This window comes from Gordonia sp. UCD-TK1, from assembly GCF_001691435.1.
GTDB classification, from domain to species: domain Bacteria; phylum Actinomycetota; class Actinomycetes; order Mycobacteriales; family Mycobacteriaceae; genus Gordonia; species Gordonia hongkongensis.
Genome location: NZ_LZMP01000032.1, coordinates 1 through 41,777, shown reverse-complemented (window position 1 = coordinate 41,777; position 41,777 = coordinate 1). Strand labels below are relative to the sequence as shown.

Here is a 41,777-nt window from a genome sequence, read left to right as displayed (position 1 = left end):
GGTAACCGGCGGGTGCCCTACCGTGGAATCGAACGCAACAACAACTGGCTGCACCACCGCGCCGCCGCGATCAACCTACGCCGCCTGATCACCCTCGGACTGACTACCACCAACGGCACCTGGACACTGGCCACCGCCTGAACCGCGGCACCGCCGCCCCACCTAGATCGATCACCACGACCACACCCCGGAACCGACACATCCCCGCAGCAGGAACCTCAACCCAGGCTGGACCCTAATTCAGCAGGCTCCTAATCCGAAAGAACTGTAAAACCGCAGGTCCCAGCCTTGCTCCCCGAGGTGCGAGGAGCGCAAGCGACGAGCCACGAAGGGTCAGGAACCGGCGAGGGATCGTCTCTTTACCACGAATTTGCGTCCCCCTCAACAGGTTTGAAGGGCATATTGCCCTTCGCACCGGCTCACGGGGACGGAAATTCTGCGCTGGGGGCCGGTTCCGGCTTCTGCGAACAACACTGGTTCGGCTCCGCGGCCTGACTACCCTGGGCGCCATGATCACCGCGGTGCACACACTGATCTACTGCGACGACCCGGACGCCGCCCGCGCATTCTTCCACGACGTGTTGCGCTTCCCGCACGTCGACACGGGCGGCGGCTGGCTGATCTTTTAGACCGGTCCCAGCGAACTCGGAGCCCACCCGAATGCCTGGGAGCACGAGGGAAGCGCCGGGCGCACCGATCAGAAGTTCGACGTCTCGTTCATGTGCGACGATCTCGACTCCACCATGCGCGAACTCGCCGGCCGGGGCGCCGAGTTCGCCGGCACCCCGACTGATGAGGGCTGGGGCGTGACTGTCCGGGTCAAGGTCCCCGGCGCCGGGGAGATCACGCTGTACGAACCGAAATACCCACCGCCCGCGCTCCTGTGAACGTCCGGACCCGTCCGCGGACGTCGCTCATTCGGTCGCATGAAACCCGGCGATGCCCCCATCGAAGCGCGGTAATCTCCCGAGGTCACCGACCAGGAGGAGCCGACCGTGGGCAGTCCCTACGACCCCAACCAGCCGACCGCCATGGGTCCGCAGGGGCCGCAGCAACCCGGCTGGCCGCCTACTGGCGGTCATCAACCCGGCGGGCCGCAGCCGACTCCCGGTCAGCCGCCGAACCCGGGCCCGTACGGTGGGCAGCCGTACGGCCAACAGCCCTATGGCGGGCAGCCGTTCGGCCAACAGCCGTTCGGCCAACAACCGTATGGCCAACCGTTCGGTCAGCAACCGCCCCCGCCGGCCAAGAGCGGGAGCAAGAAGTGGTGGTTCATCGGCGGCGGCGGACTGGTCCTCGTACTGATCGTCGTGGTGGCGGTGGTGCTGGCGCTGACCCTGCGCGGTGGTGGCGACGACGAACCGTCGATCCCGACCGCCTCGGCCCTCCAACTGGTGCTGCCCGAAGACCAGTTCCCGGACATCACGGGCGAATTCAGCACGGAGACGGGCAGTACCGACGACGACAGCAGCACCGTGGACAACGAGAAGTGTGCGACGCTGGTCCAGTCTCAGCAGACCGGCAACGAACGCGCGGAGCGCGAGCTCACCGAGACCTCGTCGTCCAGTGAGATACTCTTCGGTCTCGACAACTACAGTGCCGACGTGACCAAGCCGGCCGACAACGGTTACGACGAGTTCGACGAGATCGTCTCCGCCTGTTCGTCTTTCACGCTGACCCTCGAGGACGGCGACGTCCCGGTCACTCTCGCGCTCGAGAAGGTCGAGCTGCCGATCGACGGTGACTACAAAGCGGTCCGGATGACCGGCGAGTACGAGGTCGGTGCGATCGAGGTTCACCTCGCCGGGATCATCGTGGTCGGCGAAGAGCGGGGCGTGTCGTTCACGGTCACGCACAACACGGTTGACGACGCCCCGCCCGCGATGGACACCACGGTCAGCAACAATCTGGCCGAGATGTTCACGGCCCAGCGGCAGATCATCGCCGACGCGACCTGAAGCCCGACGGTCGAGATTCGCCGGTCGTCAGAGGAGGATTCGCGCCACCGCGGCCGGGTCGTCGAAGATGCTCATATGCCAGGCCCCGGCGCGGACGATGAAGCCCGATCCCGGTATCCGCTGATGCATGGCTGTCATGGAGGCGACGTCGGACACCGTGTCGTGTTCGGCCGCGACCACGGTCACCGGGCACGAGATCGACGCGGTGCGTTGCGAACAGTCGAAGTGGGCGATCGCGCGCAGCGCCGACGCCCAGGACGCGTGGTCCGCGGCGGCCACGGCTTCGCGAGCGTAGCGGACGACCGGTCCATCGTTGCGCAACTCGTCTGCGCTGAACCAGCGTCCGAGTGTGCCGTCGACATCGACGGTGCCGGCCTCGACGGCGGCTGCCGCAGCGTCGAATGCCGGGAAGGGCGTGTCTCGGGTGCACAGCAGCGTCAGGCGGGAGACGAGCTCGGGGCGCCGGATCGCGAGTTCCAGGGCCACCTGTCCGCCGAAGGAATGTCCCACCACATGCCAGGGCGCCTCGGACGCAACCGATTCCGCGACCCCGGCGGCGAGCCGCGCGGGTAGATCGTCATCCGCATAACCCGGCGGCGGGCTGATCGCAGGCGTGATCACGTGTCCGTACTCGGCCAGCTCGGCACGCACGCCGTCCCACACCGCCGGCGACAGCGGGGTTCCCGGCAGTAGCAGCCAGGTCGGGGGTTCGGTCGTCACCACGTACTCTCCTCAGCTGTCGTCACGGATTCAGACCGGCCGCCGGATTCGTCGCCTCGATCAGCGGCACCGTCAGCATTGAGGGATGATCTCCGCCCCGATGAATCCGACACGTTCCGCGGGGACCGGTCTGATAGCGGGCGGGGAAATGTCCGGTCAACGGGTTGCCCCGGTCGATGTTCCGTCCCGCGAGCACCAGCCGCAGGCGATCGCCGGGCATGAAAGATGTTGCCGACGAACCGAGTCCGACCTCTATCTCCACGATCTGACCGGGCTCCAGCAACTGAACGCGGTCGAAGCTGTGCACCGGCCGGGCCACCGACGATGCATCGCGGTCCAGTGCTCGCAGGGAGAGCTTCTGCCTACCCGTCACGATGCGGTCCCGGCCGTATCCGTACGAACCCTCGAACGGGACCCACCGCGTTCCGGCCCATTTCTCCACTGCCACGAACAACGTCGCATCCCCACCGCGCGGCAGGCTGACCCATAGTCGAGCACTCATCGGTCCGGAGAGTTCGAGATGAGAATCGATGGCAAGGTCGTAGGCCAGCCCGGCCCCGCGCAGGTCGAGAACCGACGAACCACTCGCCACGCCTCCCCCGGTGACCCGGGTCAGACGATCACCGTCGGCGAGTAGCAGTTCGGTCCACGTGGTCGCCGCCGGCGGCCACTCATGTTCCTCGCGTACATCGGTGACCTCGGTCCGCGACCCCCGGACTTCGAGGCGGACCCGTGGCAGGGTCCTGGTCGTGTCCCCGCGCAGGTGTCGGTCGAAGAACGCGTGCTGGGTCGCCACCGCGTCGTCGCTGTAGAACGTCGCCCATTTCGGTCCGCGGTGGGTGTACAGGTACTTGTGAGCCGACCCGGCCCGCTCGAACGCACGCATCGAACCCGCGCTGTGCAGATTGCTGTCGGAGAAACTGGCGCACACCAGCATCGGCACCTCGATGGCCGTAAGATTCGGTGTCTTGCTCTGCCACCAGTCATCTCGCAGGGGGTGGCGGCGGCGTTCGGCACCGATGTCCTCCGACAACCGGGCGGCCTTCCGGGTGACGAGAGCCCAGATGCGGGAGAACCCTCTCTCGTCGACTCCACCGGGCTTCATGAAGTCGCGGTAGAGGTCGGTGAACCCTTCCCACGGACAGATCGCCGCGAGGTGGGGCGGGTGGAGTGCGGCCGCCTTGTACTGCGAGAGCGCGAGATACGACACGCCCAGCATGCCGACCGCTCCGGTCGACCAGGACTGCCGGCCGGCCCACTCGATCAGGTCGTGGACATCGAGGGCCTCGGCGTCGGAGAGCAGCGATCCGGTTCCCTCCGAGGTCCCCGCGCCGCGCAGGTCGGCATTGATGACGACGTAGCTCCGCGAGGTCCAGACCGCGGGGTCGGGCGCCTCCCAGCCCGTCTCACTCGAAACGCGATACGGCGCAGGTTGATTCATGATCCGGTACTGGAAGTTGATCTTCCACCCGAACCGCGTCCGGACCGGCAGCGCGTCCTTGCCGTAGGGGTGCGCCGAGAGCAGGACCGGGAACGGACCATCCCCCGCCGGCCGATACACGTTGACCCGCAGGGTGACCCCGTCGCGCATCACCACCGGGACGTCGGCATCCTTGATCATGTCGTCGGGTGGCGGGTAGATGGTCACCGGCGGACGTACGGCGTTCCGCACCCGCCGCAGGCCGTAGCGGAGAGCACCCGGGCGCCGCCACGGCCGGTCGTGACTCACCGAATCCCCCATACGACCTCCGACGACAGTGCGACACCCATGGCTGGACTCTAGGGCACAGGCCGAGACCGGTCATGGCTCTCCACACCCTTGCGTGTTCCGTCAGCAATCGCTAACGTTAGCCATTACCGACACATACCGGCACAAGGAGTCCTCATGGGAGCACCAGTCGCATTCTTCGAGATCACCTCGCATGACCCCACCCGTCTCACCGCGTTCTATCGCGATCTGTTCGGCTGGACCATCGACGACAGTTCCGGCCCGGAATACTCGCTTGTCGACACCGGCGCAGGTGACGGCGCCGTCTCCGGCGGCATCGGCGCCGTGTCCGAACCCGGCGGGACCAGCGGGGTGAGTGTCTACATGCGCGTCGACGATCTGCAGGCGTCCCTCGACCGGGCCGAGACGCTCGGTGGCAAGGCACTCGTGCCGCCCACGGACCTCCCGGATGGGTACGGCAGATTCGCGATGTTCGCCGACCCCGACGGCAACTCGATCGGACTCTGGGCGTGACCGACAAGTCCCCAGGCGTCGACGAGGCCCTGCGCGCGATGGCGGAGCCCCGCCGCCGCGCCATCCTCGAACTCGTCTCCGGCGAGGAGCTGTCCGCGGGCGACATCGCCGCCCGGTTCGACGTCAGCCGCACCGCGATCTCTCAGCACATCACGGTGTTGAAAGACGCCGGGTTGCTGGCCGAACGCCGCGAGGGGACCCGACGCATCTACCGCGCCCGACCCGAGGGCATCGACCGACTACGCGACCTGCTCGACGACATGTGGGCGTCATCTCTCGACGTCGCGCGGCAACTGGTCGAGGCCGAACGCGGACTGACCGACGCCGACGAGGTGAACCGTGCCGGGTGAACGGGAGGTCGACGGCGCCGGAAGTCGCGACGGCGGTGCCGTTCTCCCGCTCCGACGGCCTCCGATACGTCAATCCACCACCGTCCGTAGCGATCTCGACCACGTCTTCACCACCTTTGTCCGGACCATCGGGGTCTGGTGGCCGCTGCAGCCGATGTCGATCGGCGGGGACCGGGCACGGACGGTGACCATCGACGAGTTCACCGGCGGCCGGGTCTATGAGACCTGGGACGACGGCACGACCGCCGAATGGGGTCGATTGGCGGTGTGGGAACCCCCGAGTCGGTTCGTCATGTCGTGGCTGAACACTCCCGAGCCGACCGAGGTCGAGCTGTCGTTCACCTCGCTCGGTCCGGCACTGACGCGGGTGTCCGTGGAACACCGCGGCTGGGAGCATCTGAGCGAGGAACAGCTTCGCGAAGACTGCGCCGCGCCAGGCGGTTACAGCTCCGGCGCGTATTCCGGCGGCTGGGCCGCCGCCCTGGCGGCCTGCGTCGACGTCATCGAATCGACCCACCCCTGAAGAGAGAGCGTCAGAACATGACCCACTTCGTGTACAAACTGGTTCCGCCGCGTCCCACCTTCGGTCCCGGCGACATGTCCGACGACGAGGCCGCCATCATGGGCCGGCAGGGCGCGTACTGGTCGGGACTGCTCGACGACGGCACCGCGGTGATCTTCGGTCCCGTCGTCGACCCGGCCGGGAACTGGGGCCTGGGCGTGGTGCGCGCCGACTCCGAGGACGAGGTCCGGGCCATCAGCGCCGCCGACCCGGCCGTCACCTCGGGCCTTGCCCGCGTCGAGATCCTCCCCATGCCCGTGGGCATCGGACGCGACTGAACGGACCGGCCAGCGACGAAGCCCGTCCCGACATCGGTCGGAACGGGCTTCGTTCGGTGGAGCCAAGGGGACTCGAACCCCTGACCCCCACACTGCCAATACAGCCACCAAAGGATTGCGGATATTTCGATTAGTCGGCAAACTTGTCAGATGAGCCCGACTACCGCACCGCGCAGAACAGGAACGTTCTTCCCCCCGACCGACGCCACCGACCTCGACGCCCTCATGGATTTGTCGCGGTTCCTCGATCACCACCACGAGCCCGCCGCGCTCGTCGGGCCCGACGGTGAAGAAGTCCCTCTCCCACTCGAGGTCTATCGGACGCTGACACAGATCGTGGATGCGATGCGCGCGCACCGCGCGGTCGTTGTCGCTCCGGTCGACCAGAAACTCTCGACGCAGGAGTCGGCCGACTACCTCGGCATCAGCCGCCCTACTCTCATCAAACTGCTGGAGAGCGGCAGAATCCCCTTCGAGACCGTAGAAGGCAGCCGACACCGGCGCGTGAAGTTGGGCGATCTACTCGAGTATCAGTCACAGCGCGCAATCGAGCGGCGCGGGGCGCTGCAAGCTCTCGTCGATGACGCCGAAGACAGCGGTCTGTACGACGTGCCCGCCGAGGACTACCGGGAAGCCATGCGCACATCTCGCCGCGAGATTGCCGAGGAGCGCAAGCGGTAGTGGCGGGGTTTCGCGTGATGCTCGACGCGTGTGTCCTGGTGCCGATCCACAAGGCCGATCTGCTGCTCACCTTCGCCGAGCACCGGGCGTTCTACCCTCTGTGGAGCAACCGCATCATGGACGAGACGGTGCGCGGTATCAATCGGGCGACAAAAGGACGAGTCTCAGAGACGACCGCACGCTTGCGGGTCGATGCAATGAACGATGCCTTCGAGGACGCGTGCGTCGAAGGCTGGGAACCACTTGAAACGGCAATCTCAGGAATGCCCGATCCCGACGACCGACACGTTGTCGCAGCCGCCGTGAGAGGCCACGCGGCCGCGATCGTCACCGACAACATCCAGCATTTTCCCAAAGCAGTTGTGGAGCCGCTGGGGCTGCACATACGCAGCTCCGACCAGTTCCTGTTGGACCTACTCCACCGCAATCCGGCGCGTGCGGTGGCCTCTGTAGCCCAAACCGCCGACAAGCGTCGTCGCCCACCGGTGACCACCGAACAGTTCCTCGATGCTCTCGCAGCCTCTGGCACAACCGATTTCGTCAGGGATATCGCACCCTACTTCGAATCCGGTAGCTAGAACACGTCGCCGCCTCCGTAGAGCGCCTAGCTGTCACTACGCAACTCGGTTCGACAGGCTCTATCCCACCAACGACGAAGCCCGTTCCGACATCAGTCGGAACGGGCTTCGTTCGGTGGAGCTAAGGGGACTCGAACCCCTCCGAATACGGGCGTTTGTGCAGGTGACGGCGATTTCCGGGTGCGTGAATGACAGTCGTCGACAGTGCTGCGACCTGCGTGAACAGTCGCCGGTGTTACCTCAGGTAACGGTGTTCGTCGCCTCAGCCCGATATGATCCGCGCATGTCACAGCTCCCGCCTCCCTGGCCTTCAACTCCTGGCTGGCACCGCGACCCCGAGAACCCCGCGATGCTGCGGTGGTGGGATGGATACCAGTGGACCGCGAACCGTCACCCCGTGCAGCCGGCGGCGGCCCCGCTCCCTCCGTACCCGACCGGCCGGAAGCCGAAGTCGTCGAACCGCGCCCTCTGGATCACTCTCGCCTCAGTCTTTGGAGGCCTCCTCGTCGTGGGGCTCATCGCGTCGGCTTTCGGTGTGGGTGACGAGTCCTCCGGTTCTGCGAGCGATAGCCCCGAAGAGGTCGTCGAGGCTCGGTCGCCGGAGGATCTGGAGTTCCGCGCGCAGGTTGCGTGCGCCACGATGGTCGATCGGATGGCGCGCAACCCCGACTCGGTCGACTTTCGTGGGGTCACCGTGGTCTCGCCTCCCGTCTTGTCGGGCGTGTGGATCGTGACGGGTCAGGTGAATGCAGAGAACGCGCGCGGCGGCATGACTGGTTTCCAGCCGTACCGGTGTGAGGCGACGTGGAATCAGTACACGGAGGAGATGAGCCCGAAGGTCACAGCGCCGGCCTCCTGAGACGACGAAAGCGCCCCCGATCCTCAGTGGTGTGAGGCCGGGGGCGTTGTCGTGAGCCACCAGGCGGTGGTGGCGCAGATTGCGATGGCGAGGATGTCGAGGACCATGCAGCTTGGACGCAGCCGACGGCCGGACGGTTCCCTGCGATGATGGCGGGGTGACTGATCGTGAGACGCTGCGCGCCGCGGCTCAGGCTGTCGCGTCGGTGATGCGACGTCGGCAGGCGGAGCACCAGGTGCGCACCGGCGGCGGGTGGGTTGAGCCCGACCCCGACCTACTCGAGCTCGTCGTCGAGTGCGAGGACGTGATCTACAGCCGGCGCCCCGAGGAGCCCGACCTTACCGAGCGGCTCGCCCAGGTGCTCGGCGACGACTGGGAACCCTAGTGACTACGACAGTTCGAGATGGCCGGTCGAGTACGTGCCACCAGTTGCAGACCCTGTAATCCGCCGCACATCAAACTGCTGCCCCGCGGTCACCGATACGGAGGGGATCGAGAATGTGGTGTTCCCCTGGCCGATGAGCACTCCGGCCTGGTAGATGCCGAGTTGCGCGGCGCCGGTGTAGTCGCCGAGGTTGAGGGTGACCGTGGCGACGCCGGTTGTACTGACCACCTGGTAGCGGTTGCTCGACACTGTTGCAGGAGCCGTCGCGTCGGACGCCCAGCCAGTGACCGCCCCCGACCCCGACGCAAGAATAGTGAACGATCCGCTCTTATTCATGCGCTGGCGCGGGTAGTTGATAATGGCCGCCACCGATCCTGTTGGCGCCGACGCCGTGGCGGTGGCGGGCTGACTGGAGATGGCGGCGTTGCGGACGGCCTGCACAGTGCCTGCGGGTGCCTGCGCGCTGGCGGCGCCGACTGCGCCCACCACGGTGGTGTTGCGAACTGTGCTGACGACGCCGTCAGGTGCCGCGGCGGCCGCGCCCGCTGGTTGCCCGGGGATCGTGGCATTGCGGATGGCGAGCATTGATCCGGCGGGTGCCGACGCGCTCGCTGTTGCGACGTCGCCCAACACTTCGATGTCGACGACGTTGACGATGTTGCCCACGGGTGCTGTCGCGGTGGCGTCGGCGGGTGTGCCGGTGATGGTGGCGTGTCGGACGGTCGCGATCTCGCCCGCGGGAGCGCTTGCGGCTGCTGTTGCAGCGCTGCCGATTATGGCGGCGTGCCGGATGGCGGTGACCGAACCGAGTGGTGCCGTGCCCGCGGCGTCGGCCACGGTCCCGGCGATCACCGCGTTGCGTTGCGCGACGACCGACCCCTCGCCCGCTGACGCGCTCGCGCCCGCCGGCAACCCAGCGACCGCCACGTTGCGGGTGGCCGCCACTTCGCCGTCTGGGGCGGTCGCGGTCGCGGTGGCGGGTTGCCCGGGGATCTCGTTGTTGACCGAGATAGCGCCCTGGGGAGCGAGCGCTGTACCGCCTGCCACCAGCCCGACGATGGCGACGTTGCGCACCGTGGCGACTGTGCCCTGTGGTGCGACAGCTGTCGCCGTCGCGGGGTCGCCGAACACCTGCACGCCGGTCGGCGCGGACGGACCGCGGTCCTCCCACGAGATCCGTCGCCGCCGAGCGTCGGCGGGTACCGCGGTGCTGCGTTCCTCAGCCGGGACGGTGCCCGTGCGGTTCTCGGCGTCCACGTGGACACGGCACACATCGAGGGTGGCCGCGACGACGCGGTGCTCGACGGCGACAGCGGTCATCTCTGCTTCACGACGATCGCCAGGGTCCGGTCATCCTCGCGCCCGGCTGCGGTCGTGATGTGGTTGGTCACCGAATACTTTCCGCCGCTCGTACCAGCTGACAGCCACACGCCCGTCTGGGTGGAGGAGAACGACGGGTCAGCCTGAGCGAGCGCGGTGTCGGGGCCGCTGATCGACCATGTGCTGGCGACGATCTGATCGGTGGAGCCGTTGCGTTGCTTGAGCCAGTCGGTCCAGTCGATGCCGTAGTCGAGCTTGGCGTTGGGGTCTTTCTCGATGCGCACGGCGACTTCGCCTTTCGGTCAGGCAGCGGTGATGTTGACGAGGCCGGAGCCCGACAGGGTGCCGGTGAAGTTGCCCGACGCGCTGATCTTGTCTTCGTCGAAGTCCCAGTAGCAGACGAGCGGCTTGTTGGTGGCCGGGGTGTCGTCGTAGACCACCATGAACCGGGCGGTGATGTTGGAGTTGGGCCAACTGGGGTCGTTGAAGTCGACCGAGTAGAGGTTGGTGGCGCCGTTGTAGGCGACGGTGACGCCGGTGAGGGTCTGGCCGCCCGCGGTGTAGCCGGTCGAGCCGCCGCCCGCGATCTCGTTCGTGACGTCGGCCTTGTACCGATGGGTGTCCTGGTTGGGTGCGTAGCTGCTGGTGCACAGCATTGCCTTGAATGTGTGTGTGTTGAAGTTGATTTCGCCGTTGCCGAGGCTGAGGAACATCGGCCCGTACAGCTTGGATTGGAATGCCATGGTCATTCTCCTTCTTCGATGGTGATGTCGGCGGCGGTGAAGTTGTCCAGACGCCCGGATGGGTTGATGAGGCCGTTGCGGCGCGCGAGCATCCCGACCCAGCGGCGGCCGACGCCAGTCCCGACCACTCCGCCGGTGTCGGGCCACGTCAGAATCGGCACGGCGCCTTCAGTGTTCGCGTCGCCGAAGTACACCTGGAAGATGTAGTGCGAGGCGTCCTCGGATGGGATGCGCCGCACCGTGTACCGACCCGATGGTGGGTCGTCTGTTTCATCCGAGGCGCGCGCGGTGCGCGAGTTGTAGGCGCCCGTCGACAGAGCGATGCCGCTGTCATCGAGCACCAGCCACACACCGGACCCGAGACCGGACGTGCAGCACATGCCGATCCCGATGTCTTCGGCATCGACAGACAGATCAGCACTGACCTCCACAACATCGGATGCGAGCGGCTGGTGGTACATGGCCGCAGCTGTGGTGTTCGCGATGGAGCTGCCGGTGAACTGGACCTTGTTGTCGCTGATGCCGATACTGCTGCCATAGGTGATCCACCGCGGACCCAGCGATGCCCGGTTGAAGTTGTCGAAGTGAACACGCGGCAGGTCAACCTGACCGACATCGATGCCAATCCCGATGAACGGCGTGGGGCCGGTGTACATGGCGTCACGGGTCGCGAGCGAGAGTGTCGACGGCGTCGGGGTGGTCGACGGGTTGCGCCCCGAACCTGCCGTGTAGGGCCGGAACCCTGGCAGCGGAATCGGATTCGTCATGTTCACGCCCGCGATGTGGACATCACCCGAGCCGGTCATGCGGAACTGGACCTCGAAAGCGTCGTCGATGTCAGCGACGATCGACGCACCATCCATCAGGTGCGACATCCACGCCGGCATCGTCGCGAGAGCGCCCGCGAGATCAGGGGTGCTGTACCCGGTGTACGTGGACGAACCGTCGGGCTCGAGCCGGTAGACGTCGATGAAGAACGTCGACACCGTGCCGGACTTCCATGCAATCCAGTTCAGCACCTTGCGCTCCGCGGCGGAGTCGAAGATGACTGTGCCCCACGGCGCGTAGGTGGCGGTCGCCTTCACCGACGGCGGCGTGGTGGACAGGACGACGGTGTGTGTGTGTGCGGAGTCGACGCCGCCGGAGTTGCTGTTCGCCCGCTGACCCACACCTGCGCCGTGAAGGTGCGAGTCGCCGGCAGCAGTTGCGCTCGCCGTGCTGCCAGTGATTGCGTGCTGATGCTGACCGCCGCCGATCGAGATCGTCGACATCGGCAGATTCATCAGACCGAACGGAAACGACACGCACGCAGTACGATCCGGCCCCGTCTCCCAGAACGGCCGACCAGTGCGAACAACGATGAGTTCCTGCACATAGTTGAGCTGCGTGCCCACCGACACCACGGTCTCAATCGCGTCGACCGCCTTTTCGTTCGTGTCGAGCAGCCACTCGCCCAACGCATTCGCGATCGGCTGGCCGAACACCGGCACGATCCCAATGATGCCGATCAGGATGCGGATCGGGACATCCATGATCGCCTCGACCAGCTCATCCCAGAAGTCGCCGAGCGGGTCGTTGTCAATCTGCGGTTTCCGGCCACCCGGGATACGGACACCCATCAGGGCACCATCGCTTCGATCTGCCGCGCGAGGCGGGTGGCGTGACCGAACCTCGCGTAGTCGGTGGTGTGCTGTGTGCCCCACACGTAGTCTCGGGCGGCGATCAGCGAGGCGATAAAGTCCGGTCGCCGCCACCAATCCTGCGGGCCATCGGTCACCGCGTCGGCGATGCTGTCCAGCCACCGCAACGCCGACGGCTGATCGCGCACCGACATGAACTCGACGACATCCCACGCCGACCGCAGCGGCGCATCCTTGTGAATGTCGGCGATCGGATCGCCAGGCGCCCACACCGACAACAGCTTCCGCGGCAGGGTGAGCCGGTCAGCGATGCCGCCACGTGCGCCGCGGTGCAGCGGCTCGTGCGGGTTGCCCATCGCCGCGATTGCCCGCACGTCGAGCTCGGGCCGCTTCGGCAGGATGTCGCGGGCAAACCGGTACGCCACCATCACGCCCTGGCTATAGCCGCCCACGATCGCCGGATACCGCGACGCGTGCACAGCGGCGGCCATCGCGCGCGCACCGGCCTCGATCGACTCGGCCGCCGACATGTGGTGAGCACCCGTCGCCGGACCGAACATGCCGGGATAGCTGACGTAGGTGAACTTCACCGACGGCCGCAGACTCCGCCTCAGTGCCTCCGACGCCGGCGACCCCCCACGCCCTGCCCACGTGCCGTCGCACCAGAAGAGTTCGATCATCAGTCGTTCATCCCCTCGACCTCGGCCGGCGGGTCGATCTCGTGGTCGACGAGCTTCCGTCGGGCCCGCGCGACGTAGGTGCGCAGCGCGAGCACCACATGATCGAGACGCCCGATGGTCCGATCCCGCTGTCGCAGACGCTCCTTCAGCTCAGCCAGCTCGGCTTCGTAGTCGGCGATGATCCGCGAGTGCTTCGCCCGCGCCTGGTCGTTATCGCGGTCGCGGGCCTCCCTCTCCTTCGCGAGGTCGGCCTCGAGTTCATCAATCCGGGCGTGCAGCTTGGCGATGTCGTCGAGCTTCACCTTCGAGCGCGTCGCCAGCACGCCGGTCACGAGCGCACCGATGGCAGCGAGGAGGCCTCCGAAAGAGGCGATCAATTCTGGGCTCACCGACAGTTCCTTTCCGCGTCACCACGGGCGATCGCAATGTGCAAGATCGCCATGAAGCCCGCGAACGTCCCGTGGACTACAGGAACCGGCGGTTCAGTCAGAACGGCGGAGAAGAGGATGCAGCCCGCGTAGAACGCCAGGAACCCCGACGTAGCGACGTGGGCGAAGATGAACCCGCGTCTGCGCACGACAGCAAGGAGTAGCGCCAGACCGGTCAGGAGGAATCCGAAAAACCACATCGGGCCAATGGATTCCACCCACACGACGGCAGACACCTGGCCGGGCTGCAGTGGTCGGCGCACCAACTCCTCTGGGGAGATGTAGAGCACGCCGACCGCCACGTTCATGCAGCCGGTGACCGCGGCCATCAGCCGCGCGCCGAGCATCAGCCGAGGTTGACTTCGCGCTCGACCCCGTCAGCGGGAAGCTCGATGCCGACCGACACCTTCGGCGTGACCTGCGGGCGGGTGAACAGGAATCCGAGTGCGATCGTCGAGACTGCAAGGATGGCGCCCTGCTGCTGCTCACTGAGGTTCAGGCCGAACGCCACGACCAGCGGCACTGCCGTCTGCACCACCGCGACGAGCGCGGGATACACGCTCTCCTTCACCGAGATCACCACGAGCAGACCGAGTACCGCGTTGACCGCGGCCATGAACACGCCTTGCGTCTCGGTGGGGATGTTGAACCCGAACGTGGTCAGCAACACCAGAACAGCCGAGATGAGGGAGGTCCAGGCGGCGGGCTCGCGGCCGAGGACAAGACGAGGGGTGGGTACAGACATGACGAGAACTCCTTTTGTGGGTGCGGCTCAGGCCGCGATGAGGTCGACTGCTTCGACGGCCAGCGGGATGCCGGCCGCGTTGACGAGGGTGAGGTCCTTCGCGGCGTCGCCGATCTTCTTCACCGCGCCGGACGGGTCCCATTCGAGGACGCCGTGCTCGAATGCCTGACGCTTGCCGCCCGTGCCGTTCGAGATCTCGTCCGACGTCGGCCAACCGAGCGGGCCCTTCTCGTAGCCCTCGAGCGCCCAGCGCTGGCCGATGACGCCCTTCACGACGTGGTGGCCCTTGCCGTCCTTGCGGTAGAGCACGCCACCTTGGAAGGCCATGACTGCGCCGTCGGCGAGCTTGGTGAAGTCGCGCACCGGGAAGCCGAGTTCGCCGGTCTCCCACTTGCGGTCGGTGTACGCCTCGAACAGGCCGCCGTGAGGGATCGCGTGAGCGCCGGTCGCCGGGTGGAAGTAGATGTGCGCGTTGTCGTACTCGACGAACCGGCCCTTGCCGTCACGGCCGACCGTTCGCTCACCCGCGGCGCCGGCCTTCGCTTTGCGCACGCCGACCCACGGGTTTTCCTTGGCCTCGAGCTCGATCATGTTGATGACCGCGAGCGGCTTGTCCGGCGCCTGTAGGAGACGCTGACGGAACAGCTTCATGTCGAGATTGCCCGGGTCCCACTTGCCCTGGATCGCGCCGTACTCCTTGTGCGCGACGACCTTGTTCCACGGGTTGCCGAGGCGCTTGTTGATCGCGCGCACCACCTTCAGATAGGCGCCGTGCTGGGCGTCCGACCATGCCGCGGTGCCGTTGTGCGCGGCCTCGATGCCGATGGTGACCGCGTTGCCGTTGTTGGCGGGGATGCCCGGCCACGACCCGGTACCGGCGTGCCAGGCCACTCCGACGCCACACAGCGTGACGACGCCGTTCGCCGCGAGGTGCAGCTGCGACGCGAGGCCGAGCGAGGAATGCTGCGCGATACCCCGCGGCGTCTCACCGAACGAGCCGGTGTGATGCATGAACGGACCCCAGATCGTGCCGAAGTCGCCATGCCCGCGCTCGAACGCGCCGGGGTAGACGTCGCAGCGCAGACCTTCTGCGCGCAGTACGTCGGGAAGCCAAACGGGATCAGCCATGGGGTGCCTCCTGGCATGGTGAGATCCCCGGTCCCTGAACGGGAGCGGGGTCGGACTTTGATGAGACTCTGGGGGAAGTGACAGCGCCTATGTGCTGTTCGCGAGGCCGTTGATCGCGGCGCTCGCACGGCCGATACCGCCCAGCAGGCGATCCCACGGCCCCTTCAGCCGCTTGTCGTCTCCGAGGGTGACCTGCTGGATCATCCGCTCCCCCGGCTTGTCAGCGATCGTCACCTTCGACGCGTACTGCTCGACGATGTTCCCGCGGTCCCAGAACGACATCATGTCGCCGGTCCTGAACCGTCGCGCGGTGCCGTTGTCAGCGCCGAAGCTGATGCCCTTTCCGGTCGGCCCGTACGCGATCGTGTTAATGGTCAACTGATTTGAACCGCCGTGGTCCTTCAACGCCTTCTTCCCCACCGAGTACGAATCCACCGACCACGCCGCGGTGTTGTCGGCGAAGATCTCGGCGAACGCATCGTCCTCACCGATGTCGTCCTCGAGTTCGGCGTCCCAGAACCGCTGGTACGCGAAGAAGATGTCATCGAACAGATCACCGACGCCGACCGCGAGCCCCCCGATGCCGGCGAGCCCGGGGATGGTGGCGACGACCGCGATGATCGCGGCGATCGCGAGGTTCGCGCCGATCTCGATGAGCTCGTTGACCATGCTCGGGGACTTGCCGCCCACGACGGCGTCGGTCGCGTCGCCGTGTTCCTCGGCGTTCTCCCAGCTGTCGATCTGCGTGCCGTCGGTGCGCCACATGACATTCCGCTTGTCCCGCTTCAACTGGGTGTCGAAGACGTAGCCGGCGCGATTCATGCTGTACGACCACAGTCCGTTGACGATCGGCTTCAACAGCTGCGACAGGTCGAGGAAGTGGTCGTCGGAGACGTCGATGATCGACTGCAGGTCGGAGAGGGTGTCGGTGTTGAAGACCTGCGGGCTGGTGCCGTGCCCGTCCCAGAAGTCCACCGTGACGCCCATTTCGAGGAGGTCGACGGTCTGCGCGAACGCCTCATCGCCCGGGGAGAACCGGCACTGCATCGCCACGATCTCGTCGAACAGCCCCGCGACACGGTCCGAGATCGGGCCCAGCAGGTCGACATCGCCGAGGTGCTCGCCCATCGCACCACCCGAACTGCCGACATCGCCACCGTTCGCTGACCCGCCGAGGAGGATGTCGAACAGCGCGTCGAGGTCGAAGATGTTCGCGATGTTCGACTGCGACCACGCCGCCGGCCACCGGATCGGAAGCTTGCAATAGACCGGGCGGCCGAGACGGGTGAAGTTCTTCGCGAGGAAGTACTTCATCACCGCGTCCGACGGCCCGAAAGCGATGTCCTGCTTACCCGTCAGGCCGACCTGGATCTCCGGCGGGAACAGCGGGTTCACCCAGAACAGCACCCGGGTCAACCAATACTTGTAGTCCACGCATTCGTACTGGAACGACAGGACTCCGCGTTCGCTGCGCACCGTCCGTTTCTTGATGCGGCCGGTGAACTCGAGGCCGTTGTAACGCGCCCGCACGTGGTACGCCCGCCGCTGGATGCCGGTGTCGGTGATCAGGTCGTTGAGCGGGTTCGACTCCTTGAGCGTGAACACCATGCCGCCGGCCTCGAGACCCCACGTCGAGTCGATCGCGGCCTCTTGGTAGGTGCCGACCGGCCGCCACGACACCTTCGACCCTGGGCCGGTGCCGAACCGTTTCCCGATCTCGATGTCGAACTGCTCGACGCGGCCGGTGAACGGCATCGCATACCCGGGCGCATAGCCGGGATCGAACAGCGGGGGCATCAGATGGCCGTCCAAAAAAGTTGCGGCACAACGACGCGGATCTTCGTTGCTGAGGACGTGCCGGAGCCGGTGAAGGTGACCGGTATGCCCTCTGTGTCCTCCGGTGCTCGGGTGTGCCAGCGCTGGCCGAGCCACGAATGGTCGACGCCGTCACTGTCGACGACCTCCCACCAGTCCGGGTCGGTCTGCACGGTCAGCGTCTTGCCCGCGGGGATCGTCAGGGTCGTCCCGTTGGCGCGCTTGATCAGGACCGACTCACCCGCGAGGCCGATCGTCGGCGCCGTGATCGGCCCCGTGATCTGGTACCACGGCCACGACGGATCATCCCCAAGGTTGTCCACAAGGATGGTCGACCCATAGTTGAATGTCTGGTCGAACGGGTCAGTTCGCCAATACGATTCGTCCGAACGCAACTGGGTACGCTCATCAGCCACGAACCCCACGTTGTGGACGTCACGCAGGTTGTACGGCGGCATCGACGACAACACCGGCCGCACCAGCTGAAACCGCTCGGTGTCGAGGCACTCGAACTTCCCGACCTTCCGCCCCCGCCCGAGCGACCGACGCCACCCGCTGTACGCCTCGACCGCCGCCGTCCCCTTGATCGTCTCGTCGTTCATCAACGGCCCGAACCGCAGGTCCAGCGTGATCACGTTCGGCTTCTCGACCATGTCGATGAACGTCACACCAGCCTGACCGGCGCCCTCGACGTCGATGAAGTCCGCCGGCGCGCCACCGAGACCGTCAATCCGATCCAGACGCAGCGGGCACGACGGGTCCCCGAACGAGAACTCCTGGCCGTCCCACCCGGTGAACCGAAACCGCGGCTCCGTCGTCAACAGCGTCACTTGCCCCTCCTCGTGAGTGAGAGGCCCGACGGCCCGGTGGCGTTCTCGACAGTGACGCGAATGTTCTTCCCGTCCTTGATCGCCCACACGATCTCGGTGAGCTGTTGCGAGATCTGATTGGCGACCTGCCCGACGTACTCCGCGACAAGGGGCGGCGAGTTGGCACCGAGGTCGACGTTCGGCGTCATGTTCCCCAGGTCGACCTGACCGGTCATCGCCATCTTCACGTACGGGGCGATCGTGTTGAGTGCGGTCATCGTCCCGCCCACACCGAGGGCCATCAGGTCGTACAGATTCTTCGGCGCCATCGCGTCCCGTGTGTCCGCGGCGTACCCGCCAAACCCGCCCTGATCGAAGCCCTGCACCCCGAGGATGCGACCCGTCTCAGCCCAGATCCCCAGCGCCCGCGCTCGACGGTCCGGCGCGTGCGGAATGTACGACTCACCACCCGACTCGGGCTCACCCCACAGCCGATAGTCGCCCGGCCGCACAATCTCCGGCTGGTGCCCGTTGCGGACATCACCCATCGCGTACTGCTTCACCGGATTCGGTAGGCGTTTCGCCTCTTCGAGGGCGGCCTTCGCGTCCTCGACCTTGGTGCGAGCCTCGTCGACCGATTTCTGCATCGACATCTTCGCCGACTCCGCAGCGTCGGGCTTCTGCTCCTTCTGCCGCTGGATCGCGATCGCGAGGTCGGTCTCGGCGTCCTTCAGATCGCGCGTCGCCTCGGCGAGCGTCTTCCGACTCGTCGCCTGCTTCTGCTCCTTCGGCGCCCAATCACCGCGCTGGTTGAGGTAGTCATCCCACGCCTGCTGCGCCTCGTAGTCCTCGATAATCCGGTCGCGGTACTCCTTCTCGCCCTTCCACCAGAACGGCTGGAACGGATTGTCGAAGGTCAGCTCAACGGTGTTCGGGTCCTTCGGCGGCTCCTTGGGCTTCGGCGGCGTCGAACCCGGGCTACCGTCGTACCCACCGCCCGGCTCGACGCCGTATCCGTACCCGCCGCCGGTCGTGCTGAGGCCAGCGCGCAACGCGTCCTCGTTCTCACGCCCGGGCAGGCCGGCACCCCATGGCTGCCCGCCCGACTTGTCGAAGATCCGCGCAGCCACGATCGCCTGCTGCTCCGGGGTCGCCTGACCGGCCGTCGGCGCGAACTCGGTTCCGCCGTTGCCAGCCCACGTGCCCTTGGCGATCTGGAACAGGCCCGACGCTTCGTTGCCGCCCGAGTTGGCGTCCTGGACCTCCTGGACACGGTCCGGGATGCCGCCCGACTCGCGCGCGATCAGCGCCGCCCACGCGGGGTCTGGTGACGTCCACGTACCGTCGGGGTTCTGGATGAGCGGAACCGTCGTCACACCACCCGGCACCACCGCGTAGCTCTGGCCCGGCAACGGCAGCGCGAATGACTGCCTGGTGTGCACGTGATCCTGATGCCCAGACCAGTCCGCCGAGTAGTAGCCCGGCTGATCCGTTCCCGGCCCGACGAACCGCCCGTCAGCGACTCCGATCTGCTGCCCCGTCTGCGGGTTCATCCAGATCACCTGCTCCAACTGAGAGGCGATCGACGCGAAGTACTCGGCGAGACGCTGCATGTTCTCGACCGGCCCCGACCAGTCGATGCCCTTGTTGAAGCCGTCCTTCTCCTGGTGCCCGGCGTAGGTGGTCGCCTGGACGCCGAACGCCCGCTCGAGTTCGTCGACCCATGGCTCGTTGACCGGGCCGCTCGACCCGAGTGGCAGGCCGTACGGCACACGGCCGCCCGAGATCCCGCCGTCGGCATACGACCGGTACAACGAGTAGCCGAACCGGTCGGCCACCTCGGACAGGATGCTCATCGCCCGGCCCCGCTTGTTCGGGGCGCCCGGAATGAACGCCTCCCACGGACCTGCATCCGCCTCAGCCCACTGCACCAGACCACGCTTGCCGTTCTGCGCCGGCTGAATCACCGCCTGATCCGGCAACGGCCCATCGACACCGCCGTCCGCGTACTCACGGATCGACCCGTCAGCGTTCGGCTTCGGGGTCCGCCACTTATCCGGGAACCCCTTCGGCAGCTGCGCAGGAGGCGCCGGCGTGTAGTTCGGGTCCAGCATCGGCTTGACGATCGCCTCGACGATCGTCTTGCGGTTCGCGTTGTTCCGCAGGAACTCGTCCAGCGTCGTCTGCGCGGGCCCGGTGTTGGCCTCAACCCGCACGCTCCCGTCGGGGAGGGTGGTGACTGTGTAACCCAGCTCCTCGAGACGCGCCCGCGTCTCCGGCGAGTTGTCCTGGATGATAATCGACTTGCCGTCCGGCAGCCGCGTGACAGCGCCGTTGAGGAAGTCGATCTCGGTCGTACCCTCGCGAGCACCGTCAGCGATGCCGTTGAACCGGTCGCGCGCATTCGTCAGTCCCGGAACCAAGTCGTTCGAGATCGCGTCGGCGAGATCGAGGGAACGTTGACTCGTGGCGGCGATCTGCTCCGTGAACGCCTCGGCAGATTTTGCCGAGTCCTGCATCTGCTGACCGACGCCCTGCATTCCGGGGATCTTCTCGATCAGCCCCCCGAGCCCACCGAATGCCTTAGTGAACATGGACATCAGCCCGCCGAGGAGCGACTGGATCGCACCGGTGGTGTAGCCGAACACCTTTAGCGCACCGGCCATCGTGTTGCCGAGTCCGATGCCGAATGTCAGTGCCGCAGAGACGACGTCGGCGAAGAACGCGACGATCTCGTCCTTGTTCGCCGCGATCCCCTCAGCGATACGCGCGATCTCAGGGCCGAATGCCTCGGCGAGCGCCGCCTTGATGCCCTCCACCGATTCCTCGGCAGTGCGCCGCATGCCTTCCCAGGACGTGGCGGTGTTGTCTCCGAGCGTCTTGGTCGCATCATCGGCAGCACCCGCGGCGTCACCGAACTGCTCCATCGCCCTCGACGGGTCCCACTGAGCGAACGCGTTGATGAAGTCGCCTGACGTGTCGCCGAGCAGCGACATAGCAGCTTGGTTGCGCTTCACCGGGTCTTCGATCGACCGGATCTTGTCGAAGGCCAGGTCGAACGCCTTCTCAGCGGCGGGCCCGCCCTCCTTGAACGCGTCATACATCTGGGTTCCGTTGAGCCCAATGTCATTCAGGGCGGCGACGATCGTGTCACCTTCCTCGGTGACGCGTCGGCCGAACTCGCGGATCGCGTCGGCGCCACGGTCGGTGTTGTCGACACCGAAGTCGGACATCGACTGCCCGATCAGCGCAAGGGTCATCTTCGCGGACAAGCCGGTGTTCTTCCAGCCTGTCGAGTACTCAGAGATTGAGTCGATTAGGTCTTCCTGCGCGTTCATGCCCAGGTTTCGGCTCCGAGTGATGAGGTCCAACGCCTCACCCATGTCAGCGACGAGCCCCGACCTGACCAGACCGGACACAGCACGCAACGTGTCCGGTGTCTCCGCACCCAGAAGTTGGTTGAGGGTGGTCGTTTTCGCGATCAGCCCTTCCATGTCTGCCTGGGATGCGGAGGTGTCCAGCAGCTTGAAATCCGCCAGTGAGGTCAGGGTCGCCATGTTCTCGGCGACGGAGTTGCCGAACACGTCCGTGTAGGCTTCGGACGCGGCAGCCGCCATTTTCCGGGCCGACGCCTCATCGATCCCGAGTTTGGCCTGCATGTCGTCGCGGATCGCCTCGCGCTCAGCACCTTCGACGATCGCGTTCGCCAGCATCGCGCCGGCACCGATACCGATCGCGGCCACACCGGCGATCGCGGCACCGATCGGCCCGGCTTTGCTTCCGAGACCGGCGATGCGCGCGGCGAATCCGCCCATGAACCCGGCGCCCATACCGTCGCCGGCGTCCTCGCCTGCGCCCTCGGCGCCCGAGATCTCGGGGGGCTGGATCGGCTGCGAGATCTCCTCGCCCGCGGCGTGAACGTCACGGGCGGCGCGGCGAGCCGCGTCGGCGGCGCGCTGCTGTGCGATCCGCAACTGATCCATCTGCCGTTCGGCGCGCTGCGAGGCGCGCTCGGACTCACGCTGCGCCCGCTGATACCGGTCCTCAGCCTGGATCACCTGCTGAGACATCGACCCATACCGCTCGCGCGCATCGTTGAGCCGCTGCAGCGCCATCTCCTCACGCTGCGACGAGTCCCGAACCTCCTGCGCGTGACGCTGATACGCCCGCTGCGTAGTCTGCAACTCGCGCGCGACCCGCTCATACGCAGTCGTCGTACGGAGCGCGGACCGGCGGGCGGCCTCCGCAGTCTCGTCGGCCTGCTCACCCATCTGCTCCAGCGACTCACGGCCGCGGCGAAGCGTCTGGTCGAGGTTGTCCGCGCCGCGGACCGACAGATCGAGGTAGAGGTCCGCGATCCGTTCAGCCATCGGCCTTCATCGCTTCACGCGCGGCCTGCTCATTGCGGGTGCGTTCGGCCTTGTCGGCGAGGTGCTCGAGCATCTTCACCATGTCGAGGCGTTCACCGATGCCGGTGAAGATCCAGTGCGCGCGACCGAGCTCGGGGCCCTGCGGCCCGGAGCAGAAGTGGATGAGCGCGGTGCGGCCGGCGTGACCCACGTACGGGGCGGGCACCTCGTTGGCGAGCATCTCGAAAAACGCCGCACCGAGAATGGACACACATTCGCGCCACTCCTCGTCCGGGCCGAACTCGGACGCCTCCCAACCCCACAGCTTCGGACGGATGCGCTCCACCTCGGCGATCGACGGCGCCTTGATCTGATAGATCGCACCGTTGATCGGCAGATACAGGTCCGGGTCGTAGTGCCGAGACAGGTCATCGAGGCGAGTCGCCACTGTCCACCGCCTTCCGCAAGCTGATGAGTCGGGACGCGAGAGTGTCTGGGTCGCCGAGGATTCGGGAGAGCCGCACTGCGAACCACCGCCACGACTTCTCCTCGAGGAGCGTCGGGGTCAGGTCGCAGATGAAGATCGTGGCGAAGTCGATTTCGATGGCTTCCCACGTCGCGAAGATGTCCGACCAGCTCGCGCGTTCGTCGTCGCTACGCCGCTCGGTCTTCTGTTGTGCTGCGGGGGCGAACTCCATGGGGTAGGCCCACACCCGAATGCCCTTGTCGGGCATGTACGGGCCGCCACCGGGGTCGTAGTCGTTGATGGTGCCGGGCGGGTCGATGCTGTCGTCTGGGTCGACGCCGTAGATCGACACCTTCGGCCGCTCTGGTTCGGCGCGCTCCTTCGGCGGCGTGAACGTCCACACGTCGATCGCCGCGGCCGCCGATTGCACGTACCGCGACAGCACTGCGCGACCGGAGTGCATGACGGCAAGCTCGGGCACGTTCGACTCCGCGAGCTCGCGCCACGTCTCGCCGAGGACGGTGATGATCGCCTGCCGCTCCTCGTGTTCGGCGAACTCCCCACCCTCCGACAGACGCCGGTGGATGGACAGCATCGCCAGGGCCGACGGCGGCTCGACCCGAAACTCCGGCCCACCCTCAGTGAAGGTGAGGACCGTGCTCGAGTCGAGCCACTCGTCGTACTCCTGCATTCGGCTACGGGGTGCCGTCGCCGACGGTCACCGCGCAGGTGTCGGTGTGTGCGCCGAGAGTCGCGGTGATCGTCTCGACATCCTCCGACACACCGGTCACCAGGCCGGACGGGCTGACGGTGACCGCACCGCCACTCGAGGACCAGGTGACATCCTTCGTGCGGATCGCGCCGGTGTTGTCCTTCGCGATCAGCTGCACCACCCCGCCGACATCAACAGTCGCCTCGACCGGCGACACCGTGACGCTGGTCGCGGTCTCGGTGGTGGTCGGCTTCGCGGGCTTGGTGTAACCCTGGTAGCCGGTCAGCGTGACCGTGGCGCCGGTCAGCGACGCCTTGTCGCCGGCGGCGTTGGCGAAGGTGACGCCCGCGCGACCCTGGTACGAGTCGGGCAGCTCGTCGGTCCGCCAGAACCGCACGTGCACCAGCTCGTCTCCGCCGAGTTCGCCCTGCTTGCTGCGCAGCAGCTCGACGCCCGGGTCCGGCTCGCCCTCGGCGAGCTTGCGCTGCAGCGTCAGCTCCAACGACCAGTTCGCCTCGGTCGCGATCTGCGCACCGTAGTTGCCGCCATGCATATCGCCGGCATCCTGACGCGACTTCTCGCCCATGTTCGGCGAGACACCGGTGAGACCCTGGACGAACAGCCAGGGGTCCGAAGCAGATTCGCGGACCTGGACCGCCCAATGCCGTGCGAGGGTGGCGTCCAGATTCGAGGTGTCCGGATGGTTGAGAACAGCCATCATTCACTCCTTGGGGTTGAGGGTTATCCGATAGTCATCGGCACGCACAGAACGGCCGTTCGTGTCCGAGAAGGACAGCGCCCGCATGACCCGGCGGACATCTAGGACCCGGACGCCGCCGGGCCACACCTTGTCGCCGCGGACGACGTGATCGGGCACGTGCAGCGCGGCGTATGTCGCGTCGGCCCAGTCGTCGGCGGTCTTGGTCGCACCGACGGCAGCCCGGAACCGGAGCCGCACATCGATGTCAGGGTTGAAGGGGTCGCGCTCGCGGTCGTCTCGGGTGACGATCGCCGACACACAGGTATCGGGGTCAGGTGGGAGCAGGCCGTCGATGAACGCGAGAAGTGCTGAGCCTTCGGTGAACACGGCGTCCGGGTCGTCGAGGTACTCGACCAGATTCAGGGCAGCCATCTTCCGCCCCAAGGCTTCGATCACCTCGGAGCTCGTCGTGAACACCATCTACCGGCCGAGCCTCGAACGGATCTCGGCGGCGACCAGCTGCTCGAGCTGTGGCCGGACGTGTTCCTGCGCGTTCTCGAGGAAGTTTCGTTCGCCGCCGCGGGGATGCTCGTAGTCGACGTTGTGCTGCCGGCGGGCGTGCGGCGCCGTGAAGGTCACCCGCACGCCGTCGGCGCTGATCTCCCGGACCTCACCGGACTCGCGTAGTTCGCCGGTCAGGGAAGGGGCGCGTTGCTTGGCCTCGTCGAGGATGAGTTCGCCGCCGCGCCGGACACCTTCGGCGGCTGCGCGCGCCATGTCGACGTTGAGGCTCCACTGTGCGGGCATCATGCACCCCCTGCGATCTGAAATTGGTAGAAGCTGAGGGAGAGTCCGGCGTCGTGTCGACTCTCCACCGCGACGACGCCCTTGCGGGGGCTGCCGTCGGCGTTGCGGGCGAGGGCTGCCGGCAAAGTGGCGCGGGAGTCCGCGGGGATAGTCGGGGTGCTGGCCGCGCACGACGCCGTCGCGACGGTCGTCACTTCGGACCCTGATTCGGTGGTGACGACTCGGGTTTCCATGCGGACTCGGCACATCACGGTGTCGGGCGCGGCGAACACCGGTCCGCGGGTGTTGGTGCCGATCTTGCGTTCGACGACCACCGGCCACGTAAAGAACTGCTCGATCACGGGCAGTCGCCGAAGTATCCGACCGGCGATTGCGCGGACGCCGACAGTCCGAGCAGTGCCAGCATGTCGAAGGTGAGGTTGACGGTCGCGGCGTAGTCGCCGTCCCGATAGGTGCGGGACTCGGCCGCCCCGTCGAGCTGCACCGAGTGGGACGACACTCCCCCGCCTCGGGTGGCCGATGACAGCGCTTCGCGGACCATCTCGATGGACACCTGCCGGGCCGCTCGGACGCGCGGATGCTCGTCCGGGAGGCCAGTCAGGTCGACCCGAGAGTCGATGAGGATCGCCGCCATGTCGAGTAGCGCAGTGGCGCGCGTCGCTTCCTGGGAAGTCAGCGTGCGCCACTGCGCCACAAGGTCATCCGGCTCGGCGTAGGCCATGACCGACTAGCCGAGCGCCTGGATCAGGTCGGCTTTGCTCATGTCCTCCGCCTCGGCGCGGGACATGCCCTTCGCCTCGGCGAAGTCGACCCACGCATCCTTCGACGCGGTCTTCGGCGGACGCGCGCCGTCGCCGGCCGGGGACGGCGGGTCCCCGCCGTCGGCCGGCGCCGAAGTTGAATCCTCCGCGAGCGAGATGAACGCCTCGTCGGCGAGATCGGCGGTCTCCACCACCATGCCGTCGGCGAGGAACCGTTCGGCGTCCTCCTCCGACAGGAACGCGATGTGCGCACCTTCGTAGTGGTAGTTCAACTTCCCCTCGGTGTCGGCTGCCACCACGAGGGCGGCAGTCACGGTGTATCTCATGCCGAGACCCCCGTAATCTTCCAGGCCGCCTTGGGCTCGAGGACGATCGGCACGGTGACGCGGCGGGCGCGCAGGCGCCACTTGTCCTCGTCGTCGTTGCGGATGGTCTTGACCTGGATGCCGACCCCTTCGGCGGACACGTAGCCCGGGCCGCCGAGGTTCTCGTCGGCCATGCCGCCGAGCTGGGTGGTGTCGACGACGAGCGCGACACCGGCGACCGGCAGGTTCGGGGTGGGCAGAATCCGCATGCCGTCGATCACCGGGAAGTTGCCGGTGAACACCGGGGTGTCGCGGGATTCGCGCGGCAGCAGCAGCGAGAACGCGGGGTCGCTGATGATGTTCGCGAAGGTGAGGTCGTCGACCACGACGGTGTCGGGTTCGAACCCCTCGTTGAGCGCCCGGATGTTGGCCTTCGCGCGAGCGATGTCGCGGAAGATGTTCGGGGTGCCCGTCGCCCACGACGCGGACGCGGCGGTCGACTGGGTGACCGCGGAGGCGATCGCCGACAGCGAGACGCTGTCGATGGTCTTCACGGTGTTGTTCACCAGCTTGGTGAGACCGCGGTTGACCGGGTCGATCTTCTGCCGCGAGATCGACTCGTCGGTGATCTCGACGTCGCGACCCCACTTGACCGTCTTGGCCATCTGCGCGTCACCCGTGCCGATGGTGGTGAGCGGGTATTCCGACCCGGGGGCGACCGCTTCGGGTGCCCGGTCGGCGTAGATCGACTCGCCGGTCTCGTACAGGACGGAGCCGGATTCGGTGCGGAACCGGCCCTGCAGGAGCACGTCTGCGATGAACCGCTGCTCGGCGAGGGTGCGCAGGCGACGGGCCACCAGCGTCGGGTCCTTCAGGAACCGGCTGATGGTGAGGTTGTCACCCGACAGCGTCGGCGCGGCGGGCGGATAGTGAATGGGCATGTCTGCCTTCCTTTCTGATTCCGCCCGTTATCGGACGAGGACCTTGACCTTGCTGTTGGCCGCCGCGGCGAGCGCGACGCCGACAACGCGGGCGTAGTTGGTTTCGGAGCCGAGGGTCGCGACGGCGCCGCCGGTGGCGGGGATGACGGCGTCTCCCGCGGTGACCGCGCCGGATGCCGCGAGCTCGTGGACGCCGCCGGTGTGGACGGTGACCTTCTCGCCGCTGGCGGCGTCGTGGGCGGCCACGCCGAGCCAGGCGGCGGTGGCGGCCGACGATGCGGCGACCGTGTCGTTGCCGGACACGACCACCAGCTGGCCGGCGGTCACGGCACCGGAGGTGGTGCGGGTGATCGACTGGCCGGGCTTGTAGATGGGTGCGTACTCGGGCATGACTCAGGCCTCCTGTCCGAACAGCGACGTCATGATCGAGTCGCCGTCGTCCTGGTTGGTGGGGTTGGCGGCGTGCCCGATCTCGCCGGTGACCGGATACACCGGTGCCAGCGTGTTGAGCACGTCAGCCTCGGCCGGGTCGGCTTCGAGGCGGTTCAGCCAGGTTTCGCGCTGGGCGGGCGAGATCCGGCCGGTGCGGACGGCGTCGTCGACGGCCGAGATGCGGCCGACGCGCTCCTGCTCGGCGCGGGCCTGGTCGCCGCGCGTCGCGGCGGCGCGCAGTTCCTCGAGGGTGGCGGCGTCGATTGCGACGACCCCCTCGGGCAGGTGCGCGGCGGGCTGCTGTTCCTGCTGTTCGGGCTCGCCGGTTGCACGTTCGGCGAGCGCTTCGTCGACCGCGGACAGGATGGTCTCGTCGTCGGCGTCGGCAGGGATGCCGAGGCGCTCCGCGAGGCCCTCATTCAGGGTGGCCATGGTGATGGCCTCCTTTCCTCCATTGACCTCTGGCGCCCCGGTGGCAGCGAGAGGAGTCGGTGTCGGGGCCTTGTCGCGGCCCGCGTAGTTGAAGATCGACAGGTCGAACCGGTTCTTCGCGTTCTCGGCGCTCTGGTCGCCGGCGGATTCGACTCGGTCGGCGAGACCCGCGTCGACGGCCTCGTCGGCGGAGTACCAGGTCTCGGCGAGCATCGCGGTGCGCCATTCGGTGGCGTCGGTTCCGGTGCGGTCGGCGTAGATGGAGGCGATGTTGTTGCTGACGCGTTCGAGCATGTCGTGCATCTCGGCCATGTCCTTGGCGTTGCCGATGCACACGCCGGAGGCGTCGTGAATCATCATCTCCGCGTTGCGATTCATCACGATCTCGTCGCCGGCCATCGCGATGAAGCTCGCCGCCGACGCTGCGAGGCCGTCGACGATCGTGGTGACGTGGGCCTTGTGGCCGCGCAGCGCGTTGAGGATCGCGATTCCGTCGAACACGTTGCCGCCCGGGCTGTTGATCCGGACCGTGATCTCCTCGGCATCAATGCCGGATAGCTCGCGGGCGAACATGTCGGCCGAAACGCCGAACCAGTCGTCGATGACGTCGTAGATGAACAGTTCGACGGGTCCGTCGTCGTCGGTGTCGGCGTTGCGGAACTCGAACCAGCTCCGTTTGGCCTGCTGGTCTTTCGGCTGGGACGCCAGGAGGCGTTCCATGGCCGGGATGCGTGCGTTCACCACAGTGTCAGCGCTCCTTCGGGGTCGATTCGCGCTCTCGGGGCCCGAATCCTGCTGTTTGCGGGCGGATTCGGCGGTTCAGAGTCGGTTTCGGGCTGTTCGGGCGCTGTTTCGGGGTCGGATTCGGCGCTCTCGGGGTCGGCAGCGGGCAGCCCGTAGTCCTGGCGCACCGACTCCTCGAGCGCCCGGTCGGTGTGGAGGATGCCGGCGTCGACGAGGAGCTTCAAAGCCGACGCGACGGCATCCTTGCGGGAACCGATCTCGTCGAAAACCAGTCGTGGGGCGGGCTCTTCGGGTCCCCAGTTCGCGTCGACGAGGTCTTCGACGATGTGCTGGTTCGCCACGTCGGCGATCTGCTCGCCCAGCGTCTGCAGCGACAGGACGAAGAAGTCGGCGAACGTCGATCCGAGAGCCCACGAACCGGTTTGCGTGCCGAGGTTGAGGAAGTGCGCCAGCACGGCGCGGCCGATCTGTTCGTCGTGGTAGCGGATGGCCGGGTTGGCGTCGGGCAGGTTCCCTTCGACACCGGCGAGGCGCAGCTTCGCGCCGTTCGGTGTCGATGCACCGGAGGCGGCTCCGGCCTTGTAGGACTGGGCGATCTTCGCGCCGCGGTCCATCTGCGTCTGATCGTCGTTCGGGCCGGCCTCGTACACGGGGACGCCCATGCCGTTGCGTTCGATGGTCTGCGCCTGGACGCGCAGCAGCCGATCCTTGATCAGCCAGTGCTTGTAGGCGGGACGGAGCAGTGAGTTGCCGACCCAATCGCCGCCTTCGCGCTCGTTGACGTAGGCGACGAGCCGATCGACCGGGATGCTGACGAGGTCGGTGTCGACGGTGAAGCCGTACTGCTCGATCGCGACGAGCCCGCCGTCGCGGGCGACCTTGATGTCGGAGATGGTGCGCGGCATGCGCGGTCCGAGCTTCCTCAGGTGGTACAGGCCGTCGTCGCCGAGGCTGTACACCTGCTCGAAGAACATGTGCCCGTACTGGATTGACAGGAGCGCAAGCTGCAGGTGCTCTTCCCACGAGAACCGGCCGCGCCGGCGCCGCGCCCGCGACACCTGCTCCTCGCCGCCCTTGACCGGCAGGCCGAGATCGTTGGCGATGTGCTCCACGACCTCGGGGCGCGCGTCGGCCGGGTCGAGACGCCACTTCGTGCGTCGCACCGGCAGCATCACCGCGCGCAGCACCGACGTGATCTGGGCGTCCTGGCGCCGCATCTGCTCGAATACCCGCACCGATAGCGGCCACCGCAGCTCGGGAGTCTCCTCGGCCGGCTGCCAGAACGTGCCATCGATACCGATCTCGGCTGCGTACCCGATCTCCTGGGTAGGCGGTTTCGCCACGAAGTCCCTCCCTTCAGAACCCGGCGGCCATCAGGCCGTCATCGACGTACTCGGACGTGCTGGTCTCGACCTGGGTGGCCGATTGGTCTGGGACAGTGGACGTTCCGAACGCCTGCAGCCCCCAGAACGCGAGCGTCGCGGCCTGCAGCGGGGACAGCACCACGTCCGAGCGGTAGTCCCAGCCCCATGCGCCGCCCGAGAACTCCTTCTTCTCCGCACCCATCAGCGCGGTGGTCAGGCGAGGGTCGTCGGCGTGCGACAGTTCGTGATTCACCGCCGCGGTGTAGAACCCCGAGCACGCTTCGGTTATCTGCGACGACGACGTCAACTCCGGCTCGATCCCGGCGTTCGCCAGTTCGGGCACCAGCGACTTCGCCGGGCTCGTTCCGTTGATCACCAGCACGCACGGGTCCCACCGGTTGATCAGCTCGAGGATCTTTCGGACTACCGCCCGCGACGGCGCCTCGTGGTAGCCGATCTCGAGGCGAACCAGATCCTTGTCGTCCTTCTCGGTCCACGTCGCCGCGGCGATCGTCACCCACCGCTGGTCGGCGGTCATGTCCACGCCGAGCGCGATCGAACCGCGAACCGGTGGATTGGCTTGTCCCATGTCACCCCACAGGTCGGGGTCGATGACCGGGTCGATCGACGTGACCTCGGTCGGCCAGTCACCGCGCCCCAGATACTCGACATCGAAGCTCTTGCGTCCTGCCGCGGTGGCCATCGCCTTGAACTCGGCGGCCAGCTTCTTCACGGTCTGGATCACCCCGAACGACGGGTTCGCCCACCGCCACGTCGAGGGCTCCGACCGATCCAACTCCTCGGGCGCCATCCATTCGGCGCCGAACAGGCCCTCTTCGCTGAGCAGCAGGCGTTCCCGGACCGCCGCGAGGACCTGGCCGTTCGGATGCTGCTCCTGGTTGACTGCCGACGACGTGTAGATCGTCTGCGGGTCGTCGGCGGCCATCTTCGTCGGCGACAGCGCCGCCATGTCGGCCTCGGTCAGGTCGTACGCCTCGTCGTATATGACCAGATCGACCTTGTCGAGGCCGCGGCCGGCGTTCGCCGACCGGGTCGTAAACACGACCTTCGCCCCGGACGCCAGCTCGATCGTGCCGCGCCCCTGGCTGCATGTGTGCGACTCGACCAGCTTGTTCAGCCACGGCGTCGTTTTCACGATCGCCCACGCCCGCTTCCACAGCGCCTTCGCGGTCTCCCACTGATGCGCCGAGAACACGATGTTCTCGCCGAGCTTGAACAGCCCGTACAGCACGCGGATCACCAGGATCAGCGACTTGCCGTTCTGCCGCGGAACGATCAGGCAGCACTCGGGGTGCGTCCACGTCCCGTCAGGCGACTTCGCCATGATCTGGTCCAGCGACCACGACTGCCACGGCATAGCCCGAATCCGCCCGGCGCGAAACGCCAGTTTGCACGCCTTCTCACCGAGCTCGGTGTCACCCTCGGTGAAGCAGAGCGACCGCGGGGTCTGCCGGCCCTCGAGATTCGGCCACTCCTTCGCGACGATCTCTGCGAACGCCGCATCGACGTCGAACTCAGAGATCGTCGAGAGGGTTACCGTCACCGGGGTTGTCCTGCTCGCTCTTCTGGCGGCGTATCTCGGCGAGGATCTGCCGCAGCGCGCCCGCCGTCTGCCGGGCCTCCGCCGCCGCCGAGTCGATCTTCAGCTCGTAGTCGTCGGTCAGCGTGCGATGCGTCAGCCGCGCCCACGTATCGATGTCCCCGCGCAACAGCAGATCGAACTTCGCCAGCCGATCAGCCAGCCGACACGCCTCGATCACCATCACCATCAGCGAATACGGGTCCGCCTCGTCGGCCAGATCGGCCCACAGCGCCGACCCCGCCGCCTCGAAATCCGAGCCGTGCAAAAAAATGCTGACTCCCCCTGGTAGTCAGGTCCCCCGGGGGGTGTGGATTTTTCGGGGGGTGTGGTCATTGGTCACCCCCAGTTGAGGCTGTTGGCGGGGTGTCCGCCGCGGAGTTTGAGGAGTGCGGGTCGTTCGTGGTCGCGGCTGCCGTCTCCGCGTTCTTTGTTGCAGAGGTCGTGGAGGAGTCGGTCGGCGGTGGTGCCGCCGTGTGCTCGGGCGTGGGTGTGGTCGGCGGCGAGTGCTTGGGTTTTGTGCATGGGTTTGCCGCACCACCAGCAGGGTGTTCCGTCGACGTGTTGGGCGAGGAGTCGTGCTCGTTGTTTCTGGTGTTTCCACCCGAGTCCTCGTTGTGTTGTGTTGCGTTGCTTGGCTGTTGGCATCAGCTCACGCGTGCGATGTACACGCGGGGGTTGGGGCTGGCCGCGGCGCACCACATCGCCGACTCGACGTGCTGTTCGTACTCGTGTGCGTCGTCGAGGATCAGGGTGTCGCAGTCGAGGCCGCGCTGTCCGTTGGTCGTGACTGCGCGGACGTCGATCAGTCCACCGTTGACGAGGTCAATCCGCAGGTTGCCGTTGCTGCGACGTATCCGGGTGATCCAGTCGTTGTCGATCTGGCTGCTGATTCGGTCGAAGGTGTTGCGCGCGACTGCCCATCGGTAGGTGCCGAACAGGACGCGGCGTCCTGCTGTCGCGTCGGCGATGGCTGTCCGGATCAGTGTCTCGGTCTTGCCGGACTGGCGGTCGCCTGTCAGCTCGACTGTGCTGCAGGTGCGGATCAGTGTGGTCATGGGCTTGCTCCTGTTCAGAGCGGGGTCTGTAGGTCGGCGATGCACTCGCGCTGGACTGGGTTGTCGGGTCGTGGGTGCCAGTCCTCGCCGAAGATGTCAGCGAAGATCGTGGTGGCCTGCTGGATTTGGATGGCGAGTAGGCCGCGCTTGTTGCGCTTCTGCTGGTTCTCGTGGACGCGGCGGATGGCGGGGAGCAGTTCGGATTCGAGGCGCCGCTTCTGTTCGCCGCTGATCTGTTCGTGCTCGAGGGCTTTGCATCGCAGTCCGAGTAGGAACATCTGCTTCTGGTAGCCGTTGCCCATCTTGGCGAGGGCCTCGCGCCGTTGTGCGGGTGTGAGTCTCACTGCTCGCCGTCCGGGATGTGGGCGTCGAACTCGTCGTACGGGCCTTCCCAGCGACAGCCGAGGCAGTAGGAGTCACCGGCATTCGAACCGTACGACCGGCGATGCTCGGCACGGTGCTTGCCGCCCGAAGCGTACTCAGCCTGCACAGCCTCGGGGATCGCGGCTGCTCGACGGCGTTTGCTCGAGGCGAGCGGGATGTACGACTCTGCCAGGATGGCGAGCGCGATGAGGATGATCACGCCAGACCTCCTGCTGTCTGATCGAGGATCTCGCGCTTGGTGATATGGGGTGGCGGGTCCAACTTCAACCGTGTGGTGGGGCGCCCCCAGTTGGTGAGTTCGCCTTCGCTGACCGACTTGCCGTACGTGCTGGCGTTGGTGTCGAAGACCTGTGTGGCGGTGCGGCCGGCGTCGACACCCATCTGGATGAGCTCGTCGATGTTGGTCGAGTCGAAGATGGTGTCGGCGACCTGGCCGATCGCGACGAACCCGACTGCGTCGATGTCGTTGGTCCAGAGGACGCCGGGGACGGGGGTCATGACGATGGCCCAGCGTCCGGGCCCGGTGCGGCCGGATGTGGAGTTGGGGTCGGTGCGGGCGATGAACTCAGGCACAGACACCCTCCTGTTCAGTCGAGGTCGATGCCGCTGAGCTCGTCCATGATGCCGCAGCATCCGCACCGGCATTCGTCGCGCGCTTTCTGCGCGGCTGTGCGGTGGTTGGCGCGCCGCATCTGCCAGCCCTGAACCCACGCGGCGGGGATGACGACGCACATGATGATCCGTGTCGCAACGATTTCCACAACAGCCATGGCTGTCTCGATTCTGCGGATGCCCCGATGGATGGGTGGTTGTACGTGTTGGTTTCGGCCGTTGTCACTGGCGAGAGTTATGAGGCCGGCGCGGTCACGTTCCGCGCCATCCCGGTAGCGGGAAGCTTCGGTCTACCCGGCCTTGTCGCGGACCACGTAACCCTCTTGGGTGACTGAGCGGTTCACGATCTTCCGGATATGCCCCTTGGATATATGTGGGAACTCCTGATAGATCCAGGAGTTCGGGAAGCCTCGGTCGTGAAGCTGACGTATCCGCCGAACCTCGTCGTCGGTGAGTTTCCCGCAGCTGTTTCGTAGCTCTCTCGGGCCACGATCCTTGGCTGCCATGTCTTCCATGTTCTGCTTGTGCGTACCCAGGAAGAGGTGGGCGGGGTTCACGCAGTGCGTGTTGTCGCAGGTGTGGCAGACGTGCAGCTCTCCGATGGGCCCGTTGAACGCGACGTAGGAGAGCCTATGTGCTGCATAGTTTTCGCCGCGCACCATCACGTGCGGGTAACGCTTCTTGGTGTCCCGGTTCCATTCCCAGCATCCTGTGTCGGTCTCGTGGGAGCGGGACCTGATGATGTCTTGGGCGTTGGTGGGGATGGACGTATAGTCGGGCATGTTGGACCTTCCACAGAGGTTTGACCAAGCCCCCGGCCTGTTCCAGCAGGCGCGGGGGTCTGTTTTGGTCTGGTGCCTGATTTAGGCAAAAAGAATGCCGACCTGGGCTTTTGCAACTTTCTGCGGGCACACTGGTCGACCAAGGACCACTGTATCACTGTTTGTTGCGGGTCAAGCACAACACGCTGACTATCGCGTTAGTCCCCATGCGATCCCAGCTGAGACCGCGAGAAGAAGCACGGTCACGGTGGCCGTGAGGAGCCACTCCCAGACGATCATGCGAGTTCCTTTCGTTCGCAGCCGATGACTTCGGCGAGGAAGTTGAGGTGGTCGCGGTCCCACCACGTTCCGCAGGCGACGCACATGCAGCCGTGGATGGTGAGTTGCAGCGCGGTCTGGCGTACCCAGTCGCCGCCGGAATCCTTGCGGTACACCGTCCGCTCGCCGCACTGGGGGCATGGGGCGACGACGTCGAAGCGGCGGATCTCTTCGCCCTGCAGAAGGGTGTTGCCTTCGACGACGATCGCCTTCACCTGTTTCGTCGACTTCTGCAGCCAGCTGGTGTCGTCCGGGCCGAACGAGTGGCGGGTGAGGTCGTCGAGTCTGGCTACGACACCGCCTGTCCCGCCGGGTGCCAGCGTGTCAGTCAGGGTGTCGACCTTCTTCAGCCAGTCGATGCCGTCGACCCAGAGTGGGGGGCGTGATTCCGATTTGCCTCGCCCTGCACCGCCGTTGAGTCCTTCGATGTCGTCGCGGATCTGGGTGTAGAGGGATGGTTGGCAGGCGTTGGTGGTGCCGTTGCAGGAGCAGTCGGGTTTGTGGTTGGTGCCGGTGCAGTGGTGGACGGTGGTCCATCTGAGTCCGATGAGGGTGTGGATGGCGTTGTCGAATTGGTTGTAGGCGTCGTGGAACGGTGCGGTGTCGGTCACTGGTGCTCCTCGAGTCGTGCTGCGATGCGGGCGGGTTGGTCGGCCCACCACTGGCGGGCTTCGGCGCGTTTGGTGTCTTGCGGCGGGGCCCGTTCTTCGATGGCCGGTCGGGGACGAAACCAGTCCATGTTCACGACGCACCACCCAGGATGTGGAGCACCTCAACAGCGAGCAACCGGGCGCTCCGAATGTTCAGGTGCTTCGCGTGTGCGTTGTGCTCGCCGGTCTTGCGGCACTCCTCCATGGCTCGCTCGATCGCGTCTTCCAGTTCCCGCACACGAGCCACCAGAGCGGGCACGTCAGCTCGCGCTGCGGCGATGAACTTGGCGTCTGGGGCACGAAGATTCACCTCGTCCTCGAAGACTGAATCGACAATCCCGACCGACCACACGCCGTTCCCGTGGAGAATTTCGCACGCGCAGAGGACTGCCTCCCACGGTCCGGGTGTGGCTGCGGTTACGCGGGCTTCGATGGCGTCTAGGTCGGGTCACTGTTCCTCCGAGCATTCGGGTCCACAACCGGACGGGTTGATCTGTCGCATCGCTCGACAGACCCAGCAGTAGGTGGGTGGGGAGTTCGGAAACACGAGCTGGCCGGTCATACGTCCCCCTCAGGTCCACTCCAGGTGCCTGGCATTGCCCACGCCGGGTACTTGCGGTCAGCGAGGACCATCCCGAGATCAGCGGGTACCGAGCACTTGCCGCCTTTGCGGTGAAGGGTGAAACCGGAGACCGAGGTGAACGTGAGGTGGCAGCCGGAGCAGTGTGCGGCCGAGATTGCGGTCCACCATTCGCCGCAGGAGCATCGGAATGCGTTGGCGGGTACTTCGACCTCAACGAGGCGCGGTAGAGCGTCCACGGTCTCTCCTGCGAGCGGGGCGGGCATGTTCTGATCGGTCACGAGGCCTCCTCGAGTTGGATTTCGATGCGCGGGTTTTGGGGGTCGGGGCGGATGGCTGAGGCGACGGTGAGGACGTGGTCCCAGGAGTCGGAGGGGATGATTCCGGCGGCGACGATGGCGTCGATGGCGGCTTTGTTGAAGGGTCCGAGGCCGTCTGGGTCGCGTGGTCGTTGGTCGGGGGCGTACCAGGTGACCACGATGCGGATTGGGGTCGTCAGCGTTGGAATGAGGGCTTGTTTCGCGCATGCCCACACCAATGACTGCGTCTCGGCTTTCGCGTCCCGCACTTTCGTCCAGTGCGCGCGCCTCTGGTCGTTGGCGAGCATGGCGGGGCGGCGGATCGGGACGGTGATCGTGTGGACGGTCATGCGACTCCCCCGTCTTCGGCGCCAGCGTCGCGGAGTGCGTCGAGTTCGGCGCGGGCCTGGGCTCTGCGATCCGGGTCGCCGGATGTGGGTCTTGACGCGGGGTGGACGGCGCGCAACGCCGGCCGGTCGAGCGATCCGAGGCGGTTCGCGAGCGGCCCGACCATCCGCTGCACCTTGGCGTCGATGGCGGCGTCTCGGCGGGCGCGGCCTTCCTCGGTGCCCATCTCGGCGTCGGAGCGGTCGCGGCGCACCGTGCGGGCGGCCTGGATGATTTCGCCGGGTTCGGGTGCGGTGTCGGTGGTGTCGGCGGCGCGGCGTTCGACTGCGGTGAGGAGGTCGCGCAGTTCGAGGTTGTGGCGGTTGAACATGCGCGCCCAGGTGTTGGCGGTGAACTCGGCGGCTTCGGGGTCGTCGTGCCAGCGGGGTGCGGTGCGGGGGTGGCAGGCGGCGACGCAGGCCATGATTTCGAGGGCGTCGGCTTTGGTGATGGTCATTGGGCGATCTCCCGGCGGGTGTGGGTTTGTTCTTCGGCTCGGGCTTGGGCGGCGAGTTGGGCGATGCCGCGGAGCTTGGATGGTTTGGCGACGACCGCTGTGGGTCTTCGGGCTTTGATGACGTCGCTGACGAGTGATGGGAGGATTCCGGGTCCGACGTTGGGTTTGGTGAGCCACAGCTGGAGGGCGTCGGCGACGTCGGTTTCGTCGGTGCCAGCGCGGAGCATCTCGGATGCTTTGAGGCGTAGCGCGGTGCGGACGGCGTTGGGGTGTTCGGTGGGGATGATGTCGCGGACGAGGCGGGCTGCGTCGGGTCGGATCGCTGGCCCTGTGGGCCGCTCTTCGTGTTCGCGGGTGTCACTTACGTGAGCTGACTCAGGTACGTAAGTAGTAGTTCTGTTCTGTTCTGTTCTGTGTGTCGCGACAGTCGTACGACTGTCGCGCGACAAATCCGCGACACGACGCTTCTCTGCGATTCGGTCTCGATCGCGCGATTTCTTTCTGACGTGGGCAATTAGGGGTCCTTGCCACTTGTCGAAGGCCCTGACGTGATAGCCCAACGGGTCCTCACTTGGCGTCAGAATGGCATACCGAATGAGTTCATCAACTCGTCGCGAAACTGACCGTAAACCGAGCTTTTTGAGAGCGGTTTCGGCGATGAACCCGTCCAGATTCTCCTGTTCCGCGATGTACGCGAGGATGCGCATAAAGCATGTCTGGGCGGTCTCGCTGACCCCCATGTCGTCGAGATCCTTGTAGTAGCGGGAGGACGCCGCGAACCATTCGGCCACGCGCTACTGCACCTCCGCTCTTACCTCTTCGGGCTGAGACAGCAGCCGGACCCGACGTTCGGGTCGCTCGAACAAGCCGTCCATGTTCGGCGGCTCGGGCTTCGGGCGTGGCTCATGCCCACCGTCGTCAGGACCGCGGTGCTCAATGCAGTGGTAGCGGTCGGCCAAGCTGAACGGGTCTTGTTCCATCCACTCGATCGGCGTTTTGCTGTGCGCGACTGCGCATGCCAGGAGTGGGCAGCCGCCCGGGTATTCCTTCAGCGGCTTCTTGCGTTTGCCGGCTTCGAAGTCACGCCACGCTTTCTCTGCTGGCGAATGGCAGTCGTCACACCAGTTGCCTGACCATTCGTAAAACTCGGTGCCGTTGGAGAAGGGTTGTGTATTTCGGGCGGATGCGACGATCTCGGCTTCAGTCCTCACTGCTGTACCTCCGATCCGTCTGCGGTAACGCCGCGGGCGATCTGCTCATCACGGCGGATCTCCGCGATCACTGGGGTGAACACGTCGACCCGTAGCTGTTGTGAATGGGGATCGTTCTGCCAGGGCGGGACTGGGACGGATGGGTGGGTGAATCCCCACCAGAGGAACCGCAGTTCTGGGTGGAGGTGCCACCACTTTTTAATCGGGCTCACTGCTGTACCTCCGCCTCATCAGCGGGCAGGTACAGGACGCGACACGGCCACGCCGGCTGATCGTCGCCGGGGTCATACATCTTCCCAACGCGAGACCATCCGCACTGGAAAGCCATCTCCCACAACGGCGGATAGAAGCAGTTCTCACACAGCTCCCCGCAGTCGTGAATCTCTTGGATGACGGTGCCTGTGGGCCAGGAGTCGTCCAGGTTGTCTGACCGGACCACCCGGCTGTCGCGGATGACGGCAGCGACGTGTTCGCCGTGGAGTGTGATGGCGGTCTTGTGGGTGCTGACGATCTTGGTGGACCAACCGCACCAGCAGTAGGCAATACCGGCGATGGTGCAGTGGTCTTGTTCGCGGTACCGGTGCTTGGCGATGACAGTGGCCAGGGAAGGAACAGACATCACGCACCAACCTCGGCACGCTTGGCGCACAGCTTGCACAGCGGCAAGCTGTCGATGCCTTTGCCGTTTCGGCGTCGAGTGATGTTGTTGTTCAGTCGATCATCAGTCGGGTCCCACACGGAGAAGCTGCCGCACATGGCGCGGTAGGAGGTTGCCCCCGAGTATTCGTTCGGCGTCGAGTTCGGGTCGATGAAGTGCCGCTTGGTGGCATACCAGTTCACAGCAATCGCGAGGTTGGTGGGCAGCTTCGGCGTCAAGACGTAGTGCTCGTGGATGGCGCTCACGATCGTGTCCGCGAGGAACTCGTTGCCCATCACAGCGGCGGTGATGATGTCGCGGAGTTGCTCGTCGTTGTGGGGGCTAGAATCAGTCATCAGCCCCTCCCTTCTGTGTACTCAGTTGGGTGGTGGTTAGGCCCCGGCTGGGTGTGTCAGCACCCGTCGGGGTCGCTCTCATTCTACCCTTTGTTCTGCTGTTTTCTGTTTGTGCCGCAACAGGATTCACACACTCCCGTCGTTGGGCGATGCGGTCGGCGATGATGCCGCGGGACCGAGTCATGGGAGTTCCTGTGTTTCGAGGTGCGGCACCGTCTCCCACCGGATGCGGGTCCAGTGCCAGATGTGGGTGCCGTAGAGCAGTCCGAGGTCGCGGCCGAAGGTGAGCCATCCGTCGGCGCCGGGGATGTGGCCGTTGGCGTGTTCGCGGTCGAGGATGCGGGTCCGGTTGGTGGCGGGCACGAGATATTGGCTGGTGTGGCCGTCCCAGCGGATGGGGTCATCGCCGGTTTGGTTGCCGAACTCGACGATCTGCATCAGGTCGGTCATGAGGCGGCGCTCAGGGAATCGGCTTCGCGTATTGCCGTCTTGTCCCGTTCGATGGTGCGGACGGTGCAGCGCAGTTGGACTGCGATCTCAGAGGCGGACAGCCCAGCGTCGAGGAGTTTGGCGACGCGGGTTCGGCGGTCTGCGATCTTCTCTTCGTCCTGGCGGGGGTCATAGGGGCGCATGATTGATCGGGTCGCTTTGGCTGTGGGGTCGTCGATGGTGTCTTCGTCCCAGTCGAGAGGTAGCGGCCACCGGTTGGCGCGGCCGCGGTTGCGTGACCGGGCGCAGTCACCGGGTGTCACCTGAAGCTCGGAGAACAGCCGGGCCACGCGTTCCCGAGTGGACGGTTTCACGGCGGCAAGGTCGCCGTTGACGATGCTCGAGAGATTGTCCGCGGCGTAACCGAGGCGGCGGCTGATGTCGCGTTGGGAGTATCCGTAGGCGATGAGTGCTTGCAGGCGGCGGCGGGTGCCGAGGGCGTCGATGTTTCCTGAGTTGTCGCGGATGTCGTCGGGGATGGGTACGGCGAGGATCTTCTCGGCGTTGTATCTGGCGATGGTTTTTGACGGGGGGTCGCGATGTTCTGCTCCGGGCCGGGGTTTGCCGTGGATGAGGCATTGCAGGATCGTGCGTGAGATGCCGGCGTTTTGGGCGATGGTGCGGGTACCCATTCCGGCCGCACGCAACTTGGCGACGTGTTCTCGGGCGGGTTGGGCATCGACGTATCCGGATTCCCAACGCCCGTAGGCCATCTGTCGGGTCATGTGTGCCATGTAGTCGGCGTGGCAGAGTCCGCGTCTGGTGGCTAGTTTCTCGCATCCTGGGCGGCTGCATGGTTTCGTGGTCATACGTCGGCTCCTGTGCCGGTGATCGAATTGTGTTCGGAGGGTCGGGCGTTCATGCGTGCCTGCCATCGCCAGACGCAGACGCCGGCGAGGGTGAGGAGGGTGCAGAGGATGGCGGCGGCAATCACGACACACCACCGAACAGCGACATGGTCTGTCTACTCATTCGGTCCGCGATGACTTCGCAGTACCTCTCGTCCGCCTCGATGCCGATCGACTTCATGCCGAGAGACTGTGCCGCGGCGAGTGTTGCGCCGCTGCCAGCGAAGGGGTCGAGGACTACCGACCCTGATGCTGCGACTACCGAGAGGAGCGTTCTCAATAGGGGTTCCGGCTTTTCGGTCGGATGGTCACCGCCGCGCACAGGAGGTACGCCGATCACGTTTGGCACGTCGCGTCGCAGAGGTGGGGTCGGATTGCCCGCGCTCATGTGCACGATGAACTCGTGCTGATTACGGAACACAGCGCCCATACCGAGCCTCTGCTTGTCCCACACCAGGATCGGGTGTTGCCGCAGGTCGGCAGTTTCCAGTGCCGCGGCCAGGGTTGCGGCCATTCGCCAATCGATGAATGCGAGAGCGTGTCCACCAGGCTTGAGGATGCGCCGCCACTCGATACCGCAGAGCCGTATCAGGTGCATGAATCCGTTGGTGCTCATAGCGTCTCCGCGAATCCAATCGTCGTCGGAGGTGCCACGCGTCATTGACTTCCGCAGCGATCGAGAGTTCTCACGTCGACCGCCTGACGAGTACGGCGGGTCGGTGAGCACGGTGTCGACGCTCTGGTCGCCGATCGATTCCATGACGCTGACGCAGTCTCCGTAGTAGAGCGTCACCAGGTTGTCGGAGTAGTAGGGCTCGTTCATGCTTCACCGCCGATGATGTTGAGGATGTGGCGGGCGAGTGTGGGTCCTGTGTGTCCGCCGTCCTGGTCGACGTCGGCGGCGACAGCCTGGATGCGGGCGAGGGTGCGGTCGCGTTTGCCGATCCGCGCCTGTAGCTGTACATGCCGATATGCCGCCGCCTCCAGGTCGGTTTCCAGGCAATCGAGTTCGTCGAGGAGTCCTGCCACGAGAGTCGGGGATGCAGCGATGAACTCGGCGTCAGCAGACGGGATCGTGACCTCCAACTCGCAGGCCGACCGGCATCCACACTCGCCGTTATGGTGGACCTCCAGGACCTCGGTGTCGTACTCGTACACGACGGGATCGCCACCGA

At 66.1% G+C, this 41,777-nt stretch carries 57 protein-coding genes and 1 pseudogene; 10 read left to right on the top strand and 48 right to left on the bottom strand.

Going from position 1 to position 41,777, the window contains the following annotated elements:
- The first annotated feature begins 509 nt into the window (after positions 1–509).
- A pseudogene (locus A9310_RS17440) lies at positions 510–887 on the top strand (VOC family protein).
- 108 nt (positions 888–995) lie between these two features.
- Positions 996–1,958: a hypothetical protein gene (locus A9310_RS17435; RefSeq protein WP_065631729.1), complete on the top strand. Its 963-nt coding sequence runs from the start codon at positions 996–998 to the stop codon at positions 1,956–1,958.
- Positions 1,959–1,985: 27 nt separating this feature from the next.
- Here A9310_RS17435 and A9310_RS17430 read toward each other — a convergent pair whose 3' ends face one another.
- Positions 1,986–2,678, bottom strand: a complete 693-nt coding sequence (locus A9310_RS17430) for an alpha/beta fold hydrolase (RefSeq protein WP_254661288.1) — start codon at positions 2,676–2,678, stop codon at positions 1,986–1,988.
- A 22-nt stretch (positions 2,679–2,700) separates the two neighbouring features.
- Complete coding sequence (locus A9310_RS17425) at positions 2,701–4,419, bottom strand: CocE/NonD family hydrolase (RefSeq protein WP_065631727.1); 1,719 nt, start codon at positions 4,417–4,419, stop codon at positions 2,701–2,703.
- Between the two features lie 144 nt (positions 4,420–4,563).
- On the opposite strand from A9310_RS17425, the gene A9310_RS17420 reads away from it, so the two are divergent.
- From A9310_RS17420 to A9310_RS17385, 8 genes are all read left to right on the top strand, one after another.
- Positions 4,564–4,920 (top strand): VOC family protein, encoded by a 357-nt coding sequence (locus tag A9310_RS17420; protein WP_065631726.1) that lies wholly within the window; start codon positions 4,564–4,566, stop codon positions 4,918–4,920.
- Positions 4,917–5,270 (top strand): helix-turn-helix transcriptional regulator, encoded by a 354-nt coding sequence (locus A9310_RS17415; protein WP_078113706.1) that lies wholly within the window; start codon positions 4,917–4,919, stop codon positions 5,268–5,270. Before A9310_RS17420 ends, A9310_RS17415 begins: the two co-directional genes overlap by 4 nt.
- Positions 5,260–5,793, top strand: coding sequence for a hypothetical protein (locus A9310_RS17410; RefSeq protein ID WP_065631725.1), 534 nt, complete (start codon positions 5,260–5,262; stop codon positions 5,791–5,793). The genes A9310_RS17415 and A9310_RS17410 overlap by 11 nt, the downstream gene beginning before the upstream one ends.
- 17 nt (positions 5,794–5,810) lie before the next feature.
- Positions 5,811–6,110 carry a YciI family protein gene (locus A9310_RS17405; RefSeq protein WP_065631724.1) on the top strand — a complete coding sequence of 100 codons (300 nt, stop codon included), beginning with the start codon at positions 5,811–5,813 and terminating at the stop codon, positions 6,108–6,110.
- Between the two features lie 150 nt (positions 6,111–6,260).
- Complete coding sequence (locus A9310_RS17400; protein WP_065631723.1) at positions 6,261–6,791, top strand: excisionase family DNA-binding protein; 531 nt, start codon at positions 6,261–6,263, stop codon at positions 6,789–6,791.
- On the top strand, positions 6,791–7,369 hold the full coding sequence (locus A9310_RS17395; protein ID WP_083207433.1) for a PIN domain-containing protein: 579 nt from the start codon (positions 6,791–6,793) through the stop codon (positions 7,367–7,369). Before A9310_RS17400 ends, A9310_RS17395 begins: the two co-directional genes overlap by 1 nt.
- A gap of 283 nt (positions 7,370–7,652) precedes the next feature.
- Entirely contained in the window at positions 7,653–8,228 is a 576-nt protein-coding gene (locus tag A9310_RS26395; RefSeq protein ID WP_083207432.1) for a DUF2510 domain-containing protein, read from the top strand.
- A 157-nt stretch (positions 8,229–8,385) separates the two neighbouring features.
- On the top strand, positions 8,386–8,613 hold the full coding sequence (locus tag A9310_RS17385; RefSeq protein WP_065631721.1) for a hypothetical protein: 228 nt from the start codon (positions 8,386–8,388) through the stop codon (positions 8,611–8,613).
- Positions 8,614–8,616: 3 nt separating this feature from the next.
- Here A9310_RS17385 and A9310_RS26000 read toward each other — a convergent pair whose 3' ends face one another.
- The 46 genes from A9310_RS26000 to A9310_RS25995 all read right to left on the bottom strand — a co-directional run.
- Entirely contained in the window at positions 8,617–9,933 is a 1,317-nt protein-coding gene (locus tag A9310_RS26000) for a hypothetical protein (protein ID WP_065631720.1), read from the bottom strand.
- Positions 9,930–10,217 (bottom strand): hypothetical protein, encoded by a 288-nt coding sequence (locus A9310_RS17375; RefSeq protein ID WP_065631719.1) that lies wholly within the window; start codon positions 10,215–10,217, stop codon positions 9,930–9,932. Before A9310_RS17375 ends, A9310_RS26000 begins: the two co-directional genes overlap by 4 nt.
- Positions 10,218–10,235: 18 nt before the next feature.
- Positions 10,236–10,676, bottom strand: a complete 441-nt coding sequence (locus A9310_RS17370; RefSeq protein WP_065631718.1) for a hypothetical protein — start codon at positions 10,674–10,676, stop codon at positions 10,236–10,238.
- 2 nt (positions 10,677–10,678) lie between these two features.
- The gene (locus A9310_RS17365; protein ID WP_065631717.1) at positions 10,679–12,295 is read right to left on the bottom strand and encodes a hypothetical protein; all 1,617 of its coding nucleotides are present in this window, start codon (positions 12,293–12,295) and stop codon (positions 10,679–10,681) included.
- Positions 12,295–12,996 (bottom strand): PE-PPE domain-containing protein, encoded by a 702-nt coding sequence (locus tag A9310_RS17360; RefSeq protein ID WP_065631716.1) that lies wholly within the window; start codon positions 12,994–12,996, stop codon positions 12,295–12,297. The genes A9310_RS17365 and A9310_RS17360 overlap by 1 nt, the downstream gene beginning before the upstream one ends.
- Positions 12,996–13,385: a hypothetical protein gene (locus A9310_RS17355; RefSeq protein ID WP_139104670.1), complete on the bottom strand. Its 390-nt coding sequence runs from the start codon at positions 13,383–13,385 to the stop codon at positions 12,996–12,998. Before A9310_RS17355 ends, A9310_RS17360 begins: the two co-directional genes overlap by 1 nt.
- Positions 13,382–13,771 (bottom strand): hypothetical protein, encoded by a 390-nt coding sequence (locus A9310_RS17350; protein ID WP_065631714.1) that lies wholly within the window; start codon positions 13,769–13,771, stop codon positions 13,382–13,384. The genes A9310_RS17355 and A9310_RS17350 overlap by 4 nt, the downstream gene beginning before the upstream one ends.
- On the bottom strand, positions 13,771–14,169 hold the full coding sequence (locus tag A9310_RS17345; RefSeq protein WP_139104669.1) for a hypothetical protein: 399 nt from the start codon (positions 14,167–14,169) through the stop codon (positions 13,771–13,773). The genes A9310_RS17350 and A9310_RS17345 overlap by 1 nt, the downstream gene beginning before the upstream one ends.
- Before the next feature lie 27 nt (positions 14,170–14,196).
- On the bottom strand, positions 14,197–15,297 hold the full coding sequence (locus tag A9310_RS17340; protein ID WP_065631712.1) for an N-acetylmuramoyl-L-alanine amidase: 1,101 nt from the start codon (positions 15,295–15,297) through the stop codon (positions 14,197–14,199).
- 87 nt (positions 15,298–15,384) lie between these two features.
- Positions 15,385–17,094 carry a hypothetical protein gene (locus A9310_RS17335; protein WP_065631711.1) on the bottom strand — a complete coding sequence of 570 codons (1,710 nt, stop codon included), beginning with the start codon at positions 17,092–17,094 and terminating at the stop codon, positions 15,385–15,387.
- Entirely contained in the window at positions 17,094–17,942 is an 849-nt protein-coding gene (locus A9310_RS17330; protein ID WP_065631710.1) for a hypothetical protein, read from the bottom strand. The genes A9310_RS17335 and A9310_RS17330 overlap by 1 nt, the downstream gene beginning before the upstream one ends.
- Positions 17,939–22,291 (bottom strand): transglycosylase family protein, encoded by a 4,353-nt coding sequence (locus A9310_RS17325; protein ID WP_065631709.1) that lies wholly within the window; start codon positions 22,289–22,291, stop codon positions 17,939–17,941. Before A9310_RS17325 ends, A9310_RS17330 begins: the two co-directional genes overlap by 4 nt.
- Positions 22,284–22,718, bottom strand: coding sequence for a hypothetical protein (locus tag A9310_RS17320; RefSeq protein ID WP_065631708.1), 435 nt, complete (start codon positions 22,716–22,718; stop codon positions 22,284–22,286). Before A9310_RS17320 ends, A9310_RS17325 begins: the two co-directional genes overlap by 8 nt.
- Positions 22,699–23,427: a hypothetical protein gene (locus A9310_RS17315; protein ID WP_065631707.1), complete on the bottom strand. Its 729-nt coding sequence runs from the start codon at positions 23,425–23,427 to the stop codon at positions 22,699–22,701. The genes A9310_RS17320 and A9310_RS17315 overlap by 20 nt, the downstream gene beginning before the upstream one ends.
- 4 nt (positions 23,428–23,431) lie before the next feature.
- Entirely contained in the window at positions 23,432–24,166 is a 735-nt protein-coding gene (locus A9310_RS25685; RefSeq protein WP_217492970.1) for a phage tail tube protein, read from the bottom strand.
- A 3-nt stretch (positions 24,167–24,169) separates the two neighbouring features.
- On the bottom strand, positions 24,170–24,604 hold the full coding sequence (locus tag A9310_RS17305; RefSeq protein ID WP_139104668.1) for a minor capsid protein: 435 nt from the start codon (positions 24,602–24,604) through the stop codon (positions 24,170–24,172).
- Between the two features lie 24 nt (positions 24,605–24,628).
- Positions 24,629–24,958: an HK97 gp10 family phage protein gene (locus A9310_RS17300; protein ID WP_139104667.1), complete on the bottom strand. Its 330-nt coding sequence runs from the start codon at positions 24,956–24,958 to the stop codon at positions 24,629–24,631.
- Positions 24,955–25,296 carry a hypothetical protein gene (locus A9310_RS17295; RefSeq protein ID WP_065631703.1) on the bottom strand — a complete coding sequence of 114 codons (342 nt, stop codon included), beginning with the start codon at positions 25,294–25,296 and terminating at the stop codon, positions 24,955–24,957. The genes A9310_RS17300 and A9310_RS17295 overlap by 4 nt, the downstream gene beginning before the upstream one ends.
- The gene (locus A9310_RS17290; protein ID WP_065631702.1) at positions 25,293–25,676 is read right to left on the bottom strand and encodes a hypothetical protein; all 384 of its coding nucleotides are present in this window, start codon (positions 25,674–25,676) and stop codon (positions 25,293–25,295) included. Before A9310_RS17290 ends, A9310_RS17295 begins: the two co-directional genes overlap by 4 nt.
- 6 nt (positions 25,677–25,682) lie before the next feature.
- Complete coding sequence (locus A9310_RS17285; protein ID WP_065631701.1) at positions 25,683–26,042, bottom strand: hypothetical protein; 360 nt, start codon at positions 26,040–26,042, stop codon at positions 25,683–25,685.
- Positions 26,039–26,962, bottom strand: coding sequence for a hypothetical protein (locus A9310_RS17280; protein WP_065631700.1), 924 nt, complete (start codon positions 26,960–26,962; stop codon positions 26,039–26,041). The genes A9310_RS17285 and A9310_RS17280 overlap by 4 nt, the downstream gene beginning before the upstream one ends.
- 27 nt (positions 26,963–26,989) lie before the next feature.
- On the bottom strand, positions 26,990–27,352 hold the full coding sequence (locus tag A9310_RS17275) for a DUF2190 family protein (RefSeq protein WP_065631699.1): 363 nt from the start codon (positions 27,350–27,352) through the stop codon (positions 26,990–26,992).
- 3 nt (positions 27,353–27,355) lie between these two features.
- On the bottom strand, positions 27,356–28,567 hold the full coding sequence (locus A9310_RS17270) for a head maturation protease, ClpP-related (protein WP_139104666.1): 1,212 nt from the start codon (positions 28,565–28,567) through the stop codon (positions 27,356–27,358).
- On the bottom strand, positions 28,564–29,913 hold the full coding sequence (locus A9310_RS17265; protein WP_065631697.1) for a hypothetical protein: 1,350 nt from the start codon (positions 29,911–29,913) through the stop codon (positions 28,564–28,566). The genes A9310_RS17270 and A9310_RS17265 overlap by 4 nt, the downstream gene beginning before the upstream one ends.
- Positions 29,914–29,926: 13 nt before the next feature.
- On the bottom strand, positions 29,927–31,498 hold the full coding sequence (locus tag A9310_RS17260; protein ID WP_065631696.1) for a terminase large subunit: 1,572 nt from the start codon (positions 31,496–31,498) through the stop codon (positions 29,927–29,929).
- A complete protein-coding gene (locus tag A9310_RS17255) occupies positions 31,470–31,802 on the bottom strand; it encodes a hypothetical protein (RefSeq protein ID WP_254661287.1) in 333 nt (110 codons plus the stop codon). Before A9310_RS17255 ends, A9310_RS17260 begins: the two co-directional genes overlap by 29 nt.
- A 71-nt stretch (positions 31,803–31,873) precedes the next feature.
- Positions 31,874–32,059: a hypothetical protein gene (locus A9310_RS26635; RefSeq protein WP_368072719.1), complete on the bottom strand. Its 186-nt coding sequence runs from the start codon at positions 32,057–32,059 to the stop codon at positions 31,874–31,876.
- A gap of 122 nt (positions 32,060–32,181) precedes the next feature.
- Positions 32,182–32,592, bottom strand: coding sequence for a hypothetical protein (locus tag A9310_RS17245; protein WP_065631693.1), 411 nt, complete (start codon positions 32,590–32,592; stop codon positions 32,182–32,184).
- A gap of 14 nt (positions 32,593–32,606) precedes the next feature.
- A complete protein-coding gene (locus A9310_RS17240) occupies positions 32,607–32,936 on the bottom strand; it encodes a hypothetical protein (protein ID WP_065631692.1) in 330 nt (109 codons plus the stop codon).
- Positions 32,933–33,175 carry a hypothetical protein gene (locus tag A9310_RS17235; protein ID WP_065631691.1) on the bottom strand — a complete coding sequence of 81 codons (243 nt, stop codon included), beginning with the start codon at positions 33,173–33,175 and terminating at the stop codon, positions 32,933–32,935. Before A9310_RS17235 ends, A9310_RS17240 begins: the two co-directional genes overlap by 4 nt.
- A complete protein-coding gene (locus A9310_RS17230; RefSeq protein WP_065631690.1) occupies positions 33,172–33,549 on the bottom strand; it encodes a hypothetical protein in 378 nt (125 codons plus the stop codon). The genes A9310_RS17235 and A9310_RS17230 overlap by 4 nt, the downstream gene beginning before the upstream one ends.
- Before the next feature lie 14 nt (positions 33,550–33,563).
- The gene (locus tag A9310_RS25680; protein ID WP_139104665.1) at positions 33,564–33,746 is read right to left on the bottom strand and encodes a hypothetical protein; all 183 of its coding nucleotides are present in this window, start codon (positions 33,744–33,746) and stop codon (positions 33,564–33,566) included.
- 132 nt (positions 33,747–33,878) lie between these two features.
- Complete coding sequence (locus A9310_RS17225) at positions 33,879–34,370, bottom strand: HNH endonuclease signature motif containing protein (RefSeq protein ID WP_065631689.1); 492 nt, start codon at positions 34,368–34,370, stop codon at positions 33,879–33,881.
- Between the two features lie 275 nt (positions 34,371–34,645).
- Positions 34,646–35,299 carry a hypothetical protein gene (locus A9310_RS17220; RefSeq protein ID WP_065631688.1) on the bottom strand — a complete coding sequence of 218 codons (654 nt, stop codon included), beginning with the start codon at positions 35,297–35,299 and terminating at the stop codon, positions 34,646–34,648.
- Complete coding sequence (locus A9310_RS26510) at positions 35,296–35,427, bottom strand: hypothetical protein (RefSeq protein WP_302621827.1); 132 nt, start codon at positions 35,425–35,427, stop codon at positions 35,296–35,298. The genes A9310_RS17220 and A9310_RS26510 overlap by 4 nt, the downstream gene beginning before the upstream one ends.
- Before the next feature lie 2 nt (positions 35,428–35,429).
- Positions 35,430–35,690, bottom strand: coding sequence for a hypothetical protein (locus A9310_RS17215; RefSeq protein ID WP_065631687.1), 261 nt, complete (start codon positions 35,688–35,690; stop codon positions 35,430–35,432).
- 505 nt (positions 35,691–36,195) lie between these two features.
- Positions 36,196–36,567, bottom strand: coding sequence for a hypothetical protein (locus A9310_RS17210; protein ID WP_065631686.1), 372 nt, complete (start codon positions 36,565–36,567; stop codon positions 36,196–36,198).
- Positions 36,564–37,061 carry a hypothetical protein gene (locus tag A9310_RS17205; RefSeq protein WP_065631685.1) on the bottom strand — a complete coding sequence of 166 codons (498 nt, stop codon included), beginning with the start codon at positions 37,059–37,061 and terminating at the stop codon, positions 36,564–36,566. Before A9310_RS17205 ends, A9310_RS17210 begins: the two co-directional genes overlap by 4 nt.
- Positions 37,058–37,852, bottom strand: a complete 795-nt coding sequence (locus A9310_RS25675; RefSeq protein ID WP_139104664.1) for a hypothetical protein — start codon at positions 37,850–37,852, stop codon at positions 37,058–37,060. The genes A9310_RS17205 and A9310_RS25675 overlap by 4 nt, the downstream gene beginning before the upstream one ends.
- Positions 37,853–37,855: 3 nt before the next feature.
- Positions 37,856–38,272 (bottom strand): hypothetical protein, encoded by a 417-nt coding sequence (locus A9310_RS25670; RefSeq protein ID WP_139104663.1) that lies wholly within the window; start codon positions 38,270–38,272, stop codon positions 37,856–37,858.
- Positions 38,273–38,480: 208 nt separating this feature from the next.
- Positions 38,481–38,891 carry a hypothetical protein gene (locus A9310_RS17190; protein ID WP_065631682.1) on the bottom strand — a complete coding sequence of 137 codons (411 nt, stop codon included), beginning with the start codon at positions 38,889–38,891 and terminating at the stop codon, positions 38,481–38,483.
- Positions 38,891–39,265 carry a hypothetical protein gene (locus A9310_RS17185; RefSeq protein WP_139104662.1) on the bottom strand — a complete coding sequence of 125 codons (375 nt, stop codon included), beginning with the start codon at positions 39,263–39,265 and terminating at the stop codon, positions 38,891–38,893. The genes A9310_RS17190 and A9310_RS17185 overlap by 1 nt, the downstream gene beginning before the upstream one ends.
- Positions 39,266–39,445: 180 nt before the next feature.
- Positions 39,446–39,715, bottom strand: a complete 270-nt coding sequence (locus A9310_RS17180) for a hypothetical protein (protein WP_065631680.1) — start codon at positions 39,713–39,715, stop codon at positions 39,446–39,448.
- A complete protein-coding gene (locus tag A9310_RS17175) occupies positions 39,712–40,479 on the bottom strand; it encodes a hypothetical protein (RefSeq protein ID WP_065631679.1) in 768 nt (255 codons plus the stop codon). The genes A9310_RS17180 and A9310_RS17175 overlap by 4 nt, the downstream gene beginning before the upstream one ends.
- 205 nt (positions 40,480–40,684) lie before the next feature.
- Entirely contained in the window at positions 40,685–41,395 is a 711-nt protein-coding gene (locus A9310_RS17170) for a site-specific DNA-methyltransferase (RefSeq protein ID WP_217492969.1), read from the bottom strand.
- A 26-nt stretch (positions 41,396–41,421) separates the two neighbouring features.
- On the bottom strand, positions 41,422–41,777 hold a 356-nt coding region (locus tag A9310_RS25995; RefSeq protein ID WP_175401163.1), incomplete at its 5' end, for a hypothetical protein.

What these genes read in the sequence shown, in the direction of transcription:
- A9310_RS17205 (WP_065631685.1), bottom strand. Translation starts at nt 37,061, where the DNA reads ATGACCATCACCAAAGCCGACGCCCTCGAAATCATGGCCTGCGTCGCC.
- A9310_RS26510 (WP_302621827.1), bottom strand. Translation starts at nt 35,427, where the DNA reads ATGGACTGGTTTCGTCCCCGACCGGCCATCGAAGAACGGGCCCCGCCG.
- A9310_RS17225 (WP_065631689.1), bottom strand. Translation starts at nt 34,370, where the DNA reads ATGCCCGACTATACGTCCATCCCCACCAACGCCCAAGACATCATCAGG.
- A9310_RS17365 (WP_065631717.1), bottom strand. Translation starts at nt 12,295, where the DNA reads ATGGGTGTCCGTATCCCGGGTGGCCGGAAACCGCAGATTGACAACGAC.
- A9310_RS17180 (WP_065631680.1), bottom strand. Translation starts at nt 39,715, where the DNA reads ATGACCGACCTGATGCAGATCGTCGAGTTCGGCAACCAAACCGGCGAT.
- A9310_RS17345 (WP_139104669.1), bottom strand. Translation starts at nt 14,169, where the DNA reads ATGTCTGTACCCACCCCTCGTCTTGTCCTCGGCCGCGAGCCCGCCGCC.
- A9310_RS17350 (WP_065631714.1), bottom strand. Translation starts at nt 13,771, where the DNA reads ATGCTCGGCGCGCGGCTGATGGCCGCGGTCACCGGCTGCATGAACGTG.
- A9310_RS17325 (WP_065631709.1), bottom strand. Translation starts at nt 22,291, where the DNA reads ATGGCTGAACGGATCGCGGACCTCTACCTCGATCTGTCGGTCCGCGGC.
- A9310_RS17335 (WP_065631711.1), bottom strand. Translation starts at nt 17,094, where the DNA reads ATGCCCCCGCTGTTCGATCCCGGCTATGCGCCCGGGTATGCGATGCCG.
- A9310_RS17315 (WP_065631707.1), bottom strand. Translation starts at nt 23,427, where the DNA reads ATGCAGGAGTACGACGAGTGGCTCGACTCGAGCACGGTCCTCACCTTC.
- A9310_RS17360 (WP_065631716.1), bottom strand. Translation starts at nt 12,996, where the DNA reads ATGATCGAACTCTTCTGGTGCGACGGCACGTGGGCAGGGCGTGGGGGG.
- A9310_RS17340 (WP_065631712.1), bottom strand. Translation starts at nt 15,297, where the DNA reads ATGGCTGATCCCGTTTGGCTTCCCGACGTACTGCGCGCAGAAGGTCTG.
- A9310_RS17275 (WP_065631699.1), bottom strand. Translation starts at nt 27,352, where the DNA reads ATGCCCGAGTACGCACCCATCTACAAGCCCGGCCAGTCGATCACCCGC.
- A9310_RS17210 (WP_065631686.1), bottom strand. Translation starts at nt 36,567, where the DNA reads ATGACCGTCCACACGATCACCGTCCCGATCCGCCGCCCCGCCATGCTC.
- A9310_RS17185 (WP_139104662.1), bottom strand. Translation starts at nt 39,265, where the DNA reads ATGACTGATTCTAGCCCCCACAACGACGAGCAACTCCGCGACATCATC.
- A9310_RS26635 (WP_368072719.1), bottom strand. Translation starts at nt 32,059, where the DNA reads ATGCACAAAACCCAAGCACTCGCCGCCGACCACACCCACGCCCGAGCA.
- A9310_RS17400 (WP_065631723.1), top strand. Translation starts at nt 6,261, where the DNA reads ATGAGCCCGACTACCGCACCGCGCAGAACAGGAACGTTCTTCCCCCCG.
- A9310_RS26395 (WP_083207432.1), top strand. Translation starts at nt 7,653, where the DNA reads ATGTCACAGCTCCCGCCTCCCTGGCCTTCAACTCCTGGCTGGCACCGC.
- A9310_RS26000 (WP_065631720.1), bottom strand. Translation starts at nt 9,933, where the DNA reads ATGACCGCTGTCGCCGTCGAGCACCGCGTCGTCGCGGCCACCCTCGAT.
- A9310_RS17280 (WP_065631700.1), bottom strand. Translation starts at nt 26,962, where the DNA reads ATGCCCATTCACTATCCGCCCGCCGCGCCGACGCTGTCGGGTGACAAC.
- A9310_RS17420 (WP_065631726.1), top strand. Translation starts at nt 4,564, where the DNA reads ATGGGAGCACCAGTCGCATTCTTCGAGATCACCTCGCATGACCCCACC.
- A9310_RS17190 (WP_065631682.1), bottom strand. Translation starts at nt 38,891, where the DNA reads ATGTCTGTTCCTTCCCTGGCCACTGTCATCGCCAAGCACCGGTACCGC.
- A9310_RS17290 (WP_065631702.1), bottom strand. Translation starts at nt 25,676, where the DNA reads ATGGCCTACGCCGAGCCGGATGACCTTGTGGCGCAGTGGCGCACGCTG.
- A9310_RS25680 (WP_139104665.1), bottom strand. Translation starts at nt 33,746, where the DNA reads ATGGCTGTTGTGGAAATCGTTGCGACACGGATCATCATGTGCGTCGTC.
- A9310_RS25685 (WP_217492970.1), bottom strand. Translation starts at nt 24,166, where the DNA reads ATGGCTGTTCTCAACCATCCGGACACCTCGAATCTGGACGCCACCCTC.
- A9310_RS17405 (WP_065631724.1), top strand. Translation starts at nt 5,811, where the DNA reads ATGACCCACTTCGTGTACAAACTGGTTCCGCCGCGTCCCACCTTCGGT.
- A9310_RS17245 (WP_065631693.1), bottom strand. Translation starts at nt 32,592, where the DNA reads ATGACCACACTGATCCGCACCTGCAGCACAGTCGAGCTGACAGGCGAC.
- A9310_RS17300 (WP_139104667.1), bottom strand. Translation starts at nt 24,958, where the DNA reads ATGATGCCCGCACAGTGGAGCCTCAACGTCGACATGGCGCGCGCAGCC.
- A9310_RS17285 (WP_065631701.1), bottom strand. Translation starts at nt 26,042, where the DNA reads ATGAGATACACCGTGACTGCCGCCCTCGTGGTGGCAGCCGACACCGAG.
- A9310_RS17370 (WP_065631718.1), bottom strand. Translation starts at nt 10,676, where the DNA reads ATGGCATTCCAATCCAAGCTGTACGGGCCGATGTTCCTCAGCCTCGGC.
- A9310_RS17175 (WP_065631679.1), bottom strand. Translation starts at nt 40,479, where the DNA reads ATGACCCGACAGATGGCCTACGGGCGTTGGGAATCCGGATACGTCGAT.
- A9310_RS17425 (WP_065631727.1), bottom strand. Translation starts at nt 4,419, where the DNA reads ATGGGGGATTCGGTGAGTCACGACCGGCCGTGGCGGCGCCCGGGTGCT.